The organism is Pseudomonas bohemica (assembly GCF_002934685.1).
In the GTDB taxonomy this organism is placed as follows: Bacteria; Pseudomonadota; Gammaproteobacteria; order Pseudomonadales; family Pseudomonadaceae; genus Aquipseudomonas; species Aquipseudomonas bohemica.
Map to the genome: position 1 here is coordinate 522 of NZ_NKHL01000108.1, position 45068 is coordinate 45589.

Consider the following 45068-nt stretch of genomic DNA (forward strand, 5'->3'; position numbering starts at 1 on the left):
CTGCTTGGTCATCTGCCACCTCAGTCTGGCGGGTATTCTCGCCTAAATGAGTGTCCGGTTTCATTAGACCACTACAAGTGCTCTATTCCTTCAATACCCTTATGATCTGCGAAACCATTGCTGCCCCCTTGTGTGTACCAGATGCCGGCAACCACTGGCTCAAATTCCTTCTCGTCCATGCCACGCCCGCCATAGCTGTCCGAAACACGTCCAGAAGCGCGGGCCTTGTGATCAGTGGTTCACAGTCATCCGAATTATGCGCGTAACGTAGCGACGCGGACCGGATGGCGTGGGAAGCCAGTGGTTTGTCCTGGCACATCGCTGGCAGAGCATGGCGACGAGTGGACCTGTGAACAACGTCAAGTTTGTTGCTGCCTCGCAATTGCTCTATCTTGAGCCCATGGTCTGGGTTGCGGGGCGGCTGAGTATGCATCGAGATAATGACGAGATTTATGCCGCTGACCTTGAAGCACAGAGCGCAATGCTTGATGCGACTCCAGATTGCTTAAAAATCCTCGCTCCAGACGGCACATTGGTAACCATGAACAGCGCAGGCTGTCTTGCTCTGGGTGTGACCAAAGCACAGGTCAAGGGAAGCGCCTGGATAACACTACTCCCTTCGCCGGTTCACTCTGCCGCCACCGATGCGTTCGCCCAGGCATTGAGCGGCAATACTGCTCGATTCGCGGGGTATAGCGAGGGGCCCGAGCGGATCACCTATTGGGATAATCTCCTTACTCCCGTCGTTGACCGGGCAGGGAAGGTGAGTTCAATCGTCTGCGTTTCGCGAGATGTAACCGAGCAGACGTTGCTTCGGCGCCAACTGGATAAATCCTTGGAGAGAGAGCAACTGCTTTCACGCGAGATGCTCCATCGGATAAAAAATATTTTCTCGGTGGTCGGCGCAGTCGTAATGATGTCGGACAGAGAAGCTCGCGCGTCCGGCGGACCGGATGGGGTGGCTGGAATTGTGTCCAACAAGCTGAGTGCGCTTGGTCGGGCCTATGAGTCTGTGCTGGCCGGACCGGATATTTCGAACGTTGACATGGAGGCGTTCATTGCCTCGGTCCTGAATCCGTTCGGGTCGCAATGTCGGTTTACAGGGCCGAAACAACTAGTCCCGCAGGCGCTCTGTAATACCTTCGCACTTTTCTTTCATGAACTGGCCACCAATTCCGTTAAGCATGGTTCGCTGAGTGTCGCTAAGGGCGAGGTTCATGTCCGCTGGTCTCGCACAGATGACGCTTTGAGAATCGATTGGCGGGAGGTTGGCGGTCCGCCGATAGCCGCGCCGCCAGAGAGATCCGGTTTCGGCACGCATATGATTGATCGGCTCGCCAAGTCGACCGGTGGCGCCATTACCCGAAGTTGGGATTCTGGTGGACTGTACGTGCAGTTAATGGTCCCGCGTCCCAATAGCGAGCCAGGATAACCAAAAGTCTGGACAGCGAACCCGCGTCGGCGGGTTTTTATTACCCGCACAAGCGCATGTCCGCGATCAACTACGCCAACGAAAGGCTGCGCACCATCAGGCGCTTTTAATCGAAATCAATTGGGTCAGGCAGTATGAACACGCGTGGCGGCGCGCGGAATTCGAGCGTGGTAATGAGTCCGCAGTGTGGTTACCGCGGCATAAAACTGAGCTGCCAGCTCCGGGGAATCGCCGCAGACACAATGGCCAATGCCAGGGTAAACAGTCCGCTGACAACCATCGCCTTCATTCCGAAGGATTGGGCTAGAAGCCCTCCGGCGATGGCACCGGCAAGCATTCCACCCCAAGGGATAAGCTGAACTCGCCAGCCGTTGCGGCGCTCGCCCAGCACCCAGCGGCCTAATCCTCGGCCAAATCTGGAAAGGGCACCCGTGACGTAGGTGAGTCCTATCGGCAAGCCATTTACCTCTTCAACAACGGCATTAATCATCCCCATCGCGATGACCGCTAGCAGAAAGGGCGTGGGACTCTCACCGATCAATCCGCACAGACAGAGTAGAAGTCCGACTCCCAAGAGCAATGGCCAGGCCCGTCGCCTTGAACAGCGGGAGGCAATAACCCCAATTGCATTGCCAATGACGAATGCAACGATGAGCATTGCGATGCGCATTGCAAGGATGGGACTTTCGCTATCGATGGACACTGCCAAGCGTGTCGTATTACCACTCATAAACGAGACGAAATTCCCTGTGGCCATGAAGCCGATTGCGTCAGTCATGCCTGCAATCATGGACAACATCGCGACAAAACACAGCCCAACGCGTCCCCGCAGCCGAGCCAGCTTCTTGCCTGCAATGCTCACGGTCATAGCTTCTGGAAGCACCACTACCTCGTAGAATTCATCAGGAAAGTCGCAAGAGGGAAGATCGTTGATCAGGGACATCGTATAGCTCGACTGACGGCTTAATCGCAATCCCTCTATGGATCGGAGTTGCTTACCGCCTCAGCTTCGCCAGTTTTCCCCCGCCGCTGACCGCGGGCTCGGTGACTCTAACCCTTGTCATTTTCCTGATCTGTTTCTTCCCATTGCTTGGATCAGATGAGTGCCCGGATTCACACACTCCTCACATCCTTGCTCAACTCAAACCGCGTGAATGGCTCGGTCGGCATGCAGCATCTGGGAGGCTTCGTCCGTGCCCGTTCGTTTGTGTGGGTGCAGGGTGCCGTCTGCTGACATAGGGGGGGCGAATTGAAACAAGGTGCGCCCAATACGAGCGCACCCGTGCTCGAGGCTTACTCGTCCCAGGGACGATCGCCGTTCTCATCCTTGATGCGAGTCGGCAGGCCCATCACGTCGAGCGCCTTCAGGAACGCCTGTGCAGGCAGCTCCTCGACGTTGACCATGCGCTTCACATCCCATTCGCCACGGGCAACCAGCAGGGCCGCTGCGACTGGCGGCACGCCTGCGGTGTAGGAGATGCCCTGGCTATCGGTTTCGGCGAAGGCTTCTTCGTGGTCGGCGACGTTGTAGATGAACACCTCGCGCGGCTTGCCATCCTTGGTGCCCTTGACCAGATCACCGATGCAGGTCTTGCCGGTATAGCCCGGTGCCAGTGAGGCAGGGTCGGGCAGTACGGCCTTGACCACTTTCAGCGGCACGATCTCGACGCCTTCGGCGGTCTTGACCGGTTGCTCGGAAAGAAGGCCGAGGTTTTTCAGTACGGTGAACACATTGATGTAGTGCGCACCGAAGCTCATCCAGAATCGCACGTTGGGCACGTCGAGGTTTTTCGACAGCGAGTGCACTTCATCGTGGCCGGTGAGGTAGAGGTCCTGCGCGCCTACGACTGGTAGATCGTCGGTGCGCTTGACTTCGAACATGGTGTTGCTGGTCCACTGGCTGTTCTGCCAGCTCCACACCTGTCCTGTAAATTCGCGAAAGTTGATTTCCGGGTCGAAGTTGGTGGCGAAATATTTGCCATGGGAGCCGGCATTGACGTCGAGGATGTCGATCGAATCAATGCGGTCGAAATACTGTTGTTGCGCCAGCGCCGCATAGGCGTTGACCACACCCGGATCGAAGCCGATGCCCAGAATGGCGGTGACGTTTTTCTCCCGGCATTCCTCGAGGTGTTTCCACTCGTAGTTACCGTACCAGGGCGGCGTTTCGCAGACTTTGCCCGGCTCTTCGTGGATGGCGGTATCCAGGTAAGCCGCGCCGGTATCGATGCAGGCACGCAGCACCGACATGTTGAGGAACGAGGAGCCGACGTTGATGACGATCTGCGATTCGGTTTCCAGAATCAGCGATTTGGTCGCTTCGATATCCAGCGCGTTCAGGGCATAGGCCTTGATTTGCGCAGGCTGCTTGAGGCTGCCCTTGGCGTTGACGCTGTCGATGATGGCCTGGCACTTGGAGATGTTGCGCGACGCGATGGCAATACGACCGAGTTCATCGTTATGCTGCGCGCACTTGTGGGCCACCACCTTGGCGACACCTCCTGCACCAATGATAAGAACGTTCTTCTTCAATTTCTTTCTCTCTCCTTTCCGCCAGCTTACGAGAGGCTGGACAGGTAATCGTCGAAACCAAACTCACGAACCACTTCGACTGTACCGTCGAGTTGTTTCACCGCAATGGACGGCATTTTCAGGCCGTTGAACCAGTTTTTCTTGACCATGGTGTAGCCCGCCGCGTCCACGAACGACAGCCGATCGCCGATGGCCAACGGACGATCGAATGGGTATTCACCGAAGATATCCCCCGCCAGGCACGATTTACCGCACACCATGTACGTGTGCTCGCCCGCGCTGGGGGCCAGCTTGGCGTCCAGGCGATAGATCAGCAGGTCCAGCATATGCGCTTCGATAGAGCTGTCGACCACGGCCAGGTGCTTGCCGTTGTACAGGGTGTCAAGCACGGTGACTTCCAGCGAGGCGCTTTGCGTGATGGCGGCTTCGCCCGGCTCCAGATACACCTGCACGCCGTATTTCTGCGAGAAAGCCTTCAGGCGTGCGCAAAACGCGTCCAGCGGATAGCCTTCGCCGGTGAAATGGATGCCGCCACCGAGGCTGACCCACTCGACCTTGTGCAGCAAATGACCGAAACGCTCTTCGATGGTCGACAGCATCTGGTCGAAAAGGCTGAAATCGCCGTTTTCGCAGTTGTTGTGGAACATGAAGCCGCTGATCTGCTCGATCACTTTCTCGATTTTCTCGGGGTCCCACTCGCCCAGGCGGCTGAACGGTCGCGCCGGGTCAGCCAGCAGGTAATCAGAGCTGCTCACCTGCGGGTTGACGCGCAGACCGCGCACTTTGTCTGTGCAGGCCGGAGCATGGCGCTCCAGCTGGCTGATGGAGTTGAAGATGATCTTGTCGCAGTTTTCGAGCATCTCTTCGATCTCGTCATCTGCCCACGCCACGCTGTACGCGTGGGTCTCGCCGGCGAACTTCTGGCGACCCAGCTTCAATTCATAGAGCGACGAAGACGTGGTCCCGTCCATGTACTGCTGCATCAGGTCGAACACCGACCAGGTCGCGAAGCACTTGAGCGCCAGCAGGGCCTTGGCACCGGATTGCTCGCGCATGTACGCGATCTTTTCCATGTTGCGCAGCAGCTTTTCTTTATCAATGAGGTAGTACGGCGTTTTGATCATTTCGTGGCCTCCGCCAATGCCAGCCGAAAAAGGACGGCGATTGTGCCTTCACTCGAAGTGGATCGAAAGGGTGAAAAGGACTTTTTGCTGCTAAATGCGACGTTCGTGGCCTAAATTCCCCCATCGCTGAAACATTTTGAGGTCGGTTGGCTGACCCCAAAGGCCCGGCCTGACACACGTTTGTGCACGAACGGATGCGTTATATCGCTCGATGATGACAAAGCGGGTGCGTCCGGGTGTGTCGCTCCGAGTGTGGCAGTCGCAAACCTCAGCTGAATCGAACTGCCGTGCCCCTACCAAACCACCCCAAGCTCTTTTAACATTCGTTTGAATACGTATGCATTTATCTTTACGACACGCCCTTCAGGGAGACAACACGGTGGCAAATGAATACGAATCGCTGGGCATGCCCTCATTTCGGCTCGATGGCAAGGTGGCGTTGATGACCGGCGCGGGCACTGGAATCGGGGCCGGGGTGGCGCTGGCATTCAGTGCGGCGGGTGCAGATCTGATTCTGGTTGCCCGCACGCAAGCCAATCTGGATCGGGTCGCAGAGATCATTCGCGCCAGAGGCGGCAAGGTCACGACGGTTGTCTGCGATGTCACCGACAGCGCTGCGATTCGGGCTGTGATCAGTGACGTTCCGAGGCTGGATATTCTGGTGAACAACGCTGGCACGAACTTCCCTGAGCCGATGCTGGACGTCACCGACGAGCATCTGGACGCGATGATCGACCTGAATGTCCGTGCGTGTTTCGTGACCGCGCAGGCAGCTGTGCGCAAGATGCTGGCCAATGCCGGGGCGGATGCGGGGGTGATCATCAACGTCTCGTCGCAAATGGGTCATGTCGGCTCGCCGAATCGCACGGTGTACTGCATGACCAAACACGCGGTGGAAGGGCTGACCAAGGCCATGGCTGTCGAGCTGGCCGATCGGGGCATTCGGGTGAATACACTGTGCCCGACCTTCGTCGACACGCCGATGGTGCGCAAGATCGTGGACACCCCCGAGAAAGAAGCGTTTCTGGTCTCGAAAATCCCCATGGGGCATATGGCGAAAATGGAGGACGTCGTTGGCGCTGCGCTTTATCTCGCGGGGCCTTCGGCGAGAATGGTCACCGGGACGTCCTTGAAGGTGGATGGGGGCTGGACGGCGCAATGATGCTCAGCCACCCTCTGGCAAGGGGTGGCGAAGAACCTCAATCGCGTTCGAAGGTGCGACGTTGGGCGCTGAAGGCCATGAGTGCGCGATCACGCCATCCTCGGCGTGCTTCAAGCTGATCGTGAGCCAGGAATTGGCGGCGTTGAGCTTCGACGTTCGCGATCAGCTCGGGGCTCCACTCACCTGCGTGGGACCGCGAGTCGGCGATGCTTCGATAAAGCGGCCCCAGGCGCTGGGCATAGTCGGCCACGCCGCCCACAGCGTTCAAGTCGATCGTTTCAAACGGCCCCATGAACGACCATCGCCAACCCAGGCCGTCGCGCACCGTCTTGTCGATATCCTCGCAGCTGGCGACGCCTTCTTCCACCAATGCCCAGGCTTCGCGCAGCAGCACCGCTTGAAGGCGATTTAGCACGAAGCCGTCTATCTCTTTGCGCACGTGCACCACGCTCTGCCCCACTGCTTCCATCAGCGCCGCCGTGAATTCGACGACCTCCGGCGCGGTGTCAGGGGAGGGTACTATTTCAACCACAGGCACCAGGTATGGCGGGTTGACGGGGTGAGCGATGATGACTCTGGGCGTGATCTTCAGGCCCGAGGCGAACGCCGACGCAGGAATGCCCGACGTCGAGCTGCCGATGATGAGGTCCGGTGCGGCGACCGCTTCCAGCTCGAGCATGAGTGAGCGCTTGATCTCGGTGCGTTCCAGGATCGACTCCTGAACGTACACGGCGCCGTCCACGGCCTGGGCCAGCGTGTCGCAGACCGTCAGGCGCGCCAGGATCGCGTCGGCCGGTTCGCTCAGCAATCCGTGGGCGGTGAGGTCAGCGATCTGCCCCTCGATCAATGGCACCGCGGCGCTCGAAATTGCCGGATTGGCGTCGTAGATCCGAACGGGAAGTCCGGCTCTGGCGAATACCAGCGCCCATCCGGCACCGACCAGACCCGCCCCCACGATGGCAATGGGACGGCCTTGGGTCAGGGTTTGGAGTTCATGCATCATTGCTCACCTTCTTATGATTGTTTGCCAATATTGGCGCAGATGTGTCGTTGACGATAAATATTGTGAATACGTATGCATTGAGTCTAGAAGCAAGGTTTCCGACTGGTCAAGGTGAGTTGGCGTTGTGGGCAGGGCGATGCTCACGCAAGCGTTCCTGACAACTCTTTCACCTCCATGGCTATCTGCTACAGCCATCAACCAGCAATCAAATGAGTGACAAAATGTCGCAATCGCTCCGACACGAGTAAGATAGGCACCCTGATTTTTCATCTCCCCCTATTTTCTTCGCACGGACCTGCGTCGAGCGTCGTGAAAACCGACCTCCGGGGCGCCGTTTCGAACCTGTATTGATAGAGCAAATAGAGAAAAGGCGATTACTGATGACCACGACCTCGCGACCTTTATATATTTCCTACGCCGGCCCCTCGCTGCTTGAGATGCCGCTGCTCAACAAGGGCAGCGCCTTCACACCGCAGGAGCGGGTGGATTTCAATCTGGTCGGCCTGCTGCCGCAGAACGTTGAAACCATCGAGGAGCAGGTGACCCGCGTTTACAACCAGTACAAGCAGTGCGCGAGCGACCTCGACAAGCATATTTACCTGCGTTCGATCCAGGACAACAACGAAACGTTGTTCTTCCGCCTGCTGGACTCGCATCTGGAAGAAATGCTGCCCATCATCTACACACCGACCGTGGGTCAGGCGTGTCAGGAATTCTCCAAGATCTACCGCACCCATCGCGGCCTGTTCATTTCCTACCCCGAGCGCGATCGCATTGACGACATCCTGCGCAGCGCAACCAAAGATCGCATCAAGATCATCGTGGTGACTGACAGCGAGCGAATTCTCGGCCTGGGCGACCAGGGCATCGGCGGCATGGGTATCCCGATCGGCAAGCTGTCGCTGTACACCGCATGCGGCGGTATCAGCCCGGCCTACACGCTGCCGATCGTGCTCGACGTGGGGACCAACAACAAGGAGCTGCTGGACGACCCGATGTACATGGGCTGGCGCCATGAGCGTGTCACCGGCAAGGAATACGACGACTTCATCGCGCTGTTCATCGAAGCCGTTCAACGTCGCTGGCCGGAGGTGCTGCTGCAGTTCGAAGACTTCGCTCAGACCAACGCCATGCCGTTGCTGGAGAAGTACCGCGACGAGCTGTGCTGTTTCAACGACGACATTCAGGGCACTGCCTCGGTGGCGGTGGGCACGCTCCTGGCGGCCTGCAAGGCCAAGAACGAAACCCTGGGCCAACAGCGTGTGGTGTTCCTGGGTGCCGGTTCCGCCGGTTGCGGTATCGCCGAGCACATCATCGCCGCGATGGTGATCGAAGGCCTGAGTGAAGCCCAAGCCCGCAAGCGCGTGATGATGGTCGATCGTTTCGGCCTGCTGACCGACAGCATGGACAACCTGCTGGACTTCCAGAAAAACCTTGCCCAGAAGGCGGGCGACGTGGCGGGCTGGTCGAGCGGCGAGGGTTACCCTGAGCTGCTGGACGTGGTCACCCACGGCAAACCGACGGTACTGATTGGCGTATCGGGCCAGCGTGGCCTGTTCACCGAGCAGGTCATCCGCGAAATGCACAAGCACTGCGCCAAGCCGCTGGTGATGCCGCTGTCCAACCCGACCTCCAAGGTCGAAGTCACGCCGCAGGAAGTCCTGACCTGGACCAACGGCGAGGCGCTGGTCGCGACCGGTAGTCCGTTTGCACCAGTGACTGTAGGCGACCGCACGTTCCACATCGCTCAGTGCAACAACTCCTACATCTTCCCCGGCATCGGTCTGGGCGTGGTCGCGGCGAAAGCCACGCGTATCACCGACAAGATGCTGATGGCGGCCTCGAACGCGCTGGCCGAATGCTCGCCGATGGTCACCGGCAAGGGCGACGCCGTACTGCCGCCGTTGAAGGAAATCCAGACCGTGAGCAAGAAGATCGCATTGGCGGTGGCCAAACAGGCGCAAGCCGAAAACGTCGCGCTGGAAACCACCGAAGAGATGTTGTTGGAAGCCATCGAGCGTAACTTCTGGATGCCCAACTATCGCAGCTACCGCCGTAGCGCGGTGTAAGCACCGAGAGGCGCAGCTGTAGGAACGTGCTTGGCCACGATGGCGGCGTATCAGCCAAAGATACAGCGTTGACGCGCCGCCACCGCGGGCAAGCGCGCTCCTACAAGCGGGATGTGTGAGTAAAGGCCGCCCCATGGCAACATGCGGCGGTCTTTTGTTTTGTCGCAAAAAACATCAGGATGGGCCCTCGATAAAAACAAAAAGATCGACGAGGGACACATGCAAACCGACAGTGTGCTCTATGACTATGTGATCGTCGGCGCGGGCCCGGCCGGGTGCCTGCTGGCCAATCGACTGTCGCACAACCCTTCTCATCGTGTGCTGCTGCTCGAAGCGGGCGGGCAGGACAATTACGCCTGGATCCACGTGCCGGTGGGTTACCTCTACTGCATCGGCAATCCGCGCACCGACTGGTGCTTCAAGACCGAAGCCGAACCCGGCCTGAACGGACGCACGCTGAGCTACCCCCGCGGCAAGGTGCTGGGCGGCTGTTCGTCGATCAACGGCATGATCTACATGCGCGGCCAGTCCCGCGACTACGACGGCTGGGCGGCCGCGGGCAACAAGGGCTGGAGCTGGCAGGACGTGCTACCGATTTTCAAACGCTCGGAAAGCCATTTCGCCGGAGATTCCGACCTTCATGGCGCCCAGGGCGAGTGGCGCGTGGAGCAGCAGCGACTGTCGTGGACCTTGCTCGATGCATTTCGCGAGGCCGCTGCGCAAACCGGTATCGCTTCGATTCCTGACTTCAATGGCGGCGACAACGAAGGCTGCAGCTACTTTCAGGTCAACCAGCGGCGCGGCGTGCGCTGGAATGCCTCGAAAGCTTTTTTGCGTCCTGTCCTGCAGAGGCCGAACCTTACTGTGATGACCAACGCCGAAGTATCGCGAATCGAGTTCGAAAAGGGACGGGCAAGTGCGGTGCTGGCCAAGGTTGGCAATCAGCAACAGCAGCTGCGTGCGAAGCGGGAAATCATTCTGTGCTGTGGCTCGATTGGCTCGCCGATGGTGTTGCAGCGTTCGGGAATCGGCCCGCGTCCGCTGCTGGAAAAGCTCGGCATCGGCGTGCGCCACGAGTTGCCGGGTGTTGGCGGCAACTTGCAGGACCACTTGCAGCTGAGGCTGATCTACAAGGTCAGCAACGGCCATACCCTGAACCAGATGGCGGGTAGCCTGTGGGGCAAGATGAACATGGGGCTGCGTTATGCCCTCAATCGCAGCGGTCCGCTGGCGATGGCGCCAAGTCAATTGGGGGCGTTCGCCCGCTCAGGTCCGGAACAGACCTCGGCGAATCTGGAATACCATGTGCAGCCGCTTTCACTGGAGCGCTTCGGCGAGCCTTTGCACGGCTTTCCCGCCTTCACGGCGTCCGTTTGCGACCTGCGCCCGCAAAGCCGTGGCACCGTGGAAATCCGCTCGCCGCTGGCCGATGCGGTACCGATCATTCGCCCCAACTACCTCAGCCACGATACCGACCTGAAAGTCGCCGCCGACGCGATCCGCCTGACCCGCCGCATCGCTGCCGCCCCAGCGCTGGCCAGTTACGAACCCGTCGAGTATCTGCCCGGCGCCAAGCTGCGTACCGAGGAAGAATTGCGTCAGGCCGCCAGCCTCATCGGCACCACCATTTTTCACCCGGTGGGCACCTGCAAGATGGGGCAGGGGCCGGATGCCGTGGTAGACGAACGCCTGCGGGTTCACGGCGTAGTGGGCTTGCGTGTGGTCGATGCGTCGATAATGCCGACCATCACCTCCGGCAACACCTGCTCGCCCACAGTAATGATTGCCGAGAAGGCGGCGCAGATGATTATTGAGGATGCGATGGCAAGCGATGCTCGCATGACCACTGGATCGGTCACCTCTCCCAAATTGGCCGCCAATCCAGTGTAGGAAGCCAGCCTGCTGGTGAACGCGGAGTGTCGGTTGATGCAGTTGTGACTGAGAAGTACGCGTTCGTCCGAACGCGGCCGCAGCAAGCCGGCTCCTGCACATTCGTGGCGTGGCAAACAGGTTTTTCAGCACCGAATCCTGCGACAACCAAAGAATTCAAACCCCACCATTTGTTCTCATCCTTTTCACAAAAAATTGATGGCCAGCTGCCTAAAGTTTGCGACGTCGAAGGAGTTTCCATTCTTTATCGGCGTTCCCTTTTCAGGCACACAGACCCTCCATGCTGAACGTAAAAGCAGTTCGTCCTGAGCTCGTGACCGTGCTCGCCAGTCTTTTCTTATTGGTCGGGTTTAACCTGACGCTCTGGCAGCATTTGTTCGCCATTACCGATTTCAACGGTAAAGGGGTGTTATTGCGCGGCGCTTTTGCGGTCATGATTTTCTGTGTGTTCAATATGTTCCTGACGCTGTTTGCCTTCAGGAAAGTTTTGAAGCCGGTATTGCTTGTGTTGTTCATGATCAGCGCCGGTGTGGCTTATTTCATGAACCAGTACGGCGTGTTGATCGATTCGGGCATGTTTCGCAACTTTGCCGAAACCAACGCCAGCGAAGTGCAGGATTTATTATCACTCAAACTGTTCGCTTATTTATTGCTGTTGGGTGTTTTGCCTTCACTTATCGTCTGCAAGCTTCCGATTCACTATCGCCGCTGGCCGCGGGAAGTCTTGAGCAAAGTGCTGGTCAGTGCGGTTTGCGCCAGTGTGATCGGTGGCGTGGCGTTGATGAATTACCAGGGGTTGTCTTCACTGTTTCGCAACCACCATGAACTGCGGCTGATGGTGGTGCCGAGCAACTACATCGCTGCGTCCGCCGGGTACTTGAGTGAGCGGGTCAAATCGGCGCAGCAACCGTTCGTGAGCATCGGTCAGGACGCGAAACTCTCCAGCGACTGGCAGCAGCACAAGCGCAAGTCGCTGACGGTATTGGTGGTAGGTGAAAGCGCCCGGGCCGAGAACTTCGGCATCCTCGGCTACAACCGCGACACCACTCCGCAATTGAAGAAAGAGCTCGGCGTGCTGACCTTCACCGACGTGCATTCCTGTGGCACCGAAACTGCGGTGTCGGTGCCATGCATGTTCTCCAACATGGGCCGCAAGGACTACGACGCCAGCGTTGCGAGAAATAAGGAAGGCATGCTCGACGTGCTCAAGCGCGCCGGTCTGGATGTGATCTGGCGCGACAACCAGTCCGGCTGCAAGGGGACGTGCGACCGCGTGACCTTGCAGGACGTCAGCAACCTCAAGGACCCTGTGCTGTGCGCCAACAATGAGTGTCGCGACGAGATTCTGCTACAGGGCCTGCAAAGCTTCATCGATAACCTGAATAAGGATACGGTGCTGGTACTTCACCAGATGGGCAGTCACGGCCCTGAATACTTCAAGCGTTATCCGAAAGCGTTCGAGAAGTTCACGCCGGTCTGTGAAAGCAATGCACTGAATAATTGCTCTCGGGAAAGTATCGTCAACGGCTACGACAACACCCTGTTGTATACCGATCATGTACTGGCTTCGCTGATCGATATCCTGCGCAGCAATCAGAACAAGGTGGATACCGCGATGTTGTATCTTTCCGATCATGGCGAGTCTCTGGGCGAATACAACCTGTTTTTGCACGGCACGCCTTATATGCTTGCGCCTGATCAACAGAAACATGTGCCGATGATTGCCTGGTTCTCCGACAACTATCAGCAGTCGTTCGCGGTGAACACGCATTGCCTGCAAAAAGAACGCGGTGCGCCACTGAGCCAGGACAATCTGTTCCATTCGATGTTGGGGCTGTTGCAGGTTCGCACCCGTGTCTATAACCCGGCGCTGGATATGTTCGCCGGCTGCCGAGGGATATATACGGACGGGGTACTGGCCAATGAATGAGCACGTGACCGAGGACAGCCAGGCGCAGCAATACGTGCGGCGCCACGAGCAGGGTCTGGCCCGGCGCTTGAGCCTGTGGCGCGATGCCCAACTGGCGCGTCAGGCACTGCGCGACGCCGGCGAGCCTGGCCTGGTGCTGGATATGCCTTCAGGTTCCGGTCGTTTTTGGCCCGTGCTGGCCGAACATGCCAACCGAGTGATTCTGGCTGCCGACCCGTCTGCAGACATGCTGGACCTCGCCGAGGCCAAGACTTGCGCTGAAGTGCGCAAGCGCATTCGCACGTTTCAGAGTTCGGCGTTGTCCATCGACCTATCCGCCAATTCGGTGGATTGCATCTTCTGCATGCGGCTGTTCCATCACGTTGCCGACAGTGAAAAACGTACAGCGATTCTTGAGGAGTTCTATCGCGTAACCCGCGATACCGCCATCGTTGCGTTATGGGTCGATGGGAATATCAAGGCCTGGCGGCGCAGGCGGCAAGAGGGCCTCAGACGCACTGTCGATGGTGCGCCAGCGGCGCGTAACCGCTTCGTAGCGTGTCGGGCAGAGATCGAGTCCGAGTTCGTCGAGGCCGGTTTTCGGATCGTCGGCCACCACGATTTTCTGCCCGGTTATGCCATGTGGCGCGTGTACGTGCTACGCAAGGGCGGATGATCGATCCGATGGACGGTCGCAGTTGCGCGCTTTATCAATAAACACTGAAGATGAAGTTGTTCGAGACTTGCAGGACGGATGCCCGGTAACCGCCTGTAGCGATATATACTGCGCGCCATTCTTCAAGGGAGAGCCGTGTGGCCATCGATATTCACTGGATTCGCGACGACGACAGCCTCGCCCAACATTGCGCACAATGGCAGACACTGCCGTTTGTCGCACTCGACACCGAATTCATGCGTGTCGACACCTTCTATCCCATCGCCGCGCTGTTGCAGATCGGTGATGGTTCGCGTGCCTACCTGATCGACCCGTTGCTGATCAATGACTGGAAGCCTCTGGCCGAGCTGCTGGATAATTCCGACGTCATCAAGGTGGTTCATGCCTGCAGTGAAGACCTCGAAGTCCTGCTGCGTCTGACCGGCAGTCTGCCTGCACCGTTGTTCGATACCCAACTGGCCGCCGCTTATCTGAACCTCGGGTTCTCGATGGGCTATTCGCGCCTGGTGCAGGAAGTACTGAACATCGAGTTGCCCAAAGGCGAAACCCGTTCGGACTGGCTGCAGCGGCCGCTGTCCGCAACCCAGATCAGCTACGCCGCCGAAGACGCGGTGCATCTGGCCGAAGTCTACAGCCTGCTGCGCCCGCGGTTGTCCGACGAAAAATACGCCTGGGTGCTCGAAGACGGCGCCGAACTGGTAGCCAACCTGCGTCGCGAAATCGACCCTTACGAGGTCTATCGCGAAGCCAAGCTGGCCTGGAAGCTGTCCCGCGCGCAACTGAACGTGCTGCGCGAACTGTGCGCCTGGCGCGAGCAACAGGCCCGTCTGCGCAATCAGCCGCGTAACCGGGTGTTGCGCGAGCATGCGTTGTGGCCGCTGGCCAAGAGTCAGCCGGACAACCTCGGGGCGCTGGCGAAGATCGAAGACATGCACCCCAAGACCGTGCGCCAGGACGGCGAATTTCTGCTGGAGCTGATCAAGAAGGCCGGCAGCGTGTCGCCTGATTTGTGGCCGCCGGCATTGCCCGAGCCGCTGCCGATCGAAGCGTCGAATGTATTGAAGAGCCTGCGTGCCATTGGCCAGCAACAAGCCGAACGCCTGAACATGGCGCCGGAGCTGATGCTGCGCAAGAAGACTCTCGAAGCCCTGCTCAAGACCGGTTTCCCTGACGGTCCCTATAAACTGCCCGATTCGCTGCGTGGCTGGCGCCGCGAATTGATGGGCCAGATGCTGCTCGACAGCCTGGCCAACGCCGGAGAACAGCCTTGAAACGTATCTGCTCCATTTATCGCAGTCCGCGCAAGAACGGGATGTACCTGTATGTGCTCAAGAGCGATGCGCTCGAGCGGATGCCGGACGAACTGCTCAGCGCATTCGGCAAGCCGCAGCACGCCTTCGATCTGGTGCTCACGCCTGAGCGCACCCTGGCCCGCGAGGATATCCATGCGGTGCTGGCCAATCTGGAAAAGCAGGGCTATCACCTGCAGATGCCGCCGGCCGAAGACGAGTACATCGAGCATTTGCCCGAAGAGTTGCTGCGCCGCAACGATCCGGTCTGACCGATTTCGACCCTGCAATTGAGCGCAGGGGTTTACCGGACCGCGGTGTTTCGGCCTGCTTTGTTTTGATGAAGCGTGGTAGCCGGATGTCCCGCGGTCGCATGTCCTGATTTTTTGAGTTCTGAATCCATGCACGTTCTGATCGCCGAGCACGATTATGTTGTTTACACCGAACTGCTTCGCAAGGCCGCTCCCGACATCGAAGTGCTCAGCAGCGGCGACTCCGCCGAACTGTCGAAAATGGCTGCCGATGCCCCGGTCTGGCTAGGGCAACCTGACCTGCTGGCGAACCTGCTGCGTCAGGGGCACAAACCACAATGGCTGCAATCGACCTGGGCCGGTATCACGCCGTTGCTGGCTGACGGGCTCAATCGCGACTACCGCTTGACACGCGCGGTGGGTATCTTCGGTCAGGTCATGGCCGAGTTCGTTTTGACTTATATGCTGGTTCACGAGCGCGAAGTGTTGGCGCGGCTTGTGAGTCAGGTCGAGCGCAAATGGGATGGCCGTATGGGGCAGAGCCTGGCCGGGCGCAAGGCGCTGATCGTCGGCACCGGCGATATCGGCGTCAGCGTGGCGCAGTTTCTCGTGCCGTTTGGCGTTGAGCTGTATGGCGTCGCCTCGACCGTCCGCACGCTCGCGCCGTTCATTGAAGTGGGCGCGCTGGAGGATTTGCCACGGCTGGTGGGCGAGGTGGATTTCGTCATCAACCTGCTTCCCAACACGCCGCAGACTCACGATATCTATGATGCGAAGCTGTTCGCCCAATTCAAGCCGTCGGCGTTGTTCATCAACGTCGGACGCGGCGTGGCGGTGGTTGACGCCGATCTGGTCAGTGCATTGAAGGAAGGCCATCTGGCAGGCGCGGTGATTGACGTCTGCCGTCAGGAACCATTACCGCAGCGCCACCCGTTCTGGACCGCCTGGGGCCTGCTGTTGACCGGCCACAGCTCGGCACCGACCTCGCCATTGGCCATGACCCGACTGTTCGTCGAGAACCTGAAGGCGTTTACGGCGGGTGAGGCGTTGCGTGGGGAAGTGGATTTCGCGAAGGGGTATTGAGCCCTCGGCATCCTGAAGTCCCATGTGGGAACGAGCTTGTTCACGAAAGCAGACTTACAGGCCCTACATCTGTTGTGGATGTACCAGCCCATTCGTGAGCAAGCTCACTCCCACAGGTCATTCCTGCGCCCGGAGATCAGGTTTGATCAGCTCTCAGGGCGTCGCAGGTATTACAAGCTAAAATCCCCCTCTGCCACCAACTCTGCCAGCGGACGACGCGGGCTTGGGGTTTCGCGGGCTTGCAGGTACTCGGCCAGGCTCGCCTTGTCGCCCAGCTTGCCGATCGCCACGGCGGCATGCAGTGCGTAGCCTTCCGGGATTTTCAGTTCCTTGCGGGTCAGCTCCTGATCGAAGCCTGCCATGCCGTGGGTGTGCCAGCCGCTCAGGCTCGCTTGCAGCGCCAGATGGCCCCAGGCCGAACCGGTGTCGAAGGTGTGCCACAGCGCAGGCGTCTCTTCGGTGGCGCCTGGCGCGATGAAAGTGGTCTTGGAAATGATGATCACCAGCGCCGATGCGTGCTGCGCCCAACCGCGGTTGAATTCATTCAGCAGACCCAGAAAACGCTCCCAGTTCGGCGTGTCACGGCGGGCATAGAGGAAACGCCAAGGCTGCGAGTTGTAGGCCGACGGCGCCCAACGCGCGGCTTCGAAGAAGCTCAGCAGGGTCTCTTGCGGGATGCTTTCGCCATTGAAGGCGCGTGGCGACCAGCGATCGGTGAATTGTGGATGAATGGCGTATTCGGCAACGCGAGAGTTGTCGCTCATGGAATTTCTGATCCTGAAGAATTGAGGTGACCGCCCGCTACCAGAGGCGACGAGCGGAATCAGTCAGATGGGCCGTGGACGGCAGGCATCGTCGAAACATAGTGCGCGTAACGCGTATGTCGCGAGGGCGCTGAGGCTGCAATCGCGAGAACGTAAAACTACTGCGCTGGCCGTTTGCTGACAAGTCCACGCTTACCGACAGTCGCCAGCGCTTGGCCCCAGTGCGATGTGCCACTAGACTGGCGGCCTTTTCATTACCCGATACCGATCCCCGCGAAATCATGGCCGCCAAAGTCGAACCGTTCTGGATGCGCAAAACCCTCTCTCAACTCGATCAGGTGGAGTGGGAGTCCCTGTGCGACGGTTGTGGCTTGTGTTGCCTGCAAAAGCTCGAGGATGAGGACGACGGCAGCGTCTATTACACGCGCATCGCCTGCAAGTTGCTGGACCTGGATAGCTGCCAGTGCACCGATTACCCGAATCGTCGCGCGCAGGTATCCGATTGCATTCAGCTCACGCCCGGTCAAGCCGATGAGTTCAAGTGGTTGCCACCCACCTGCGGCTACCGATTGGTTAGCGAGGGCAAGGATCTGCCGCTCTGGCACCATCTGGTGTGCGGCGACCGGGATCAGGTCCACAAGCAACGCATTTCCCAGTCCGGCCGCATGCTCAGCGAGAAGAGCGTGGCCGAAGACGATTGGGAGGATTACCTGATCTTTCGCGCTGGCTGATTGGTCCGTGAGCCAGAGCGATCGGAGCGCCTGTCGCGACAGAAATGGTGAGGAGAAGGCGCAGCTCAATTCGCTCGGCGATTTATCGAATGAATTTCATTCTGTGAGAACGACTTGCCGGCGGTGGTCTCCCTGAGATCGCTACCGCCGGCAAACCGTGCTGTTGCATCCATCTAGCAGGGCTGCATCAGACGCCCTTCGGCCCTGTCACCGCATCGACGCCTTTCACAACGGCTTCTTCCGCCGCCACCTCCGCCTTGGTCTTGAGCTTGCTCAGCTCGGCGCCGGCCTCTTCGATTCGTGTGCGCGCCAGGTCCATGTCGCTGCGGCTTTTCTCCAGCAGCGACTTGGCCGAGCAGTGACCGGTAATGCCGCGGGCCAGCACGGCGCCGCCGATAGCCAGCTGCACGAGGCCGAAGATGCCGCCACGGCGCAGGCCTTTGCCCATCATCAGCACGCCACCGGCCAGCGAGCCGATACGCTCCCAACCCTGTACGTTCTGCTCTGGGTAATCGTGTAGCGGGCGTTCGACGCGTTTAAGGATCGGGGTATCGCTCATGATGCGCTCTCCAGGAAAAGTAAGGTCCCTAAAGCTGACTGTCACAAGCACAAACTGTTCAATGCGTTTTGTCGCGACGAGTCGATCAGGTGCGATCGGTTTCGCGACCGAATTGTGGCCCGGAGCGCGTGTTGTTGCCCTTGGCCATGCGATCGTAAAGCACGACATTGACGGTCGCTGCCAGGTTCATGCAGCCGGTGGTAGGGATGTACACCACATCTTCGCACCAGTCGCGAATCTCTTTATCCAGCGAGCCATCTTCCGGGCCGAAGATGTAGATCGCGCGATCCGGGTGAGTGTATTCGGGCAGCGAACGAGCGCCTTCCACCAGTTCCACGGCGACGGGCACGCAGCCAAGGGGGATGATCTTTTTCAGGTCATCGATGCCGATCAGCGGAATGTCCTGATGGATCTTCTTGGTGTCGGTCACGAAATCCCGGGCCCGCTCGTAGCGCTTGCCGGTATAGAACACCGACGCCACCCCGTAACAGCCCGCCGCGCGCATCACCGAACCGACGTTTTCCGGGGATTTGGGGTTGTACAAGCCGATGCAGGCATAGCGTTTGTTGGCCACGGAGGAGGTGCTCGCTGGAAAAGGCCAGCATTATACGGGAGGTCAGATGAAGGCGGGATACTGTGGGAGCGCGCTTGCCCGCGATGGCTTATGTCCATCCGACCCTCTTATGGCGGCTGTACAGACGTCTTCGCGGGCAAGCACGCTCCTGCAGGTTTAATCCTCTTTCTTCATCAATCCGGCCAGCGCGGCGAACGGGTTGTGGGTCGCTTTCGCCGTTTTCGGGCTGCTGGTCGAGCTGTCGGAGAAGTACTGTTGATCGGTGTAGCGCGAGTGCTCGTTGTCGTGGCAGTACAGGCACAAAAGCTCCCAGTTGGAGCCGTCCTGCGGGTTGTTATCGTGATTGTGATCGCGGTGGTGCACGGTCAGCTCGCTCAGGCGCTTGCCGGAAAACTCCCGGGCACAACGGCCGCAGACGTGCGGGTACATGCGCAGGGCCTTGTCGCGATAGCCCATTTCGCGATCGCGCTGGGCATCGGCAAGGATGCGATCGAGCTTGGAAGTGTTGGTCGGCGTTCCCGAACTCATGTGTCACCTGTTTCGTGTTCTGTTGGCAATGGGACAAGTCTAGCGCTTTGCTCGTCGCTCAGCCCTTGAGTTTTTCCGCAATCCAGATCGTATGGCGCGTGCCCTTGTTGCCGTGGGCGTAGACCTTGACCTCTTCGGCCTTGAAACCGGCCTTGCGCAGTTTGTCACTGAACGCGGCATCGGCGCTGGCGGACCAGACGGCCAGCACGCCTTTGGGCCGCAACGCGCTGGCGCAGGCGGCAAGCCCACCGGATGAATACAGCCAGCTGTTGGACTTCTGCGTCAGGCCTTCGGGGCCGTTGTCGACGTCGAGCATGATTGCGTCGAAGCCCTGAGGCTCGCTTTTCAACACCTGAGCCACGTCCTGGATGACGACCCTGGCGCGCGGATCGTGCAACGGATTACCGGATTTCTCACCCAGCGGGCCACGATTCCACTCGACAACCCCCGGCACCAGTTCGGCCACTACCACCTCGCCGTTCTTGCCCAGATGCTTGAGCGCCGAGGCAAGTGTGAAGCCCATGCCCAGCCCGCCGATCAACACGCGGGGTTGCAGGCGTGACGCAACTTTCCTGCAGGGGATTTCGGCCAGTGCGTCTTCGGAACCATGCATGCGCGTGTTCATCAACTGGCCGCCGTCGCCGCCCTGGATCTTGATCACGAAATCCTCGCCGTACTCGAACAGGCACAGGGCGCCGCCGTTGTCGGGGATCGGGGTGGTGTCGAGCAGAACGAAACGTTTCATGGAAAACTCGGTGGGCAGCGTGGCGGGGCGCAGAGCAATTTGTCAGCGCACGAAGCGCTGGGCAGGAGTAGCCTGAGCATCCCAGCAAAAGATTGGCAGTGGAGGCCAACGATGAAGCGGTCCATTCTAGCGGCGATTGCCCTGGCGATGCTTGGCGTTTCGCAGGCGTTTGCCGAGAATCTGCAACCTGTCCTCAACACCCCCGAGCCAATCGCCGCCACCTCCGGCTCGCCCGGCACGGCTACGCCGACTCCTTATCCGCAAGTCAGCCCGCCCAGCGTTCCCCGCGCGGGAGGGCAGGGCAATCCGCCGTTATTGCCAAAAATCCCCCAGCCGGGGCCGCCAAAGGAAGATGAGCCGTCGCCGGGGTTGCCGCCTCCCCAAAAGCCAAGTCCGTGAGCGGTGAAACACTAACGGCAGCTCACCAACGCCATAGGCGTGAGCTTGCTCATGAATACGATGCTCCAAGCGCAGTAGATGTAGCGAATGCACTGATTTCCTCGTGAGCAAGCTGACTCCCACAGAGGTTGCGGTCGCCAGCTAGTCCGAAAAAACGGCAGCGTGGGTTATTCCTGCTGCGCCAACACCTGCCCATCCATCATCCGCAAGCGCTTGGACATGGCGATGGCGATGGCGCGGATGATCTTGGCCGCTACCCTGGGCGCTTCGTTGAGCATCTTGTCCAGTGAATCCTTGCCCAGATTCAACAGATAGCAAGGCGAGGCGGCGATGCAGCTGGCCGAGCGGCGTTCGCCGTCCAGTACCGCCATCTCGCCAAACGCCCGGCCGCTACGCAGGATGGCGGTTTCCACCTGTTTGCCATCGCCGTTGAGCTTCTGCACCGACACCGTACCCGAGTGGATGACGCACATGAAGGTGCCGGCGTCGCCCTCGTTGAAGATGGCGTCGCCTTTCTCGATGCTGCTGATGCTGAAGTAACCCGCCGCCGCAGAGAAATCCGCTGGCGTGAGCGCGAGGAACAGACCGCAGTCCATCAGCATCTCGCGGATTTCATTGTTCAAGGATGACGATATCGGCATGGGATGTTCTTGTTCAGTGTTTTGAAAATGATTCAGTAGCAGACGACCCGGAGGACACAACGCCTGCCAGCAGTCTGATATGACAAACGGCCGCAACGGAGTTCCTCAGGCCAGCTGCAATACCTTGAAAACAAAACCGTATTCGAGCGCTACATCACGCAATCCTTGATAACGGCCACTCATCCCGCCGTGCCCCGCACCCAGTTCGGTCTTGAGCAGCAGCAGATTGTCGTTGGTCCTGGTATCGCGCAATTTTGCCACCCACTTGGCCGCTTCCCAATACTGCACGCGGCTGTCGTTGTACCCGGCGATCACCAGCAGCGCCGGATAGGCCTGGGCGCTGACATTCTCATACGGCGCGTAAGCCTTGATCCGAGCGTAGACCTCGGGCTCCTGCGGGTTGCCCCACTCGTCGTATTCAGTAACGGTCAGCGGCAGGTCGGGGTCGAGCATGGTGTTGAGCACGTCGACGAACGGCACCTCTGCGATCGCCGCCTTGAACAGGTCAGGACGCTGATTGACCACCGCGCCGATCAATAGCCCGCCAGCACTGCCGCCGCTGATCACCAGTTTCTCGGCGGTGGTAAGCGTTTGCGCAATCAAATGTTCGGCGCAGGCAATGAAATCGCTGAAGGTGTTCTGTTTGTGCTCCTGCTTGCCGCCGCGATACCAGGCTTCGCCCAATTCGCCGCCGCCGCGCACATGAGCGATGGCAAAGGCGATTCCGCGATCGAGCAGACTGAGCCGCGCATGGGAGAACCACGGATCGAGGCTTTCACCGTAGGCGCCATAGCCGTACAGATACAGTGGCACCTGCTGACCCGCCAGTTCGCGTTTGACTACAAGGCTGATCGGTACCTTGGTACCGTCGGCTGCTGTCGCCCAAAGACGCTGACTGACGTAGGCGTCGGCGTCGAACACACCCAGAACCGGCGTTTCCTTGAGTACGACTTGCTCACCGGTGGCCAGAGTCAATTGACGCACCTGTGGCGGGCGATTCAGCGACTGATAGCGCAGGCGAATCCTGTCGCTGTCGAACTCAAGGGTGTCCTGCACATAGAGGTTGTAGGCCGCGTCCGGCAATTGCACGCGATAGGGCGACAAACCCTGTGGGTGAACTTCAACGATGGGCAGGCCGCCTTCACGCAGGCTCAGGGTCAGCCCCTTGGCGTTGAGGCTGAATCCGTCCAGCATGACCGTCTCGCTGTGCGGGATCAGCGTCTGCCAGTCCTTGCGCTCCGGCACGCCGCCGGTTTTCTCGGGCGCGTGAAACAGGGCGAAGTTAATACCGGCCTGATTACTGCGAATCAGCCAGCTCCAAGTGCCGTCGATCAGGCCGTGATCGACAGAGTATTCGTGACCTTCGCTACGCGGCGCCATGCACACGAACGCCTGCGCAGGTGTACTGGCGTCCAGTACCCAGCTTTCGCCGGTGGTCTTGCTGTCCAGCGCCAGTACCAGTTGGCGCTCGGAGCTGGTGCGATAGCAATGCAGGAAGAAACGCCCGTCCGGCTCGTTGAACACCAGATCCGCCGAGTCGTCGCCCAGTTTGTGACGATAGAGCTTGTGAGGACGGTGGGTTTCATCCAGTTCGCCGAAGAACAGCGTCCGGCTGTCGTTGGCCCAGGTCATGCTGCCGTCGCAGTCCTCGAACGGCAGGCTGGTCACGTCACCTGTGCTCAGTTCCTTGACGTACAGCCGATAAACCTCTTCGCCGCTGGTATCCAGGCTGTAGGCCAGACGCTGATGATCCGGGCTGATGCTGAAGGCACCGAGGGAAAAGAAGCCACCATTGGCCAGCACGTTGGGGTCGAGCAGCAGTTGTTCGGCGGTTTCATCAACCGTCTGCGAATCATCGGCCGGGCGCGGGCAGCGGTAGTGGCGAGCGTACTCGTCGCCTTCGGTGGTGCGGGTGTAATACAGGTACGGCCCCCACGGCGAGGGCAGCGACAGGTCGGTCTCGAGGATGCGCCCCTTGATCTCCTGAAACAGGGTTTCGCGCAATGCCTGTTGATCGGCGAGCTGGCGTTCCTGATAGTCGTTTTCGGCCTTGAGGTAATCGAGCACCTCATCGGTGTCGCGATTCTGCAGCCAGGCATACGGATCGGCACCGTCTGCCTTGCGGGCAAGCGGAGCGCGGGATTTGATGTCGGAAGAAGGCATGCTGGGCTCTCTCAAAAGTGAAACAGACCGCTCCGCCAGCACCTGCACAAGGCGCCGCGGACCGATTACTGAAGCCGGGGAAGCCGGGCTTGCGAAAAGTCGTTATCATAAGCGCCTCTTTACCTGCCTTACCACGGACGTCATGACCGACAACGACTATCTGATTGCCTGGGGCCTTTACGCATTCGCTGCGTTGGGCTGTCTGTTGGTGTGGTTCAAGCTGACGGGCTGGATGTGGCGCTACCTGCGTGAACCGCTGCGGGTGGTTGGTGCGGTCCTGCTGTTCTGCCCGACCATCATCGACCCGGTCAAGGAAAAATACGCGCCGGCCCTGGCCATCAGCGTCCTGGATCTGGGGCTCAAGGTGGGCAATAACGTCTGGCGTGCGGCGCTCGACCTTTCCACCTATGGCGCAATTGCGCTGGGGCTATACGTCATCTTCGCGCTGATCCGTCTGCCGTTCCTGCGCAGGAAAAAGGCTCGCCAGGCCCACGCCCAAGCCGCTGCCGCGCAGGCTGGCGCCGAGCAGACGGAAGACGATCAACCTTTCGCTTCCCAAGACTCAGACCGCTACGCCGGCAAGCCCGTCGAGCTCGCCAAGGACATAAACGCAGCCCCGGGCGGCCGCTATCGGGTCGAGCCCAAACTTTGATATTGATTGGTATCCCGTAGGAGCGCGCTTGCCCACGAAAGATGTGTCTGACTCTACAGATGCTTGATTCCACTAACGTATCGCGGGCAAGCGCCTTCCTGCAGGGGTATGTGCGATTGGACGTACCGAGACCTGAGCATGTGTGAACTTCTGGGCATGAGTGCCAATGTACCGACCGACATTGTGTTCAGCTTCACCGGGCTGATGCAGCGTGGCGGGCGCACCGGTCCCCACCGTGATGGTTGGGGCATCGGGTTCTATGAAGGGCGCGGCCTGCGTCTGTTTCAGGACCCGGCCGCCAGTAGCGAGTCCGAGATCGCGCAGTTGGTGCAGCGTTACCCGATCAAGAGCGAAGTGGTCATCGGCCATATTCGTCAGGCCAACGTCGGCAAGGTCTGCCTGTCCAACACCCATCCTTTCGTCCGCGAACTGTGGGGCCGCAACTGGTGTTTCGCCCATAACGGCCAGCTGGCGAATTTTCACCCCCGGGCAACGTTCTATCGCCCGGTCGGAGACACCGACAGCGAAGCTGCGTTCTGCGATCTGCTCAACCGGGTTCGCGAAGGGTTTCCCGAGCCTGTCGAGATCGAACAGCTACTGCCGACGTTGGTCCAAGCCTGCAGCGAGTATCGAGACAGGGGCGTGTTCAATGGCCTGCTCAGTGATGGTGACTGGCTGTTCTGTTTCTGTTCCACCAAGCTGGTGCATATCACCCGGCGAGCGCCGTTCGGGCCTGCGCGGCTCAAGGACGTCGACGTAATTGTCGATTTTCAGGCAGAAACCACTCCTAACGATGTGGTCACGGTCATCGCCACCGAGCCGTTGACAGAGGACGAAACCTGGAATCGCTATGAGCCGGGAAACTGGAGCCTGTGGCGTCGCGGCGAATGCGTGGCCGAAGGCCGTACCTGACAGAGAGGGACCTATGCTGCGAAGCTATGTGCGACTGGTGTTGTTCACGGCAGGCCTGTTGATCGGCGTGCAGATTCCCGGCTTCATCAGCGATTACACCAAGCGCGTCGAAGCGCATCTGATGGAAGCGCAGCAGAACCTGCGGGGCTACACCGAGACCGCTCAGCGCTTCTTCAATGGCGATGTGCAGGCGCTGATCCAGCATTACCGCAGCAGCGACGACCCGGTGTTCCGCACCGATGCCAACAACATCAGCAACCTGCTGAGTCGCACCCAGATCCTCGACCGCGAGTGGCTGGCCCTGCAAGGGCCGTGGTACATGCGCACCTGGCATGTGCTGACCGCTGCCGATCCGGACATCCGCACCGAGACGTGGAACGGCTATACATGGCAAGTGCTGCTATCGCCGGAAGTCATCGGCTGGGGGTTGGCGTGTGCGTTGCTGTTTTCGCTGGTGATCGAAAGTTTCGTGGTGTTCATCGACTGGGTATTCGTGGGGCGGCATCACGTGCGGCAGGTCAATCGGGATTGGCGGTGAGTGCGGACGGGCCCCAGGTCTGATCTTCGACCCCGTGGGAGCGAGCTTGCTCGCGAAAGCTGAATGTCAGGCGCCGAGTCTGTGTCGGGTTCACTGGCCGCTTCGCGAGCAAGCTCGCTCCCACAGTTTTTGCAACGTTGTTTGACGTGTAGCTACCGCGATGGACCACGATACTCGGGTTCACTTTGCTGATCCCTCCCCGCCGCTTTGTTAGTTGAAGGCCTCGTCCCTACGCACCCAGGAATCCGCCTGGACATGACAGGCGAGCTTCAACACTGCAAAGGGTTGCTTTGCACGCGTAGACTCAAGGGTGTCCCCAACCTTTACTCGCACAGGAGATACGCCTTGGGCCGCCTGTTATTGAATTGTGACATCGGCGAAAGCTACGGCGCATGGACCATGGGTCTGGACGCCGAGGTCATGCCGTACATCGACTGCGCCAACATCGCCTGCGGTTTTCACGCGGGTGACCCCAGCGTCATGCGCAAGACCGTGGCCCTGGCCCTGACCCACAACGTAACCATGGGTGCGCATCCGGCGTACCCGGATCTGGTGGGGTTCGGGCGTCGCTCCATGGCTTGCTCGGCACAGGAAATTCAGGACCTGCTGCACTACCAGATCGGCGCCCTGGATGGCGTCTGCCGTGCTCAGGGCGGGCACGTCAGCTACGTCAAGCCCCACGGCGCGATGTACAACGACATGATGGCGAATCCGGCGCAACTGCGTGCGGTCATCGAGGGCGTCGCCCGCTATGACCCGGAACTGCCGTTGATGCTGCTGTCGATGCGCGACAACGGCGCGGCGCAGGCCATTGCCGATGAGTTCGGCATCACGCTCTGGTTCGAGGCCTTCGCCGACCGGGCCTACGACAGTGTCGGCCGTCTGGTTTCGCGCAATCTGCCGGGCGCGGTACATCATGATCCTGAACGGGTCGTCGGCCAGGCAATGACCCTGTCCCGTGGTGAAGCGCTGATCGCTAGCGACGGCAGCGAACTGCTGCTCGATGTCGACACACTGTGCGTTCACGGTGACAACGCCAGTTCCATCGCGGCAGTGCAGCGCATTCGCGAGGCCCTGAACAAGACGTCCGATTCATGAATCTGCGTATCGAAGTCGTCGCGATCGATTGCCTGATGGTGCGTCTGTTCGACACTATCGATGAAGCCAACATGCCGTGGATGCTCGCCGCCAGCCTGCGTCTGCGCGAAGGCTTCGGTGCGCATCTGATTGATCTGGTGCCGTCCTACACCACCTTGATGGTGCATTACGACCTGATGGCGCTGGCGCCGCAGCAGGCGCGGGAGGTCATTGTTCGAGCGTTGCAGGGCCTGTCGCCCGACGCCGCGCGGGGCGGCAGACAACATGTGTTGCCTGTCTGGTACGACCTCAGCGTCGGACCCGAGCTGACGCTGCTGTCCCAACGTAGCGGGTTGTCGATGGTTGAAGTGATCAAGCGCCACAGCCAGCGCGAGTATCAGGTATTCGCCCTGGGATTTGCGCCGGGCTTTGCCTTCATGGGGCTGGTCGAAGAGGTCCTCGCGGCGCCGCGAATCAAGACTCCACGCAAACGCGTCGCCGCCGGCAGCGTAGGCATCGCTGAAAGGCAGACCGCCGCTTACCCGCTGGAGTCTCCCGGCGGCTGGAACATCCTCGGACGCACCCCGGCCAGATTGTTCGACCGCGAAATCGAAGGCTATAGCCTCATGGCGCCCGGCGACACCGTGCGTTTCGCGGTCATCGATCACGCCGAATTCATTCGCCTGGGCGGCGACGACACTCCGCTGGAGGCGCTGACATGAGTGTTTTGACGGTTCAAAACAGCACCCCCTTGTGCCTGTTGCAGGACGCCGGGCGCTTTGGCGTGCGTCACCTGGGCGTGACCCAGGGCGGCGCGCTGGACTGGGTGTCAATGTCCTGGGCCAATAAACTGTTGAACAACCCCTTGGATGCCGCTGTTATCGAGGTGACGCTTGGCGGCCTGACTCTGGTCGCCGAAGACGACTGCTGCCTGGCATTGGCGGGTGCGGACCTGGGCGCCATGCTCGACGAGCGCTCGATCGCACCCTGGCGCAGTTTTTTCATCAGCAAAGGTCAGCAACTGCGCTTCACCCAGCCGGTTTCCGGGGCACGTGCGTACCTTGCTGCCCCCGGCGGATTCGATGCGCTCGGCGTTTTGGGCAGCTGCGCCACCGTCGGCCGGGAAGGGCTGGGCGGACTGGACGGCATCGGCAAGGCGCTGCGCGAGGGAGATCGACTGAGGTATTCGGGTATGTCATTCGAACTGCATGCGTTGCCCGATCAACGGGTCCCGGACCTTGCAGATTCACGCCCGCTGGAAGTGGTGCTCGGCGCGCAGATCGGTCAATTCAGTGGCGTGAGCCTGTTCGACGCTTTCAACAGCGACTGGACCCTCGACAGCCGCGCCGACCGCATGGGCATGCGCCTGCTGGGGCCGGAGCTGGTCTATCAGGGTAAACCGATGATCTCTGAGGGCATCCCGTTGGGCGCGATCCAGGTTCCGCCGGACGGCCAACCCATCGTCCTGCTCAATGACCGCCAGACCATCGGCGGCTACCCAAGACTCGGTGCCTTGACCCCGCTGTCATTGGCGCGCCTGGCGCAGAAACTGCCGGGCAGTGTGGTGCGGATGAGGGCGGTGGTGCAGGAGGTGGCGCATCGGGAGCAGGTGCACTGTCTGGAGCAGCTCCGCCGGACATTCTAGGGTTGCCCTTGCCCGCGATGGCGTCGTGCCAATCAACACATCCGTCACTGACCGGGCGTCATCGCGGGCAAGCGTGCTGCTGCAGTCTCAGCGTTACTTCGCCAGATACCGCATCCCTTCCTCCAGGCCGCGCAACGTCAGCGGGTACATCTGATCCTCGATCAAGTCGCGCACGATGTTGGTCGAAGTGGTGTAGGCCCAGGCATCTTTGGGGTAGGGGTTGATCCAGATGATCTTTTTGAACTTGGCCATAAAGCGGTGCATCCACACGTAGCCTGCTTCTTCATTCCAATGCTCGACGCTGCCGCCCGGCTGGGTGATTTCATAAGGCGCCATCGCGGCGTCGCCGATGAAGATCACTTTGTAGTCGGCGCCATATTTGTGCAGCAGGTCCTGGGTCGAGGTGCGTTCGGACGTGCGCCGCAGATTGTTTTTCCACACCGACTCATAGATGAAGTTATGGAAGTAGAAATACTCCATGTGCTTGAACTCGGTCTTGCAGGCCGAGAACAGCTCTTCGCAGATCTTCACATGGGCGTCCATCGAGCCGCCGATGTCGAACAGCAGCAACAGCTTGATGGTGTTGCGCCGTTCCGGGCGCATCTGGATGTTCAAAAGGCCCGCATCGCGGGCGGTGTGGTCGATGGTGCCGTCGATATCCAGCTCGTCCGCCGCGCCTTGTCGGGCGAATTTTCGCAAACGACGCAGCGCGACCTTGATATTGCGCGTGCCTAATTCCACCTGGTCGTCGAGGTTCTTGTACTCGCGCTGATCCCAGACCTTCGCCGCCTTGCCCTGACGCTTGCCGGCGTCGCCGACACGGATACCTTCAGGGTTATAGCCGCCCGAGCCGAACGGGCTGGTGCCGCCGGTGCCGATCCATTTGTTGCCGCCGGCGTGACGTTCCTTCTGTTCTTCCAGACGCTTCTTGAACTCTTCGATGAGTTTGTCCAGGCCGCCCAGGGACTGGATCTGCGCGCGTTCCTCGTCAGTCAGGGAACGCTCGAATTCCTTGCGCAGCCAGTCTTCGGGAATCAACGCCTGCAAGTGATCATCGAGCTTTTCCAGGCCATTGAAATAGGCCCCGAAAGCCCGGTCGAACTTATCGAAATGGCGCTCATCCTTGACCAGAATCGCCCGCGACAAGTAATAGAACTCGTCCATGTCGGCGAACGTCACCCTGTGTTTCAAGGCGTTGATCAGGTCCAGCAGCTCACGCACCGAGACCGGCACCTTGGCTGCGCGCATTTCGTTGAACAGGTTGAGCAACATAGTGGTTGTCCCGCGATTTATCGTAAGAGCCTAGCGATTGCCACGACGGCTCATGAAGGCCAGACGCTCCAATAGCTGAACATCCTGTTCGTTCTTGACCAGCGCACCGGCCAGCGGGGGGATGGCCTTGGTCGGATCGCGCTCGCGCAGCACAGCTTCACCGATGTTGTCGGCCATCAGCAGTTTCAGCCAGTCCACCAGTTCCGAAGTCGAAGGCTTCTTCTTGAGGCCCGGCACCTTGCGCACGTCGAAGAACACGTCCAGCGCTTCGCTGACCAGGTCCTTCTTGATGTCCGGGTAGTGCACATCGACGATCTGCTGCAGAGTGTTGCGATCCGGGAAGGCAATGTAGTGGAAGAAGCAGCGACGCAGGAACGCGTCCGGCAGTTCCTTTTCGTTGTTCGAGGTAATGATGATGATCGGGCGTTTTTTTGCTTTGATCGTCTCGTCGATCTCGTAAACGTAGAACTCCATCTTGTCGAGTTCCTGCAACAGATCGTTGGGGAACTCGATGTCGGCCTTGTCGATTTCGTCGATCAGCAGAATCACCCGCTCTTCGGCCTCGAAGGCCTCCCAGAGCTTGCCTTTCTTCAGGTAATTGCGCACGTCGTGGACCTTGTCGACCCCCAGCTGCGAATCACGCAGGCGGCTGACGGCGTCGTACTCGTAAAGCCCCTGATGCGCCTTGGTGGTCGACTTGATGTGCCAGGTGATCAGCTTTGCGCCAAAGGATTCGGCCAGTTGCTCGGCGAGCATGGTCTTGCCGGTGCCGGGCTCACCCTTGACCAGGAGCGGACGCTCCAGCGTAATCGCGGCGTTGACGGCAAGCTTCAGATCGTCGGTGGCGACATAGGCGCGGGTGCCTTCGAACTTCATCGGAAAATCCTCGAATATGGCATGCGGACAGCGGCCCGCACGCCGAAAAGAATGCAGCGACTATAATGCGCACGCCGCTCGACTGTGAACGCAGACGCTTTATTCGGTAGCTCAATGGCAGGTCGCGGTTCGACGGCTGGAAAAATTGTAACGTTCACCGCGCGCAGACCGGATTGCCGTCGGCACTGGCGGCCCAGGCTCTGGGAGTGAATACCCGCACCATTACTCGCTACAGCAACGACAGAGAAGCGACGCCGCGCACATTGGCACTGGCCTGTGTCGGATGGGACGCCCTGTAGGCTCAGGGCAGAGGGGCGTCCTGATCGCAGAAACGCGGCCTGCTTATGGCGTTGAGTCAGTCCAGTAGGCGGAGTGACGCACAGTCACTGCGCCTCGCTTTTGCCGCTGTCATACCGCGTGTTGAATGCCTGCACGAACGCGTTCTGCAAAATCTGCAAAAACGCCTGGAATGCGCTGACGTCCTGTTTGTGGATGCTGCCGCTGAGCTCTACGCGGGTAGCGAACTGGTTCTTGCGCTGGTTCTTGAGCACGGTTTCGCTGCCTCCGACCATGGCTTCCCAGATCGAGCGGAAGAAGCCTTTGTTCTTGTTCTCCACGTCCTGTTGCCAGTTGAAGATGTCGACGTCGCGCAGCAGCGGTTTGATATAGCCGCTGAGTTGACCTTTGTTGGCCTTGGCTTCGATGACAACATCGCCATTGCCGGCATTGAAGTCGAATTTGCCGTAGGCGGACGCGAAGTCGTTCAGGCTTTTGAGTTGCAGATCGGTGGCGCGCAATTTGAAGTCGAAATCTTCGAAATTGCTGAACGGGTCGAACGTGGCAGTGGTATCCAGCGTTGCCTCGCCCATCAGCAGCGCCTTGCCTTCGAATCGCGCATCACGTTTGCCGGCGGTGTCGACGACATTGGTGATGTTGTAGACGCTGGCGTTGACCTTGTCGGCTTCGATCTTCACTTTCGGCGTCGAGTTGAAGTTGCTGAAGGTGATCTTGCCATCGACAACCCGGACTTCGTTGAGCGTGATGGGCAGCAATTTGTTCAACTGCGCGCGCCAGTCAGTCCCGGCACCGGTCTGCGATTGTTGTTTGTTGGCGCCGCCGTCGACGAAGTTGAGTTCGGGGCTGATGAACGCAACCTCTGCCACCACAGCATGGTCGTACCAGAGTGAGTGCCAACTGACCGACAGATCGATCACCGGCACCTTGAGCAGTGGAACGGGCACTTTACCGTCGACCTTGACGATGTTCAGGCCGTTGATTTTGTACGCGCCGCGCCACAACGCCAGATCGACGTCCGTCACCTGCCCGCGATAGTCGCCCATGTCGGCGAGTTTTTCATTGAGGTAGTTGCGCACCACATAGGGCAGCGCGATGTGTAGGGCGATCAACAATACAACGAGGCCCACCACTGTCCACAGTGGCCAGCTATAGCGACGTTTCATGACAGTGCTCTCCGGTTTCCTAAGCTTGTTGACTGCCGGCGCTGTCATCGGTTCGCTACGACTGGACGCAATATGCACCCAAGGCATACGCTTTGGGCTTTTCCCCACCTGCACAAGGACCCGGTCATGAGCCGTATTTACGCAGACAACGCCCATTCCATCGGCAATACGCCGCTGGTGCAGATCAACCGCATTGCGCCGCGCGGGGTCACGATTCTGGCCAAGATCGAAGGGCGTAATCCGGGATATTCGGTCAAGTGCCGCATCGGCGCGAATATGATCTGGGACGCCGAAAGCAAGGGCAAACTCAAGCCGGGCATGACCATCGTCGAGCCGACCTCGGGCAACACCGGTATCGGTCTGGCGTTCGTTGCTGCAGCCCGTGGCTATAAATTGGTGCTGACCATGCCTGCGTCCATGAGCATCGAGCGGCGCAAAGTGTTGAAGGCGCTGGGCGCCGAACTTGAACTCACCGAGCCTGCCAAGGGCATGAAAGGCGCGATCGCCAGGGCTGAAGAGCTGGTCGCCAGCGATCCGGGCAAATACTTCATGCCAGCGCAGTTCGAAAATCCGGCCAACCCGGCGATCCACGAAAAGACCACCGGCCCGGAAATCTGGAACGACACCGATGGCGCCATCGACGTGCTGGTGGCGGGTGTCGGCACCGGCGGCACCATCACTGGCGTGTCGCGCTATATCAAGAACACCATGGGCAAGCCGATCACCTCCGTCGCCGTGGAGCCGCTGATCTCGCCGATCATCACCCAAGCGCTGGCTGGTCAGGAAATTACCCCCAGCCCGCACAAGATCCAGGGCATCGGCGCGGGTTTCATCCCGAAAAACCTCGATCTGTCGATCGTCGACAAGGTCGAACTGGTCAGCGATGAAGAAGCCAAGGCCATGGCTCTGCGACTGATGCAGGAGGAGGGGATTCTCTGCGGCATTTCCTGCGGCGCGGCGATGCAGGCGGCGGTGCGTCTGGCCGAGAAGCCGGGAATGCAGGGCAAGACCATCGTCGTGATCCTGCCTGATTCGGGCGAGCGCTATCTGTCCAGCATGCTGTTCAGCGATCTGTTCACCGAACAGGAGCTGTCCCAATAGTCGTATTGGCGGATGCTCGGCTTTTTACCTGGCCGACGAAGGCTTATGATGGGCGCCATTGAGCCCTGCCGAAAATGTGATCCACGTCATTTGGCAGGGCCTGGTAGTGATTAGAATGCCTGGCCTCGATCTGCTTTTGATTCTGCCGAAGGCGTAGGGGCCCTGCGGGCAGAAGCGGTACGGTGAGAGCCACAGTTAGCAATTCCCTGTTCCAAGGAGAGCTTCATGACCTTTTCTTTCGCTGCCAAGGCGGCGATCTTGCTGCTGTTCATCGGCAGTACGCTGTACGTGCATTTGCGCGGCAAGGCGCGCCTGCCGGTATTGCGCCAGTTCGTGAACCACTCCGCGCTTTTCGCGCCGTACAATGCCTTGATGTACCTGTTCTCCAGCGTGCCATCCAAACCCTACCTGGATCGCAGCAAATTTCCTGAACTCGATGTGCTGCGCGACAACTGGGAAACCATTCGCGATGAGGCCATGCATCTGTTCGACGAGGGTTACATTCGCGCAGCGGCCAAGGACAACGACGCCGGTTTCGGTTCGTTTTTCAAGAAAGGCTGGAAGCGTTTTTACCTGAAGTGGTACGACAAACCGCTGCCCTCCGCCGAGGCGCTGTGCCCGAAAACGGTCGAACTGGTCAGCCGCATTCCCAACGTCAAGGGCGCGATGTTCGCCCTGTTGCCCGGCGGCAGCCACCTGAACCCGCATCGCGACCCGTTCGCCGGCTCCTTGCGCTATCACCTGGGCTTGTCGACGCCGAACTCCGACGATTGCCGGATCTTCGTCGATGGCAAGGTCTACGCCTGGCGCGATGGTGAGGACGTGATGTTCGACGAGACCTACGTGCACTGGGTCAAGAACGAAACCGACGTCACTCGCGTGATTCTGTTCTGCGACATCGAACGGCCGCTGAGCAATCGCCTCATGACCTCGATCAACCGCAGTGTCAGCGCGTTCCTCGGTCGAGCCACCGCGCCGCAGAACACCGACGACGAGCGTGTCGGCGGTATCAACCAGGCCTATGCCTTCAGCAAGCGGTTCAGCAACTCCTTCAGCGGCAAGGTCAAGCAGTTCAAACGCGCCAACCCCAAGGCTTATCGCATTCTGCGCCCTGTGCTGGCGGTGGTCGTGCTGACCCTGTTGGGCTACTGGTTGTTTGGCTGATAACTAAACGTTGCATCCTGCGCCGCGCGCTGGTTATATTCAGCGCCGGTGTTTTGAAACAAATCGAAACATCACCCCTCATTCCGAAGAAGATCAGCGCCATGCCTGCTTCCCACTCGCCAATCGTGTTCGACACCACAGCGTCCGCTGTGGGTGAGCCGTGCGGGTGCCAGCAAGCGTTCTACATCACGCGCTATCCACCTCCCTCTCCTGTGACCGGCCCGGTTGCGTGCGTTGTCTCGCCGCCAGCCGTGGTCGTGCTTGGCTGATCGACTGCGCTGACGCCGTCGAATCACGCCTGCAACCCCAACAAAACATCAGTGAATCCGGTTTGCGCCGGGTCCGATTTTGTCTGAATCACAGGTGACACCATGTTTGCTAACAAAGCCCTGGCCTCGATGGCCACGACTACGCTGTTCGTCCTGCTCTGGAGCAGCGGCGCGATTGTCTCCAAGTGGGGCCTGACCCACGCTTCTCCGTTTGCGTTTCTGTTGTTTCGGTTTTTGCTGGCGTTGATCGCCCTGGCCATTCTGATTCCCTCCCTGGGCTACAAACTACCCGCCACGAGACAATCGATGCGCTACGCCCTGGCGACCGGCGCGGTGTTGCTCGGCGCCTATCAGATCTGTTACCTGCTGGCGCTGGACATGAAGGTCGCACCCGGCGTCATGGCCACCATCATGGGGGTGCAGCCGATCCTTACCGCCGTGCTGGTCGAACGTAGCCGCGCATGGTCGCGGATGTTCGGTTTGGGCCTGGGGCTCGCGGGGCTGGTGCTGGTGGTGTTTCAGGGGATCGGCGACGGCGGCTCGCTGGCCGGGATGCTGTTCGGCGTGTTGGGCATGTTGAGCATGACCGGCGGTTCGATCATGCAGAAACGCATCACCGATAATCCGCTTGGCACGCTGCCGGTCCAGTACTTCGCCGGTACTGTCATGTGTGCGTTGTTCGTGCCGTTCCAGCCATTTCACTTCGAGCACAACTTCGGCTTCTACGTGCCGGTCCTGTACATGGGGCTGGTGGTGTCGGTGCTGGCGACCTTCTTACTGTATAGGCTGATCGCCCAGGGCAATCTGGTCAATGTCACCAGCCTGTTCTACCTGGTGCCAGCGGTGACGGCGATCATGGATTACCTGATCTTCGGCAACCGCCTGGCGCTGCTGAGCATGCTGGGGATGGTGCTGATTGTGGTGGGGTTGGCGTTTGTGTTCAGGAAAGTCAGCTAGACCCACTCGACTGTAGGAGCGCGCTTGCGCGCGATGTGTGGAGTATCGGATCATTCGTGATGACACACCGCCTCGCGGTCAAGCGCGCTCCTACAGTCGATCTCGATTGCGGTACGGCAGCAAGAGCGCTTGATACTCAACTCAAACTCACATGCCGACTCAACAGCGCCCGCAATGCCGCAGGCTTCACCGGTTTAGCCAGATATTCCAGCCCCGCCGCGTGCACCTGCGCTATCAGTTCGGGTCTGCCATCGGCGCTGATCAGCACCCCAGGCACCGGTTCCCCCAGCTGCGTGCGCAGCCATGCCATCAGCTCGGTGCCGGTCTCGCCGTGGTCCAGGTGGTAGTCCACCAGGGCCAGATGCGGACGAATGCCGTCGTCGAGCAGATTCTGGCATTCCTGCCGATTGCGCGCCGTCCACACCTGACAACCCCAGCGGCTGAGCAGGCTGTTCATGCCGATCAGGATGCTGTCTTCGTTGTCGATGCACAGCACCTGCGTGCCGTTGAGCGCGGTACGTTGCGGCTCGACGCTGGCCGGTTGCGGCAGGGTCTGGCTTCGGGCCAGCGGCACAGTAACGCTGAACACGCTGCCTAGACCCGGCCAGGATCGCACTTGCAGCGTGTGACCGAGCACCCGACACAAGCCATCGGCAATCGCCAGGCCCAACCCGAGACCTTTCTCGGCGCGGGTCTGGTGGCTGTCCAGCCGTTTGAATTCTTCGAAAATTACCTGACGCTTGTCCTCGGGAATCCCCGGCCCGCGATCCCAGACTTCCAGACTCAGATTCGCCCCCTTGCGCCGTACGCCCAGCAGGATCGGGCCCTTGGCATAACGGAAGGCGTTGGTCAGGAAGTTCTGCAACACCCGACGCAGCAACTTCACGTCACTGGCAATCCGCAATTGGCTGCCCCGTACGCGAAAGCTCAAACCCTGTTCCTGGGCCAGCGCCTTGAACTCGGCGCCCAACGTATCGAACAGACTGTTGAGCGGAAAAGGCGTGATGGTCGGAGTGAATTTGCCGTTTTCCAGGCGGGAAATATCCAGCAGGTCACTGATCAGGTCTTCGGCCGAGCGCAACGAACTGTCCAGGTGCTGAATCAGCTTTTGCGCTTCGTCGGGAATGTTGTTGTCGACGTGGAGCAGAGCAGCGGAGAACAGCCGGGCGGCGTTCATCGGTTGCATCAGATCATGACTGACAGCCGCCAGAAAACGGGTCTTCGACTGGTTGGCCGCTTCGGCGTGGGCCTTTGCTTCGGTAAGCGCGACGTTAAGCTGCGACAGTTCGCGCGTACGCTCGGCGACGCGCTGTTCCAGGCTTTCGTTGACGCCCTTGAGCGCCTGCTCGGCCTCGCGGAAGGCGGTGATGTCGGTGAAGCTCATGACGAAACCACCGCCGGGCATCGGGTTGCCGATCAGCTCGATCACCCGGCCATTGGGGAACAGTCGTTCGGAGGTGTGCGCGCGCCCCTGACGCATCCAGTGCAGGCGGCGGGCGACGTGCACTTCGGCCTCGCCCGCGCCAAGCAGTCCGCGTTCAGCGTTGTAGCGAATGATGTCGGCGATGGGGCGGCCGACGCTGATCAACCCTTCGGGATAGTTGAACAGCTCCAGATAACGGTCATTCCAGGCCACCAGTTTCAGCGACTGGTCGACCACGCTGATGCCTTGGGTGATGTTCTCGATGGCGCCTTGCAAAAGCGCGCGGTTGAACTGCAACACCTCGGAGGCTTCGTCGGCGATGCGCACCACGTCTTCAAGCTGCATGTCGCGGCCTTCGATGGCGGCCTTGACCACGGCGCGGGTCGACGAGGTGCCCAGCACACCGGCCAGCAGGCGCTCGGTGTGGGCAATCCACTCGCCGTTGGCATTCTGGTTGGGGTTGAAGCCTTTGCCCTGACGGTAGGCGAAACGGATGAAGCTCTGTTGCGCGCGTTCTTCACCGACAAAACGCGCCGAGAGCTTGAGCAGGTCTTCGATCTGCACCGCCAGCAGCGAACGATTGTTGGGCCGTACCTGCAACTCCTGGCCGATGAAGCGTCCGGCCTGCCAGTGCTCCGAGACTCGGGTACGCGACAGCAGCGACACCCAGGCGAACAAGATGAAGTTGCCAGCCATCGACAGCACCACGCCTTGGGTCAGCGGGGTGATCGGCAGGTTGAGCGGATTGCCGTGCAGCCAGGCGAGCAGTGGGAAGCTGCTCAGCGACCAGCCCATGCTGTGGGCGGTCAGCGGCAGCACCAGGGTGTAGAACCAGATGAACACCCCCGCCGCCAGGCCTGCGAATACGCCTCGGCGGTTGGCCGGTTTCCAGTACAAGGCGCCGATCATGGCCGGCGCCAGTTGGGTGATGGCAGCAAAGGCGATCTGGCCGATGGTCGCCAGACTCGCGGTCGAGCCGAGCAGACGGTAACTGACGTAGGCCAGCAACAGGATCACCACGATGCTGACCCGACGCACCGAGAGCATCCAGTAGCGGAACACTTCGAACGGACGCTCGGCGGTTTTGCGTCGCAGCAGCCACGGCAGCAACATGTCGTTGGAGACCATGGTCGACAGGGCGACGCTGGCGACGATCACCATGCCGGTGGCTGCCGAGGCGCCCCCGATGAACGCCAGCAGCGCCAGCGCGGGATGCGAATGGGCCAGCGGTACGCTGATCACGAAAGAATCCGGCAGCACCGACCCCGGCAGGAGCATTTGCCCGGCCAGCGCGATCGGCACCACGAACAGCCCGGCCAGCAGCAGATAGGTCGGAAACACCCACTTCGCCAGACGCAGATCCTGCGGCTCGATGTTCTCCACCACGGTGACGTGGAATTGCCGGGGCAGGCAGACGATCGCCATCATCGCTACGCCAGTCTGCACCACCATCGAAGGCCAGTTGATGGTCTCTTTCCAATACTCTTCCAGACGCGGCGCGAGCATGGCCTGATTGAACAGATCGTCAACCCCGTCGTACAGGCCGAAGGTCACGAACACGCCGACGGCCATAAAGGCGAACAGCTTTACCAATGACTCGAACGCGATGGCCAGTACCATGCCGCGGTGGTGTTCGGTGGCGTCCAGGTTGCGGGTGCCGAAGACGATGGTAAATAGCGCCAGGACCAGTGACACGATCAGCGCCGTGTCCTGCGCGCGGGTGCCTGTGGCGTCTGCCCCGGCGCCGATCAGGATGTTCACGCCGAGGACGATGCCCTTGAGTTGCAGGGCGATGTAGGGCAGCACGCCAATCAGGCAGATCAGCGCGACGACTACAGCCAGCGTCTGAGATTTGCCGTAGCGCGCGGCGATGAAGTCGGCGATCGAGGTGATGTTTTCCTGCTTGCTGATGAGCACCATTTTCTGCAGCACCCAGGGCGCCAGCACCATCATCACGATGGGCCCCAGGTAGATCGGCAGGAACGACCACAATTGCTCGGCGGCCTGGCCCACCGCGCCAAAGAACGTCCAGCTGGTGCAGTAGACCGCCAGCGACAGGCTGTACACCCACGCGCGCAATCGTGGCGGCAAGGCACCGCTGCGACGATCGCCGTAGAAGGCAATGGCGAACATGATGGCCATATAGGCCAGGGCGACAGCAGCGATCAGCCCGCTGGACAGCGACATGGGGACTCCGACTCAAACAAATAACATTTGCGCTGCGATCCGTCGCAGGCCAGACAGTCTCGCACGCCGGATGACGTTCGTCTGTCTCGACCAAGGTCTGAGCGGCGTGGTGTCGCAGGGGCATCTCGTGTAGCAGCGTGCTTGCCCGCGATTGCGTCAGGTCCGTGCCCCTGGTGTTGAATTTACCGACGTCATCGCGGGCAAGCGCGATCCTGCGGGAAGAGGCGAATCTCACGTCATGTATATCTGCAAAATCTATGAGGTATAGCGAAACTACCCGCTTAATAGATATAAGATCTCGCCTTAACATGGGCACCACCTCACGCGAGGACAGGAGCGACCCATGAGCCACATTCTTTTCATTGCGAACAAACCCTTCAACCAACTGACCCATCCGCGGGAAGTCATTCGCCAGTTCACCCCCAACTGGTTCGCCGCGACCATGGGTACCGGAGTTCTTTCGGCCGATCTGACCCAGCTTCCGGTTCACATCCCTGGCCTGTATCAAGCGGCCGAAGCGCTTTGGATGCTGAACATCGCCCTGTTCCTGACCTTCAGTTTTCTCTACACCGCGCGTTGGCTGATGTTCTTCGACGAGGCGCGGCGGATCTTCGGGCATTCGACGGTTTCGATGTTCTTTGGCACGATTCCCATGGGCCTGGCGACGATCATCAATGGCCTGTTGACCTTTGGCCTGGCGCGCTGGGGCGATGGTGTATTCGCCATCGCCGAAACGCTGTGGTGGCTGGATGTGGCGATGTCGCTGGCCTGCGGGGTGCTGATTCCGTTCATGATGTTCACCCGCCAGGCACACCGCATCGACCAGATGACTGCCGTGTGGCTGTTGCCGGTGGTGGCCGCGGAAGTGGCGGCAGCCAGCGGTGGGTTGCTGGCGCCGCATCTGGCTGACAGTCACGGTCAGTTCAGCGTGCTCATTACCAGCTATGTGCTGTGGGGTTTGTCGGTGCCGGTGGCGTTCAGCATTCTGACCATCCTGTTGTTGCGCATGGCGCTGCACAAACTGCCTCACGAAAGCATGGCTGCGTCGAGTTGGCTGGCGCTGGGTCCGATCAGCACCGGAGCCTTCGGCTTGATGGTGCTCGGCGCCGACTCTCAGCGCATTTTTGCTGATCATGGGATGCGCGGGGCAGGGGAGATTGCATCGGGGTTGGGACTGATCGCGGGCATCGTGCTCTGGGGCGTTGGCGTGTGGTGGCTGCTGATGGCGGGGCTGATCACAGCGCGCTATCTGCGAAACGGCATCCCGTTCAACCTGGGCTGGTGGGGATTCACCTTCCCGCTGGGCGTGTTTGCGCTGACCACGTTGAAGCTGGGTGCCGTGTTGAATCTGGGCTTTTTTGAGGTGCTCGGGAGTCTGTTGGTGGTGGGACTGGCAGCGCTGTGGCTGGTAATCATGAAACGCACGCTGGTGGGGGCTTATAAAGGAGAGTTGTTCGTTTCGCCGTGTATCGCCAGCGTGAAGGGTTGATCGCTCTGAATGCTTGCACCTTACAAACTGCAGGAGCCGGCTTGCTGGCAAACGCGTTCTGACAGTCCAGGGGGCTATCGACAATCATCCATTCAACGTCTTCAATGTGGCTCGGAGCGAACCTGCCGCGTTCCAATCCCAAAAGCCGATCACGGCGCCACTCAGGACCACGTTTGATGAGTCAGTCGCAGTTCAATCTGTTGGGCAAACGGCGTTTCCTGCCGTTTTTCGTGACCCAGTCCCTTGGGGCGTTCAACGACAATATCTTCAAGCAATCGCTGATCCTCGCCATTCTCTACAAGCTGACCATCGATGGCGACCGCTCGATCTACGTCAACCTGTGCGCCTTGCTGTTCATCCTGCCGTTCTTCCTGTTCTCGGCCCTGGCAGGGCAGTTTGGCGAGAAGTACCCCAAGGACCGGCTGATCCGCATGATCAAGGTGCTGGAGATCGGCATCATGGTCGTGGGCGCCGTGGGCTTTCTCTTCGACCATCTGTCGTTGATGCTCGCGGCGCTGTTCGCCATGGGCACGCACTCGGCGCTGTTCGGCCCCGTGAAATACTCGATCCTGCCGCAGCACCTGCACGAAAACGAACTGGTGGGCGGCAACGGTCTGGTGGAAATGGGCACCTTTCTGGCGATTCTGGCCGGCACCATCGGCGCCGGAATCATGATGTCCGCCACGCACTACGCGCCGCTGGTCTCCAGTACCATGGTGTTGGTGGCGTGCCTGGGTTACCTCGCCAGTCGCGGCATTCCCCCGGCGGCAGCGGCCAGCCCGAACATGCGCCTGAACTGGAACATTTTCAGCGAATCCTGGGTCACGTTGAAACTGGGCCTGGGGCAGACCAAGGCCGTGTCGCGCTCCATCGTTGGCAACTCGTGGTTCTGGTTCGTTGGCGCGATCTACCTGACGCAGATTCCAGCCTACGCCAAGGAATTCCTCTACGGCGATGAAACCGTCGTCACCCTGATTCTTACCGTGTTTTCCATCGGCATCGCCGCGGGCTCGATGCTCTGCGAGCGGCTGTCGGGGCGCAAAGTGGAAATCGGCCTGGTGCCGTTTGGCTCGATGGGGCTGACCGTGTTCGGGCTGTTGCTGTGGTGGCACTCGGGGGGCTTTCCGCAGAACGTTCAGGTCAACAACTGGCTGGCGGTCCTGGGGTACGGGCAAGCCTGGTGGGTTCTGCTGGATATTCTCGGTATCGGCGTCTTCGGCGGCTTCTACATTGTGCCGCTGTATTCGCTGATCCAGTCGCGCACGGCGGAAAAAGAACGCTCGCGGGTGATCGCCTCGAACAACATTCTCAACGCCCTGTTCATGGTGGTCTCGGCGATCGTGTCGATCATCTTCCTCAGTGTGGTGAAGCTGTCGATTGCGCAGCTGTTTCTGGTCGTCTCGCTGATGAACATCGCGGTCAACACCTACATCTTCAAGATCGTGCCTGAGTTCACCATGCGCTTCCTGATCTGGCTGCTCAGCCATTCCATGTACCGCGTCGAGCATCGCGACCTCGAACAGATCCCCGACGAAGGCGCAGCCTTGCTGGTGTGCAACCACGTGTCGTTCGTCGATGCGCTGCTGATCGCCGGCTCCGTGCGGCGGCCGATCCGCTTCGTCATGTACTACAAGATCTTCAACGTGCCGGTGCTCAACTTCATCTTCCGGACGGCGGGCGCGATTCCGATCGCCGGGCGGGGCGAGGACTTGCTGATTTACGATCAGGCCTTCAAGCGTATTGCCGCCTGCCTCAAAGAGGGCGAGCTGGTGTGCATCTTCCCTGAGGGCAAACTGACCACCAATGGCGAGATCGACGAGTTCAAGGGCGGCATGACCCGCGTGCTGGAAGAAACCCGGGTGCCAGTGATTCCGCTGGCGTTGCAGGGGCTGTGGGGCAGCTTCTTCAGTCGCGATCCCGACAAGGGCGTGTTTCGCAGACTGTGGTCGCGGGTGACCCTGGTGGCCGGGCCGGCGATTGCGGGGGATGACTCAAAGCCTGCGTTGGTACGCGAGCGGGTGGCGGCGTTGAGGGGGGCTGTCAGGTAAGACGCGGATCAAATGCAGGCGCGCGCTTGCCGGCGAAGGTGTTGAGTCAGTCCGTGAAGGGATAACTGCTACACCGCAATCGCGGGCAAGCGCGCGCCTACAGGGCATCATTCGGCAGCTGACTCGCGGTTCAATTCGAGATCACTGTCCGGTGTCATCTTTCTGAAGTACGTCGAAAGCAACGCCCCCGAGATGTTGTGCCATACGCTGAACAATGCGCTGGGCACCGCCGCCAGGGGCGAGAAGTGCGCAGCGGCGAGGGCGGCGCCGAGGCCGGAGTTCTGCATGCCGACTTCCAGCGACAGCGATTTGCGTTGCGCCAGAGGCAGCTTGAACAGCTTGCCGGTGAAATAACCCAGCAGAAAACCGAAGCTGTTGTGCAGGACGACCACGGCCATGATCAGCAGGCCCGATTCAGCGATCTTCGCCTGACTGGCCGCGACCACCGCGCAGACGATCATCACGATGCTCACCACCGAAATCAGCGGCAGAACGTCCACCGCGTATTGCACCTTCTCGCCAAGCAGACGTTGCGCGACGACGCCGAGCACGATTGGCAGCATCACGAATTGCAGAATCGACCAGAACATGTCCATGAAGGACACCGGCAACCACGCCGAGGCCAGCAGCCAGATCAGCGCCGGGGTCAGCAGCGGAGCGAGCAGGGTGGTGACGGCCGCGATGGCCACCGACAGCGCAAGATCGCCTTTTGCCAGCCACGTCATCACATTGGACGAGGTGCCACTCGGGCAGCAACCGACCAGAATCACACCCACGGCGATTTCCGCTGGCAGGTGAAACACCTGGCATAGCAACCAGGCCACCCCCGGCATGATCACGAAATGCGCGACCACACCCAGCGCCACACGCCACGGATGACGCACCACTTCGGAAAAATCATCCAGCTTCAGGGTCAGCCCCATGCCGAACATGACCAGCCCCAGCAGCGGGACGATCAAGGTCTTCAGGTTGATGAACCAGCCGGGGAACAGGAACGCCAGCACGGCGAACAGCAGCACCCAGTACGCGAAGGTATTACCGACAAAACGACTCAATGCAGCCAGTGCACGCATGGCTTGCTCCTTTTGTTGTTAGATGAAACCGGGAGACGCAACGTGTAGGAGCGCGCTCGTCCGCGATTGCGGTGGATCAGAAAACATAGATGTCGTCTGGTACAACGCAATCGCGGGCAAGCGCGCTCCTACAGCTGGGGCGCGGATCAGATCCCCTGTGGAATCTCTTCGCCACCCAGCGCTTCGAACAATTCCGGCAGGAACTCGCCAAAGGTCAGCATCATCAGGGTGAAGCTGGCGTCCAACTGGCCCAGTGCATCATCGCCGCCGTCCTGTTCGGCTTGATCCTGCAGCAGGTCTTCGAACTTCAGGCGTTTGACGCTCAGTTTGTCGTCTAGTACGAAAGACAGCTTGTCCTGCCAGGCCAGAGACAGCTGCGTCACGACCTTGCCGGTGCTCAGGTGCAGCTGGATTTCGTCGCTGGTCAGATCCTGACGCTTGCATTTGACGATGCCGCCGTCTTCATGGGTATCGCGCAGTTCGCATTCGTCGAGGACAAAGAAGTTCTCGGCGGTCTGGCCGGACTTGACCCACTCGGTCATGACGGCGGTCGGTGCGGTTTTCACGGTCACCGGACGCACTGGCAGCGAGCCGACTACTTCACGCAGGGTCGACAGCAGGTCTTCGGCGCGTTTCGGGCTGGAAGCGTTGACCAGAATCACACCTTGTTTCGGTGCGATGGCGGCGAAGGTCGACGAGCGACGGATGAAGGCGCGCGGCAGGAACGCCTGGATGATTTCGTCCTTGAGCTGATCGCGCTCCTTTTTATAGACCTTGCGCATTTGCTCGGTCTCGATCTCTTCGACTTTCTCTTTCAGCGCATCATTGACCACGCTACCCGGCAGGATACGTTCTTCCTTGCGCGCCGAAATCAGCAGGAAATCGCCGCTGACATGCACCAGCGGTGCGTCTTCGCCCTTGCCGAACGGGGCGATGAAACCGTAAGTGGTCAACTCCTGGCTGGCACAAGCGCGTGCGGGCTTGGTCGCCAATGCGGTTTCCAGCGCCTCGGCGTCAAATGGCAGGTCCTGGGTCAGGCGATAGACAAGCAGGTTTTTGAACCACATGGGGTACATCTCTCCTTTATACAAAGGGGGGCATTATTCGCTGCCGTGACCCTGCGGCCAACCCTGATGTAAGCCTTTGGTGGGATTATAAAAATTATTTGAAAAAGTGCTTGCCACAGATTTGAACGCTCCGTAGAATGCGCGCCACACCGAGAGACAAGGGTGATTAGCTCAGCCGGGAGAGCATCTGCCTTACAAGCAGAGGGTCGGCGGTTCGATCCCGTCATCACCCACCACTCGTTGAAAGGTGTTACGCGCAGCGGTAGTTCAGTCGGTTAGAATACCGGCCTGTCACGCCGGGGGTCGCGGGTTCGAGTCCCGTCCGCTGCGCCAT

General features: G+C 59.9%; 40 protein-coding genes and 2 tRNA genes. 25 read left to right on the forward strand and 17 right to left on the reverse strand.

Going from position 1 to position 45068, the window contains the following annotated elements; all coding sequences use genetic code 11:
* Positions 1-349 precede the first annotated feature (349 nt).
* The gene (locus tag CE491_RS14040) at positions 350-1432 is read left to right on the forward strand and encodes a PAS domain-containing protein (protein WP_199885107.1); all 1083 of its coding nucleotides are present in this window, start codon (positions 350-352) and stop codon (positions 1430-1432) included.
* A 190-nt stretch (positions 1433-1622) separates the two neighbouring features.
* Here the strand turns inward: CE491_RS14040 and CE491_RS14045 are convergent, their stop codons facing one another.
* The 3 genes from CE491_RS14045 to CE491_RS14055 form a co-directional block, all read right to left on the reverse strand.
* Entirely contained in the window at positions 1623-2300 is a 678-nt protein-coding gene (locus CE491_RS14045) for a YoaK family protein (protein WP_110949053.1), read from the reverse strand.
* Between the two features lie 425 nt (positions 2301-2725).
* Positions 2726-3964, reverse strand: a complete 1239-nt coding sequence (locus tag CE491_RS14050) for a saccharopine dehydrogenase family protein (RefSeq protein ID WP_110948934.1) — start codon at positions 3962-3964, stop codon at positions 2726-2728.
* Between the two features lie 26 nt (positions 3965-3990).
* Positions 3991-5088: a carboxynorspermidine decarboxylase gene (locus tag CE491_RS14055; RefSeq protein ID WP_110948935.1), complete on the reverse strand. Its 1098-nt coding sequence runs from the start codon at positions 5086-5088 to the stop codon at positions 3991-3993.
* Between the two features lie 379 nt (positions 5089-5467).
* Here CE491_RS14055 and CE491_RS14060 point away from each other — a divergent pair, with 379 nt between their 5' ends.
* Entirely contained in the window at positions 5468-6250 is a 783-nt protein-coding gene (locus CE491_RS14060) for an SDR family NAD(P)-dependent oxidoreductase (RefSeq protein WP_199885108.1), read from the forward strand.
* Between the two features lie 37 nt (positions 6251-6287).
* Here the strand turns inward: CE491_RS14060 and CE491_RS14065 are convergent, their stop codons facing one another.
* Positions 6288-7253 (reverse strand): 3-hydroxyacyl-CoA dehydrogenase, encoded by a 966-nt coding sequence (locus CE491_RS14065; protein ID WP_199885109.1) that lies wholly within the window; start codon positions 7251-7253, stop codon positions 6288-6290.
* Positions 7254-7633: 380 nt separating this feature from the next.
* Between CE491_RS14065 and CE491_RS14070 the strand changes: the two genes are divergently transcribed.
* The 7 genes from CE491_RS14070 to CE491_RS14100 all read left to right on the forward strand — a co-directional run bounded on the left by CE491_RS14070 (position 7634) and on the right by CE491_RS14100 (position 16420).
* A complete protein-coding gene (locus CE491_RS14070; RefSeq protein ID WP_110948937.1) occupies positions 7634-9322 on the forward strand; it encodes an NAD-dependent malic enzyme in 1689 nt (562 codons plus the stop codon).
* A gap of 219 nt (positions 9323-9541) precedes the next feature.
* Positions 9542-11212, forward strand: a complete 1671-nt coding sequence (locus tag CE491_RS14075; protein ID WP_110948938.1) for a GMC family oxidoreductase — start codon at positions 9542-9544, stop codon at positions 11210-11212.
* A 280-nt stretch (positions 11213-11492) separates the two neighbouring features.
* Positions 11493-13142, forward strand: coding sequence for a phosphoethanolamine transferase (locus CE491_RS14080; protein WP_110948939.1), 1650 nt, complete (start codon positions 11493-11495; stop codon positions 13140-13142).
* The gene (locus CE491_RS14085) at positions 13135-13797 is read left to right on the forward strand and encodes a class I SAM-dependent methyltransferase (RefSeq protein ID WP_110948940.1); all 663 of its coding nucleotides are present in this window, start codon (positions 13135-13137) and stop codon (positions 13795-13797) included. The genes CE491_RS14080 and CE491_RS14085 overlap by 8 nt, the downstream gene beginning before the upstream one ends.
* Positions 13798-13934: 137 nt before the next feature.
* Positions 13935-15068, forward strand: a complete 1134-nt coding sequence (gene rnd / locus CE491_RS14090) for a ribonuclease D (RefSeq protein WP_110948941.1) — start codon at positions 13935-13937, stop codon at positions 15066-15068.
* Positions 15065-15358 carry a YcgL domain-containing protein gene (locus CE491_RS14095; RefSeq protein WP_110948942.1) on the forward strand — a complete coding sequence of 98 codons (294 nt, stop codon included), beginning with the start codon at positions 15065-15067 and terminating at the stop codon, positions 15356-15358. Before rnd ends, CE491_RS14095 begins: the two co-directional genes overlap by 4 nt.
* 129 nt (positions 15359-15487) lie before the next feature.
* Positions 15488-16420 carry a D-2-hydroxyacid dehydrogenase gene (locus tag CE491_RS14100; protein ID WP_110948943.1) on the forward strand — a complete coding sequence of 311 codons (933 nt, stop codon included), beginning with the start codon at positions 15488-15490 and terminating at the stop codon, positions 16418-16420.
* A 170-nt stretch (positions 16421-16590) separates the two neighbouring features.
* On the opposite strand, the gene CE491_RS14105 is transcribed toward CE491_RS14100, so the two are convergent.
* A complete protein-coding gene (locus CE491_RS14105) occupies positions 16591-17184 on the reverse strand; it encodes a nitroreductase family protein (protein ID WP_110948944.1) in 594 nt (197 codons plus the stop codon).
* Positions 17185-17465: 281 nt separating this feature from the next.
* Here CE491_RS14105 and CE491_RS14110 point away from each other — a divergent pair, with 281 nt between their 5' ends.
* Positions 17466-17915 (forward strand): YcgN family cysteine cluster protein, encoded by a 450-nt coding sequence (locus tag CE491_RS14110; protein ID WP_110948945.1) that lies wholly within the window; start codon positions 17466-17468, stop codon positions 17913-17915.
* A gap of 187 nt (positions 17916-18102) precedes the next feature.
* On the opposite strand, the gene CE491_RS14115 is transcribed toward CE491_RS14110, so the two are convergent.
* From CE491_RS14115 to CE491_RS14130, 4 genes are all read right to left on the reverse strand, one after another.
* The gene (locus CE491_RS14115) at positions 18103-18474 is read right to left on the reverse strand and encodes a YgaP family membrane protein (protein WP_110948946.1); all 372 of its coding nucleotides are present in this window, start codon (positions 18472-18474) and stop codon (positions 18103-18105) included.
* An 85-nt stretch (positions 18475-18559) separates the two neighbouring features.
* On the reverse strand, positions 18560-19048 hold the full coding sequence (locus CE491_RS14120) for an RNA methyltransferase (RefSeq protein WP_110948947.1): 489 nt from the start codon (positions 19046-19048) through the stop codon (positions 18560-18562).
* Between the two features lie 156 nt (positions 19049-19204).
* Positions 19205-19576, reverse strand: coding sequence for a YajD family HNH nuclease (locus CE491_RS14125; RefSeq protein WP_110948948.1), 372 nt, complete (start codon positions 19574-19576; stop codon positions 19205-19207).
* A gap of 58 nt (positions 19577-19634) precedes the next feature.
* A complete protein-coding gene (locus tag CE491_RS14130) occupies positions 19635-20321 on the reverse strand; it encodes a spermidine synthase (RefSeq protein ID WP_110948949.1) in 687 nt (228 codons plus the stop codon).
* A gap of 111 nt (positions 20322-20432) precedes the next feature.
* On the opposite strand from CE491_RS14130, the gene CE491_RS14135 reads away from it, so the two are divergent.
* A complete protein-coding gene (locus tag CE491_RS14135; RefSeq protein ID WP_110948950.1) occupies positions 20433-20720 on the forward strand; it encodes a hypothetical protein in 288 nt (95 codons plus the stop codon).
* Positions 20721-20887: 167 nt separating this feature from the next.
* Here the strand turns inward: CE491_RS14135 and CE491_RS14140 are convergent, their stop codons facing one another.
* Positions 20888-21361 (reverse strand): Crp/Fnr family transcriptional regulator, encoded by a 474-nt coding sequence (locus CE491_RS14140; protein WP_110948951.1) that lies wholly within the window; start codon positions 21359-21361, stop codon positions 20888-20890.
* Between the two features lie 105 nt (positions 21362-21466).
* Entirely contained in the window at positions 21467-23524 is a 2058-nt protein-coding gene (locus tag CE491_RS14145) for a S9 family peptidase (protein ID WP_110948952.1), read from the reverse strand.
* 142 nt (positions 23525-23666) lie between these two features.
* Between CE491_RS14145 and CE491_RS14150 the strand changes: the two genes are divergently transcribed.
* The 6 genes from CE491_RS14150 to CE491_RS14175 all read left to right on the forward strand — a co-directional run bounded on the left by CE491_RS14150 (position 23667) and on the right by CE491_RS14175 (position 28348).
* Positions 23667-24176 (forward strand): MFS transporter, encoded by a 510-nt coding sequence (locus CE491_RS14150; RefSeq protein ID WP_234407596.1) that lies wholly within the window; start codon positions 23667-23669, stop codon positions 24174-24176.
* Between the two features lie 138 nt (positions 24177-24314).
* The gene (locus CE491_RS14155; protein ID WP_110948953.1) at positions 24315-25088 is read left to right on the forward strand and encodes a class II glutamine amidotransferase; all 774 of its coding nucleotides are present in this window, start codon (positions 24315-24317) and stop codon (positions 25086-25088) included.
* A 13-nt stretch (positions 25089-25101) separates the two neighbouring features.
* On the forward strand, positions 25102-25626 hold the full coding sequence (locus tag CE491_RS14160) for a DUF2937 family protein (RefSeq protein ID WP_110948954.1): 525 nt from the start codon (positions 25102-25104) through the stop codon (positions 25624-25626).
* A 345-nt stretch (positions 25627-25971) separates the two neighbouring features.
* Positions 25972-26724: a 5-oxoprolinase subunit PxpA gene (locus CE491_RS14165; protein WP_110948955.1), complete on the forward strand. Its 753-nt coding sequence runs from the start codon at positions 25972-25974 to the stop codon at positions 26722-26724.
* Positions 26721-27425 (forward strand): 5-oxoprolinase subunit B family protein, encoded by a 705-nt coding sequence (locus tag CE491_RS14170; RefSeq protein WP_110948956.1) that lies wholly within the window; start codon positions 26721-26723, stop codon positions 27423-27425. Before CE491_RS14165 ends, CE491_RS14170 begins: the two co-directional genes overlap by 4 nt.
* Entirely contained in the window at positions 27422-28348 is a 927-nt protein-coding gene (locus CE491_RS14175; RefSeq protein WP_110948957.1) for a 5-oxoprolinase subunit C family protein, read from the forward strand. The genes CE491_RS14170 and CE491_RS14175 overlap by 4 nt, the downstream gene beginning before the upstream one ends.
* A 93-nt stretch (positions 28349-28441) precedes the next feature.
* Here the strand turns inward: CE491_RS14175 and CE491_RS14180 are convergent, their stop codons facing one another.
* From CE491_RS14180 to CE491_RS14190, 3 genes are all read right to left on the reverse strand, one after another.
* The gene (locus tag CE491_RS14180; RefSeq protein ID WP_110948958.1) at positions 28442-29620 is read right to left on the reverse strand and encodes a vWA domain-containing protein; all 1179 of its coding nucleotides are present in this window, start codon (positions 29618-29620) and stop codon (positions 28442-28444) included.
* A 30-nt stretch (positions 29621-29650) separates the two neighbouring features.
* Entirely contained in the window at positions 29651-30496 is an 846-nt protein-coding gene (locus tag CE491_RS14185) for an AAA family ATPase (RefSeq protein WP_081567723.1), read from the reverse strand.
* A gap of 383 nt (positions 30497-30879) precedes the next feature.
* Positions 30880-31956 (reverse strand): DUF748 domain-containing protein, encoded by a 1077-nt coding sequence (locus CE491_RS14190; RefSeq protein ID WP_110948959.1) that lies wholly within the window; start codon positions 31954-31956, stop codon positions 30880-30882.
* A 126-nt stretch (positions 31957-32082) separates the two neighbouring features.
* Between CE491_RS14190 and cysK the strand changes: the two genes are divergently transcribed.
* The 4 genes from cysK (at position 32083) to CE491_RS14205 (ending at position 35447) form a co-directional block, all read left to right on the forward strand.
* Positions 32083-33057: a cysteine synthase A gene (cysK, locus tag CE491_RS14195; protein WP_110948960.1), complete on the forward strand. Its 975-nt coding sequence runs from the start codon at positions 32083-32085 to the stop codon at positions 33055-33057.
* A 225-nt stretch (positions 33058-33282) separates the two neighbouring features.
* Complete coding sequence (locus tag CE491_RS14200; RefSeq protein WP_110948961.1) at positions 33283-34221, forward strand: aspartyl/asparaginyl beta-hydroxylase domain-containing protein; 939 nt, start codon at positions 33283-33285, stop codon at positions 34219-34221.
* Between the two features lie 101 nt (positions 34222-34322).
* Positions 34323-34490 carry a hypothetical protein gene (locus CE491_RS30260; RefSeq protein WP_199885110.1) on the forward strand — a complete coding sequence of 56 codons (168 nt, stop codon included), beginning with the start codon at positions 34323-34325 and terminating at the stop codon, positions 34488-34490.
* A 102-nt stretch (positions 34491-34592) separates the two neighbouring features.
* Positions 34593-35447 carry a DMT family transporter gene (locus CE491_RS14205; protein ID WP_110948962.1) on the forward strand — a complete coding sequence of 285 codons (855 nt, stop codon included), beginning with the start codon at positions 34593-34595 and terminating at the stop codon, positions 35445-35447.
* Positions 35448-35583: 136 nt separating this feature from the next.
* On the opposite strand, the gene CE491_RS14210 is transcribed toward CE491_RS14205, so the two are convergent.
* Entirely contained in the window at positions 35584-39057 is a 3474-nt protein-coding gene (locus tag CE491_RS14210; RefSeq protein ID WP_110948963.1) for a hybrid sensor histidine kinase/response regulator, read from the reverse strand.
* 343 nt (positions 39058-39400) lie between these two features.
* On the opposite strand from CE491_RS14210, the gene CE491_RS14215 reads away from it, so the two are divergent.
* Positions 39401-40546 (forward strand): TDT family transporter, encoded by a 1146-nt coding sequence (locus CE491_RS14215; protein ID WP_110948964.1) that lies wholly within the window; start codon positions 39401-39403, stop codon positions 40544-40546.
* A gap of 173 nt (positions 40547-40719) precedes the next feature.
* Positions 40720-42594, forward strand: coding sequence for an MFS transporter (locus CE491_RS14220; RefSeq protein WP_110948965.1), 1875 nt, complete (start codon positions 40720-40722; stop codon positions 42592-42594).
* Between the two features lie 107 nt (positions 42595-42701).
* Here the strand turns inward: CE491_RS14220 and CE491_RS14225 are convergent, their stop codons facing one another.
* Entirely contained in the window at positions 42702-43667 is a 966-nt protein-coding gene (locus CE491_RS14225) for a bile acid:sodium symporter family protein (protein ID WP_110948966.1), read from the reverse strand.
* Between the two features lie 146 nt (positions 43668-43813).
* Positions 43814-44734 (reverse strand): recombination-associated protein RdgC, encoded by a 921-nt coding sequence (gene rdgC / locus CE491_RS14230; protein ID WP_110948967.1) that lies wholly within the window; start codon positions 44732-44734, stop codon positions 43814-43816.
* Positions 44735-44894: 160 nt separating this feature from the next.
* On the opposite strand from rdgC, the gene CE491_RS14235 reads away from it, so the two are divergent.
* Together CE491_RS14235 and CE491_RS14240 are read left to right on the forward strand one after the other, a co-directional pair.
* Positions 44895-44970, forward strand: a tRNA-Val gene (locus tag CE491_RS14235).
* Positions 44971-44990: 20 nt separating this feature from the next.
* Positions 44991-45067, forward strand: a tRNA-Asp gene (locus CE491_RS14240).
* Position 45068 lies beyond the last annotated feature (1 nt).

Bases quoted from the DNA above. Each gene is read 5' to 3' on its own strand.
- CE491_RS14160 (WP_110948954.1), top strand. From the start codon at position 25,102: ATGCTGCGAAGCTATGTGCGACTGGTGTTGTTCACGGCAGGCCTGTTG.
- CE491_RS14140 (WP_110948951.1), bottom strand. From the start codon at position 21,361: ATGCCGATATCGTCATCCTTGAACAATGAAATCCGCGAGATGCTGATG.
- CE491_RS14180 (WP_110948958.1), bottom strand. From the start codon at position 29,620: ATGTTGCTCAACCTGTTCAACGAAATGCGCGCAGCCAAGGTGCCGGTC.
- CE491_RS14080 (WP_110948939.1), top strand. From the start codon at position 11,493: ATGCTGAACGTAAAAGCAGTTCGTCCTGAGCTCGTGACCGTGCTCGCC.
- CE491_RS14155 (WP_110948953.1), top strand. From the start codon at position 24,315: ATGTGTGAACTTCTGGGCATGAGTGCCAATGTACCGACCGACATTGTG.
- CE491_RS14200 (WP_110948961.1), top strand. From the start codon at position 33,283: ATGACCTTTTCTTTCGCTGCCAAGGCGGCGATCTTGCTGCTGTTCATC.
- CE491_RS14110 (WP_110948945.1), top strand. From the start codon at position 17,466: ATGGCCGCCAAAGTCGAACCGTTCTGGATGCGCAAAACCCTCTCTCAA.
- CE491_RS14125 (WP_110948948.1), bottom strand. From the start codon at position 19,576: ATGAGTTCGGGAACGCCGACCAACACTTCCAAGCTCGATCGCATCCTT.
- CE491_RS14210 (WP_110948963.1), bottom strand. From the start codon at position 39,057: ATGTCGCTGTCCAGCGGGCTGATCGCTGCTGTCGCCCTGGCCTATATG.
- CE491_RS14115 (WP_110948946.1), bottom strand. From the start codon at position 18,474: ATGAGCGATACCCCGATCCTTAAACGCGTCGAACGCCCGCTACACGAT.
- CE491_RS14185 (WP_081567723.1), bottom strand. From the start codon at position 30,496: ATGAAGTTCGAAGGCACCCGCGCCTATGTCGCCACCGACGATCTGAAG.
- CE491_RS14075 (WP_110948938.1), top strand. From the start codon at position 9,542: ATGCAAACCGACAGTGTGCTCTATGACTATGTGATCGTCGGCGCGGGC.
- CE491_RS14170 (WP_110948956.1), top strand. From the start codon at position 26,721: ATGAATCTGCGTATCGAAGTCGTCGCGATCGATTGCCTGATGGTGCGT.
- CE491_RS14105 (WP_110948944.1), bottom strand. From the start codon at position 17,184: ATGAGCGACAACTCTCGCGTTGCCGAATACGCCATTCATCCACAATTC.
- rdgC (WP_110948967.1), bottom strand. From the start codon at position 44,734: ATGTGGTTCAAAAACCTGCTTGTCTATCGCCTGACCCAGGACCTGCCA.
- CE491_RS14100 (WP_110948943.1), top strand. From the start codon at position 15,488: ATGCACGTTCTGATCGCCGAGCACGATTATGTTGTTTACACCGAACTG.
- CE491_RS14175 (WP_110948957.1), top strand. From the start codon at position 27,422: ATGAGTGTTTTGACGGTTCAAAACAGCACCCCCTTGTGCCTGTTGCAG.
- CE491_RS14145 (WP_110948952.1), bottom strand. From the start codon at position 23,524: ATGCCTTCTTCCGACATCAAATCCCGCGCTCCGCTTGCCCGCAAGGCA.
- CE491_RS14150 (WP_234407596.1), top strand. From the start codon at position 23,667: ATGACCGACAACGACTATCTGATTGCCTGGGGCCTTTACGCATTCGCT.
- CE491_RS14130 (WP_110948949.1), bottom strand. From the start codon at position 20,321: ATGAAACGTTTCGTTCTGCTCGACACCACCCCGATCCCCGACAACGGC.
- CE491_RS14070 (WP_110948937.1), top strand. From the start codon at position 7,634: ATGACCACGACCTCGCGACCTTTATATATTTCCTACGCCGGCCCCTCG.
- cysK (WP_110948960.1), top strand. From the start codon at position 32,083: ATGAGCCGTATTTACGCAGACAACGCCCATTCCATCGGCAATACGCCG.
- CE491_RS14085 (WP_110948940.1), top strand. From the start codon at position 13,135: ATGAATGAGCACGTGACCGAGGACAGCCAGGCGCAGCAATACGTGCGG.
- CE491_RS14190 (WP_110948959.1), bottom strand. From the start codon at position 31,956: ATGAAACGTCGCTATAGCTGGCCACTGTGGACAGTGGTGGGCCTCGTT.
- CE491_RS14205 (WP_110948962.1), top strand. From the start codon at position 34,593: ATGTTTGCTAACAAAGCCCTGGCCTCGATGGCCACGACTACGCTGTTC.
- CE491_RS14135 (WP_110948950.1), top strand. From the start codon at position 20,433: ATGAAGCGGTCCATTCTAGCGGCGATTGCCCTGGCGATGCTTGGCGTT.
- CE491_RS14225 (WP_110948966.1), bottom strand. From the start codon at position 43,667: ATGCGTGCACTGGCTGCATTGAGTCGTTTTGTCGGTAATACCTTCGCG.
- CE491_RS14065 (WP_199885109.1), bottom strand. From the start codon at position 7,253: ATGATGCATGAACTCCAAACCCTGACCCAAGGCCGTCCCATTGCCATC.
- CE491_RS14215 (WP_110948964.1), top strand. From the start codon at position 39,401: ATGAGCCACATTCTTTTCATTGCGAACAAACCCTTCAACCAACTGACC.
- CE491_RS30260 (WP_199885110.1), top strand. From the start codon at position 34,323: ATGCCTGCTTCCCACTCGCCAATCGTGTTCGACACCACAGCGTCCGCT.
- CE491_RS14055 (WP_110948935.1), bottom strand. From the start codon at position 5,088: ATGATCAAAACGCCGTACTACCTCATTGATAAAGAAAAGCTGCTGCGC.
- CE491_RS14045 (WP_110949053.1), bottom strand. From the start codon at position 2,300: ATGACCGTGAGCATTGCAGGCAAGAAGCTGGCTCGGCTGCGGGGACGC.